Source organism: Rufibacter radiotolerans (assembly GCF_001078055.1).
GTDB classification, from domain to species: Bacteria; Bacteroidota; Bacteroidia; order Cytophagales; family Hymenobacteraceae; genus Nibribacter; species Nibribacter radiotolerans.
On sequence record NZ_CP010777.1, the window covers coordinates 920,448 to 978,118 of the forward strand.

At 52.2% G+C, this 57,671-nt stretch carries 45 protein-coding genes (1 of these 45 only partly in view); 22 read left to right on the plus strand and 23 right to left on the minus strand.

Annotated elements, in window-relative coordinates:
- The first annotated feature begins 449 nt into the window (after positions 1 to 449).
- Positions 450 to 1,583, plus strand: a complete 1,134-nt coding sequence (locus TH63_RS03960) for an endonuclease/exonuclease/phosphatase family protein (protein ID WP_197088632.1) — start codon at positions 450 to 452, stop codon at positions 1,581 to 1,583.
- 67 nt (positions 1,584 to 1,650) lie between these two features.
- Here the strand turns inward: TH63_RS03960 and TH63_RS03965 are convergent, their stop codons facing one another.
- Positions 1,651 to 2,658, minus strand: a complete 1,008-nt coding sequence (locus TH63_RS03965; RefSeq protein WP_076606399.1) for a cation diffusion facilitator family transporter — start codon at positions 2,656 to 2,658, stop codon at positions 1,651 to 1,653.
- Positions 2,659 to 3,067: 409 nt separating this feature from the next.
- On the opposite strand from TH63_RS03965, the gene TH63_RS03970 reads away from it, so the two are divergent.
- Positions 3,068 to 3,259: a hypothetical protein gene (locus TH63_RS03970; RefSeq protein WP_048919799.1), complete on the plus strand. Its 192-nt coding sequence runs from the start codon at positions 3,068 to 3,070 to the stop codon at positions 3,257 to 3,259.
- A 319-nt stretch (positions 3,260 to 3,578) separates the two neighbouring features.
- Here TH63_RS03970 and TH63_RS03975 read toward each other — a convergent pair whose 3' ends face one another.
- Positions 3,579 to 4,220 (minus strand): response regulator, encoded by a 642-nt coding sequence (locus TH63_RS03975; RefSeq protein WP_048919800.1) that lies wholly within the window; start codon positions 4,218 to 4,220, stop codon positions 3,579 to 3,581.
- Positions 4,221 to 4,491: 271 nt separating this feature from the next.
- On the opposite strand from TH63_RS03975, the gene TH63_RS03980 reads away from it, so the two are divergent.
- Both TH63_RS03980 and TH63_RS03985 read left to right on the plus strand, forming a co-directional pair.
- Positions 4,492 to 4,836: an STAS domain-containing protein gene (locus TH63_RS03980; RefSeq protein ID WP_048919801.1), complete on the plus strand. Its 345-nt coding sequence runs from the start codon at positions 4,492 to 4,494 to the stop codon at positions 4,834 to 4,836.
- Positions 4,837 to 5,041: 205 nt separating this feature from the next.
- Entirely contained in the window at positions 5,042 to 5,383 is a 342-nt protein-coding gene (locus TH63_RS03985; protein ID WP_076606597.1) for an STAS domain-containing protein, read from the plus strand.
- Between the two features lie 76 nt (positions 5,384 to 5,459).
- Here the strand turns inward: TH63_RS03985 and TH63_RS03990 are convergent, their stop codons facing one another.
- From TH63_RS03990 to TH63_RS04000, 3 genes are all read right to left on the minus strand, one after another.
- Positions 5,460 to 5,702, minus strand: a complete 243-nt coding sequence (locus TH63_RS03990) for a hypothetical protein (RefSeq protein WP_156180360.1) — start codon at positions 5,700 to 5,702, stop codon at positions 5,460 to 5,462.
- A gap of 331 nt (positions 5,703 to 6,033) precedes the next feature.
- A complete protein-coding gene (locus TH63_RS03995; RefSeq protein WP_048919804.1) occupies positions 6,034 to 9,123 on the minus strand; it encodes a PAS domain-containing sensor histidine kinase in 3,090 nt (1,029 codons plus the stop codon).
- Positions 9,124 to 9,389: 266 nt separating this feature from the next.
- Positions 9,390 to 12,380, minus strand: coding sequence for a CheR family methyltransferase (locus TH63_RS04000; protein WP_082161546.1), 2,991 nt, complete (start codon positions 12,378 to 12,380; stop codon positions 9,390 to 9,392).
- Positions 12,381 to 12,696: 316 nt separating this feature from the next.
- On the opposite strand from TH63_RS04000, the gene TH63_RS04005 reads away from it, so the two are divergent.
- Together TH63_RS04005 and TH63_RS04010 are read left to right on the plus strand one after the other, a co-directional pair.
- Positions 12,697 to 13,746: a chemotaxis protein CheB gene (locus tag TH63_RS04005; protein WP_048919805.1), complete on the plus strand. Its 1,050-nt coding sequence runs from the start codon at positions 12,697 to 12,699 to the stop codon at positions 13,744 to 13,746.
- A gap of 254 nt (positions 13,747 to 14,000) precedes the next feature.
- A complete protein-coding gene (locus TH63_RS04010; RefSeq protein ID WP_197088633.1) occupies positions 14,001 to 14,294 on the plus strand; it encodes a hypothetical protein in 294 nt (97 codons plus the stop codon).
- A gap of 99 nt (positions 14,295 to 14,393) precedes the next feature.
- Here the strand turns inward: TH63_RS04010 and TH63_RS04015 are convergent, their stop codons facing one another.
- Positions 14,394 to 14,576 (minus strand): hypothetical protein, encoded by a 183-nt coding sequence (locus tag TH63_RS04015; protein WP_048919807.1) that lies wholly within the window; start codon positions 14,574 to 14,576, stop codon positions 14,394 to 14,396.
- A 29-nt stretch (positions 14,577 to 14,605) separates the two neighbouring features.
- On the minus strand, positions 14,606 to 15,544 hold the full coding sequence (locus TH63_RS04020; protein WP_076606400.1) for an isoaspartyl peptidase/L-asparaginase family protein: 939 nt from the start codon (positions 15,542 to 15,544) through the stop codon (positions 14,606 to 14,608).
- Positions 15,545 to 16,102: 558 nt separating this feature from the next.
- Here TH63_RS04020 and TH63_RS04025 point away from each other — a divergent pair.
- The gene (locus tag TH63_RS04025) at positions 16,103 to 16,450 is read left to right on the plus strand and encodes an STAS domain-containing protein (RefSeq protein WP_048919808.1); all 348 of its coding nucleotides are present in this window, start codon (positions 16,103 to 16,105) and stop codon (positions 16,448 to 16,450) included.
- A 55-nt stretch (positions 16,451 to 16,505) separates the two neighbouring features.
- A complete protein-coding gene (locus TH63_RS04030) occupies positions 16,506 to 16,862 on the plus strand; it encodes a hypothetical protein (protein WP_197088634.1) in 357 nt (118 codons plus the stop codon).
- Positions 16,863 to 16,998: 136 nt separating this feature from the next.
- On the opposite strand, the gene TH63_RS04035 is transcribed toward TH63_RS04030, so the two are convergent.
- A complete protein-coding gene (locus TH63_RS04035; RefSeq protein ID WP_048919810.1) occupies positions 16,999 to 17,481 on the minus strand; it encodes a phospholipase D-like domain-containing protein in 483 nt (160 codons plus the stop codon).
- Positions 17,482 to 18,002: 521 nt separating this feature from the next.
- On the opposite strand from TH63_RS04035, the gene TH63_RS04040 reads away from it, so the two are divergent.
- The 5 genes from TH63_RS04040 (at position 18,003) to TH63_RS04060 (ending at position 24,194) form a co-directional block, all read left to right on the plus strand.
- A complete protein-coding gene (locus tag TH63_RS04040; protein WP_076606598.1) occupies positions 18,003 to 18,695 on the plus strand; it encodes a hypothetical protein in 693 nt (230 codons plus the stop codon).
- A 1,058-nt stretch (positions 18,696 to 19,753) separates the two neighbouring features.
- The gene (locus TH63_RS04045; protein WP_048919812.1) at positions 19,754 to 21,247 is read left to right on the plus strand and encodes a peptide MFS transporter; all 1,494 of its coding nucleotides are present in this window, start codon (positions 19,754 to 19,756) and stop codon (positions 21,245 to 21,247) included.
- A gap of 106 nt (positions 21,248 to 21,353) precedes the next feature.
- Complete coding sequence (locus tag TH63_RS04050) at positions 21,354 to 21,860, plus strand: DinB family protein (RefSeq protein WP_048919813.1); 507 nt, start codon at positions 21,354 to 21,356, stop codon at positions 21,858 to 21,860.
- Positions 21,861 to 21,952: 92 nt separating this feature from the next.
- Complete coding sequence (locus tag TH63_RS04055) at positions 21,953 to 22,873, plus strand: alpha/beta hydrolase (RefSeq protein ID WP_048919814.1); 921 nt, start codon at positions 21,953 to 21,955, stop codon at positions 22,871 to 22,873.
- Between the two features lie 235 nt (positions 22,874 to 23,108).
- Positions 23,109 to 24,194: a fatty acid desaturase family protein gene (locus TH63_RS04060; protein WP_048919815.1), complete on the plus strand. Its 1,086-nt coding sequence runs from the start codon at positions 23,109 to 23,111 to the stop codon at positions 24,192 to 24,194.
- 605 nt (positions 24,195 to 24,799) lie between these two features.
- On the opposite strand, the gene TH63_RS04070 is transcribed toward TH63_RS04060, so the two are convergent.
- The 5 genes from TH63_RS04070 to TH63_RS04090 form a co-directional block, all read right to left on the minus strand.
- The gene (locus TH63_RS04070; RefSeq protein ID WP_048919817.1) at positions 24,800 to 26,968 is read right to left on the minus strand and encodes a S9 family peptidase; all 2,169 of its coding nucleotides are present in this window, start codon (positions 26,966 to 26,968) and stop codon (positions 24,800 to 24,802) included.
- A gap of 577 nt (positions 26,969 to 27,545) precedes the next feature.
- Positions 27,546 to 27,791 carry a hypothetical protein gene (locus tag TH63_RS04075; RefSeq protein ID WP_048919818.1) on the minus strand — a complete coding sequence of 82 codons (246 nt, stop codon included), beginning with the start codon at positions 27,789 to 27,791 and terminating at the stop codon, positions 27,546 to 27,548.
- Between the two features lie 209 nt (positions 27,792 to 28,000).
- Positions 28,001 to 28,657, minus strand: a complete 657-nt coding sequence (locus tag TH63_RS04080; RefSeq protein ID WP_048919819.1) for a CatA-like O-acetyltransferase — start codon at positions 28,655 to 28,657, stop codon at positions 28,001 to 28,003.
- 68 nt (positions 28,658 to 28,725) lie between these two features.
- Positions 28,726 to 29,310, minus strand: a complete 585-nt coding sequence (locus TH63_RS04085) for a hypothetical protein (RefSeq protein ID WP_048919820.1) — start codon at positions 29,308 to 29,310, stop codon at positions 28,726 to 28,728.
- A complete protein-coding gene (locus TH63_RS04090) occupies positions 29,304 to 29,813 on the minus strand; it encodes an RNA polymerase sigma factor (RefSeq protein ID WP_048919821.1) in 510 nt (169 codons plus the stop codon). Before TH63_RS04090 ends, TH63_RS04085 begins: the two co-directional genes overlap by 7 nt.
- A gap of 642 nt (positions 29,814 to 30,455) precedes the next feature.
- Between TH63_RS04090 and TH63_RS04095 the strand changes: the two genes are divergently transcribed.
- Positions 30,456 to 32,045: a M20/M25/M40 family metallo-hydrolase gene (locus TH63_RS04095; protein ID WP_048919822.1), complete on the plus strand. Its 1,590-nt coding sequence runs from the start codon at positions 30,456 to 30,458 to the stop codon at positions 32,043 to 32,045.
- A gap of 473 nt (positions 32,046 to 32,518) precedes the next feature.
- A complete protein-coding gene (locus TH63_RS04100; protein WP_156180364.1) occupies positions 32,519 to 33,799 on the plus strand; it encodes a sensor histidine kinase in 1,281 nt (426 codons plus the stop codon).
- 306 nt (positions 33,800 to 34,105) lie between these two features.
- Here TH63_RS04100 and TH63_RS04105 read toward each other — a convergent pair whose 3' ends face one another.
- Both TH63_RS04105 and TH63_RS04110 read right to left on the minus strand, forming a co-directional pair.
- Positions 34,106 to 35,773 carry a M1 family metallopeptidase gene (locus TH63_RS04105; RefSeq protein ID WP_048919824.1) on the minus strand — a complete coding sequence of 556 codons (1,668 nt, stop codon included), beginning with the start codon at positions 35,771 to 35,773 and terminating at the stop codon, positions 34,106 to 34,108.
- A gap of 135 nt (positions 35,774 to 35,908) precedes the next feature.
- Positions 35,909 to 36,949, minus strand: a complete 1,041-nt coding sequence (locus TH63_RS04110; RefSeq protein WP_048922573.1) for a threonine aldolase family protein — start codon at positions 36,947 to 36,949, stop codon at positions 35,909 to 35,911.
- A 140-nt stretch (positions 36,950 to 37,089) separates the two neighbouring features.
- Between TH63_RS04110 and TH63_RS04115 the strand changes: the two genes are divergently transcribed.
- On the plus strand, positions 37,090 to 38,154 hold the full coding sequence (locus tag TH63_RS04115; protein WP_048919825.1) for an aldo/keto reductase: 1,065 nt from the start codon (positions 37,090 to 37,092) through the stop codon (positions 38,152 to 38,154).
- A gap of 758 nt (positions 38,155 to 38,912) precedes the next feature.
- Here the strand turns inward: TH63_RS04115 and TH63_RS04120 are convergent.
- Positions 38,913 to 39,335: a hypothetical protein gene (locus tag TH63_RS04120; protein WP_156180366.1), complete on the minus strand. Its 423-nt coding sequence runs from the start codon at positions 39,333 to 39,335 to the stop codon at positions 38,913 to 38,915.
- A gap of 271 nt (positions 39,336 to 39,606) precedes the next feature.
- On the opposite strand from TH63_RS04120, the gene arsC reads away from it, so the two are divergent.
- Positions 39,607 to 39,948 carry an arsenate reductase (glutaredoxin) gene (arsC, locus tag TH63_RS04125; protein ID WP_048919827.1) on the plus strand — a complete coding sequence of 114 codons (342 nt, stop codon included), beginning with the start codon at positions 39,607 to 39,609 and terminating at the stop codon, positions 39,946 to 39,948.
- Positions 39,949 to 40,076: 128 nt separating this feature from the next.
- On the opposite strand, the gene TH63_RS04130 is transcribed toward arsC, so the two are convergent.
- The 3 genes from TH63_RS04130 to TH63_RS04140 all read right to left on the minus strand — a co-directional run bounded on the left by TH63_RS04130 (position 40,077) and on the right by TH63_RS04140 (position 43,796).
- The gene (locus tag TH63_RS04130; RefSeq protein WP_048919828.1) at positions 40,077 to 40,274 is read right to left on the minus strand and encodes a CsbD family protein; all 198 of its coding nucleotides are present in this window, start codon (positions 40,272 to 40,274) and stop codon (positions 40,077 to 40,079) included.
- Between the two features lie 188 nt (positions 40,275 to 40,462).
- Positions 40,463 to 41,530 (minus strand): hypothetical protein, encoded by a 1,068-nt coding sequence (locus tag TH63_RS04135; RefSeq protein WP_048919829.1) that lies wholly within the window; start codon positions 41,528 to 41,530, stop codon positions 40,463 to 40,465.
- A 766-nt stretch (positions 41,531 to 42,296) separates the two neighbouring features.
- A complete protein-coding gene (locus tag TH63_RS04140; RefSeq protein ID WP_048919830.1) occupies positions 42,297 to 43,796 on the minus strand; it encodes an aminoacyl-histidine dipeptidase in 1,500 nt (499 codons plus the stop codon).
- 284 nt (positions 43,797 to 44,080) lie between these two features.
- Between TH63_RS04140 and TH63_RS04145 the strand changes: the two genes are divergently transcribed.
- On the plus strand, positions 44,081 to 45,031 hold the full coding sequence (locus TH63_RS04145; RefSeq protein ID WP_048919831.1) for an NADP-dependent oxidoreductase: 951 nt from the start codon (positions 44,081 to 44,083) through the stop codon (positions 45,029 to 45,031).
- Between the two features lie 234 nt (positions 45,032 to 45,265).
- On the opposite strand, the gene TH63_RS04150 is transcribed toward TH63_RS04145, so the two are convergent.
- On the minus strand, positions 45,266 to 45,943 hold the full coding sequence (locus tag TH63_RS04150) for a type 1 glutamine amidotransferase domain-containing protein (RefSeq protein WP_048919832.1): 678 nt from the start codon (positions 45,941 to 45,943) through the stop codon (positions 45,266 to 45,268).
- A gap of 369 nt (positions 45,944 to 46,312) precedes the next feature.
- On the opposite strand from TH63_RS04150, the gene TH63_RS04155 reads away from it, so the two are divergent.
- The 4 genes from TH63_RS04155 (at position 46,313) to TH63_RS04175 (ending at position 52,043) form a co-directional block, all read left to right on the plus strand.
- Positions 46,313 to 47,164 (plus strand): dienelactone hydrolase family protein, encoded by an 852-nt coding sequence (locus tag TH63_RS04155; protein ID WP_048919833.1) that lies wholly within the window; start codon positions 46,313 to 46,315, stop codon positions 47,162 to 47,164.
- A gap of 574 nt (positions 47,165 to 47,738) precedes the next feature.
- Complete coding sequence (locus TH63_RS04160; protein WP_048919834.1) at positions 47,739 to 50,033, plus strand: GH92 family glycosyl hydrolase; 2,295 nt, start codon at positions 47,739 to 47,741, stop codon at positions 50,031 to 50,033.
- A 22-nt stretch (positions 50,034 to 50,055) separates the two neighbouring features.
- A complete protein-coding gene (mgrA, locus tag TH63_RS04165; protein ID WP_048919835.1) occupies positions 50,056 to 51,051 on the plus strand; it encodes an L-glyceraldehyde 3-phosphate reductase in 996 nt (331 codons plus the stop codon).
- A gap of 287 nt (positions 51,052 to 51,338) precedes the next feature.
- Positions 51,339 to 52,043 (plus strand): endonuclease/exonuclease/phosphatase family protein, encoded by a 705-nt coding sequence (locus TH63_RS04175; protein WP_048919837.1) that lies wholly within the window; start codon positions 51,339 to 51,341, stop codon positions 52,041 to 52,043.
- 117 nt (positions 52,044 to 52,160) lie between these two features.
- On the opposite strand, the gene TH63_RS04180 is transcribed toward TH63_RS04175, so the two are convergent.
- The 3 genes from TH63_RS04180 to TH63_RS04190 all read right to left on the minus strand — a co-directional run.
- The gene (locus TH63_RS04180; protein ID WP_048919838.1) at positions 52,161 to 54,461 is read right to left on the minus strand and encodes a GH92 family glycosyl hydrolase; all 2,301 of its coding nucleotides are present in this window, start codon (positions 54,459 to 54,461) and stop codon (positions 52,161 to 52,163) included.
- 234 nt (positions 54,462 to 54,695) lie between these two features.
- Positions 54,696 to 54,944 carry an acyl carrier protein gene (locus TH63_RS04185; RefSeq protein WP_048919839.1) on the minus strand — a complete coding sequence of 83 codons (249 nt, stop codon included), beginning with the start codon at positions 54,942 to 54,944 and terminating at the stop codon, positions 54,696 to 54,698.
- 291 nt (positions 54,945 to 55,235) lie between these two features.
- Positions 55,236 to 57,671 carry the 3' portion of an efflux RND transporter permease subunit gene (locus tag TH63_RS04190; RefSeq protein WP_048919840.1) on the minus strand. It continues 750 nt past the right edge of the window, so only the last 2,436 of its 3,186 coding nucleotides appear in the window; the start codon falls outside the window, past its right edge — the gene reads right to left on this strand; its stop codon occupies positions 55,236 to 55,238.

Sequence of the window (57,671 nt, forward strand, 5' to 3'; positions counted from 1 at the left end):
CAGGTGGGATAAGGGCGGATTAGCCCCTGTAAGGAAGGGAACTGGTTAAGCAGGAAGGAAGGCTGTCAGGGGGAAGCGTGATTAGGGTTTGCCTAGGAGGCAATGGAAGATTTAGGGAATGCTGCCAGAAAGGATTCTATAAACCGAAGCCAGCCAGAAAGCGGTGTTCCACGGGTAAAGAAAGGTTGAAGGTGATAGGGTATAAGCTGTTTTGGGTCAACTGTATATAGGTGTTTATCTATATAATTGGTTGAGCAGAGGGATGGGCCCTTAAGCGAGGAAAGGAATCTGGGGAGGAGTTCTGGTTGTACGGGAGATGCGGGCAAGGGTTTTAGAAGAGGATAGCCTTGGTAAAAACATAGAAGGCTCTTTCTGGGTAGAACCTTTCTAAAACAGGTGTGGTCTTCGTATCTTTAGGCATGGGGAAGGCCATCTTATCTACAAGCGCTGTGGCTGGGAAGAAAGTAAAGCGAAGCTTCTTGTTTAAACTGATTGTGGTTCTGAACATAGGAGCCGCGGTCTTGTTTGTGCTTTCCCATGTGGCTTCCTATATCAACCCTGCGGTCCTCTGGGTGGGTAGCCTGGTGGCGCTCACCTTTCCGGTGTTGCTGCTCCTGAACTTGCTGTTCATTCTCTACTGGCTCCTGGTCAAAAGCCGGGCGGTGTTCATTTCCTTGTTTGCCTTGTTGGTGGGGTTCAATAATCTGCAGGCCCAGATCCAGCTTAACCTCTTCCCCTCTGAGGTGCCAACCAACGCCCAGCAACTGCGGGTGCTCAGTTTCAACGCCCGGCTTTTTGACCTATATGCCTGGACCGGCAACCCGCGCACCCGAGACAAGATCTTTAAGATGGTGCAGGATGAGAGCCCCGATATCATCTGCTTCCAGGAGTTCTATACTTCTTCCCGGTCCGGCCGGAATAACCTGGATACGCTCCTCCGTTTGCAGAAAGCCACCAACCAGCACGTGGCCTATACAGAGACCCTCCGGAAGACAGACCATTGGGGAATCGCCACCTTCAGCTCGTTCCCGGTGGTTAGGCGGGGCAACATCCTGTTCAATGAGAAAACCAACAACCTCTGTATTTTCACCGACCTTAAAATCGGCCCGGACACGGTGCGGGTTTACAACGTGCACTTCCAGTCTAATCGGTTCAAGCGGGAGGACTACGAGTTCTTGGGAAACCCCAACGCCAAGCCTTCTAACGATGAGAAACTGATGGCCTCTCGCAACATCATCCGGCGCCTGCAGGTGGGGGCCACCAAGCGGGCGTACCAGGTGAAAGTGGTGGCAGACCATATTGAAAACTCACCGTACCCGGTCATTGTCTGCGGCGACTTCAATGACCCGCCGGCCTCCTTTACGTATAATAAAATTAGCAAAGGGCTGAAGGATGCGTTTGTGGAAAGCGGCTGGGGACTAGGCAATACCTTTAACGGACTCTTCTCCATCTTGCGCATTGACTACCTCCTGCATGACGCCAGAATGGTAGGCACAGGGTACCGCACCATCCGGCAGAACCTTTCAGACCACTACCCTATTGTGAGTGACCTTTGGCTGAAAAAGGTCGAGCCAGTCAAGTAAGTAATTGTATTTTGCGGAGTTGCTGGTTTGGGCCCGTTTTAAGAAAAACGGGCCCAAAACGCCTACGTTATTGGACGGGGTGCAGCACGTGCTTCTGGTTTTCAATCACATTGTCTAGGGTCCACTCCACGCGGCCCACAAAGGCGTGCTCCCTAACCTTACAGTCAGATTTGGTGCAGAGACGGCAACTGTCAGGGGGCAGGCAGGGGTCCAGGTGCACGAACAACTCCACTACGTCGCCCATTTCCTGGGTGATGATCTCCTGTAGCAACTCTACTTCCTGGTGTGATTCCTGCAGGTTAAAGTACCAGGGCAGGGTAAGGTGGCAGTCTATGTGCAGCATGCTGCCGTACTTGATCACGCGCATGTTGTGCAGGTCAATCCAGTTCTCGCGGCGGCGCTGGTTAAGCACGGCTATGATGCGGTCCATGAGCTGGTGGTCGGCCTCATCCATTACCCCAGAGATGGAGTTGCGCACAATGCCGTACCCTGTGTACATGATGAAGGAACCAAAGATAATGGCCACCACCGAGTCTAGCCAGACCAGTTGGGTAAAGTAGATGCAGCCCAGGCCTACCACCAGGCCAAGGCTGGAATAGGCGTCTGAGAGCAGGTGCTTGCCATTGGCGATAATGGTGAGCGAATGGTCACGGGTGCCGCGTTTGACCAGGTAGCGGCCTGCCACGTAATTGGCGGCGCCGGCCACCAGGGTAAGCACAATACCCACGTCCATCTTTTGGACCGGTTGCGGGTACAGCAGGTTGTAAATGGATTTGACAAGAATGGCAGCGCCCGCCAGGGTAATGAGCGCCCCTTCCAGACCTGAGGAGATGAATTCTATCTTGCCGTGCCCGTAGGGGTGGTCCAGGTCACGGGGCTTGGCCGCCAGGTACACGCTATACAAGGCCACGCCGCCCGCCACAAAGTTAATGATGGACTCCAGGGCATCGGTTAAGATGGCGTTGGAGTTGGTGATAAAGAAAGCGACGAATTTAATCCCCAACAGCAGCACGGCCATCAGAAGCATGAGGGCCATTACACGAATGGGGGAAACCTTGGAAGGAGGGGTGGGCATAAAAGCGGATTTAAGGCAAGCCTTTTGCCCTCAAACGGAGGGGAGGCAAAAGGGGGTACAAAAGTACAGCCTTTTTTGGTACCGCTACCGCAATTTTTGGAGGTGGCCGTAACGCTGCCTTCGGAACAAAGGATTGGTCCTGGCGCGGCAAGCAAAGAAAAGGTGACTTCTTACCCGAAAAGGGCCGTCAGTAACCAGGTCACAAAGGAGGCCAGAAGGCCCAGGAAGAAAAATAAGAAGCCCAGGATGGTACGCATAGCCTTATGTTAAATCTTAGTAAAGATACTACATTCAGATTAATGCAACAAATCCCTTGATTCTTTCATATAACTACTATTGCAATTGGCTAACAATCCTCTTAGTTTAGCCTTTTCGACAAAACCTAAATTTACGACTTTACCTATTGCATATGAATAGCCCGGTTAACAAGGTTGTAGTGGGAAAACCAATTGAGAAGCTGCTGAAGAACAGCGCATTACTGGCTGTAGATACTTCCTCCGTAAATGATTCCTTAGCCCGCCTGGAGGCACTAAGGCAAACCTATATCCAGTCGCCTACCGCCGGGAGGAATGTCTTTAAGCTTCCTGGCCTGGAGCTGTAGCCTAGCTTTACCGTTATTTCTTTTAGCCAGGTGGCAGAGCCGCCCCATGCCTTGGCGTTGGCGGAACGCTGTTTTTGGCACGTTTGCTGGAAAATAGCCCTAAAACGTCCGGGGGAGTGCAAGCCTGCGCCTGAAGTATGCTCCCCGGCAGGTTTATGTAAAAGTAAAATAGTTTCGAAGCCCTCCTTAAGACCATGGAAACCTCTTAGAAGGCGGGCTTTAGTTAGGTGCTGATCATCAAAAGGGAGCCCCGTGTTTTGGGGGCGTTTTTCGTAAAACGCCCCCAAAACACGGGGCTCCCTTTTATTTTTCTAAAAAACTAGTCTATCAGGCCTTGCTTGATGGCGTACTTGATAAGGGTAGCCGTGTTGCGGGCCTTGGTTTTCTCAATCAGGTGCTGGCGGTGCGACTCAATGGTTCTTTTGCTGGCAAAGATCTTGTCAGCGATCTCAGCGTTGGTATAGCCCTCGGCAATGAGCTTGAGCACCTCCATCTCACGCTTGGAGATCTCCGGCATATTGTTGGCCTTGGCTTCTCCGGCCGGGTTGTTGGCTTTCTGCAGCAGGTTAAGCGCTACTTCTGAGCAGATAAAGGAGTTGTCATTGGCCACGGTTTTAATAGCATGCACCAGCTCGTCACGGCCGGCGGTCTTCAGTACAAAGCCCATGGCGCCGGAGGCCCGTACCTTCTGCACGTAACTCTCCTGGTCCAGCATGGTCAAGACCAGAACCTTGGCTTCAGGGTGCTTTTGCTGTAGCTGTTTCAGGGTCTCAAAGCCATCCATGACCGGCATGTTAAGGTCTAACATGATCACGTCTGGCGTAGTGGTTTCCAGGAGCTTCAGGAGTTGCTCTCCATTTTCTGCCTCCCCAATAATCTGGATAGTGCGCTCTGATTTCAACAGAGATTTTATTCCGTCCCGTATGATGGTGTGATCATCAACCAAAATTACTTTTGTCATGCCAACTGATGTTAGATTGCTTTTATAATAAATATAACAATGGTTAAGTTCAAAACCAAAGGCTAGTGCAATATATGGGTTCTAACGTTTTTCCCTCTCAAGTAACTATCTGCAAAAGGTGATTTCTGACACAAAAACAGAAAATACGTATTAATACCTATTGGCAAAAACTCGTACTTACAACCTTTTATAGGGCGTCTTATTTAGGTATATTTGTTTGGGAGAGAGCCAGTTTTGGCTTTTCTGTTTTACCGGAGGAGGGGGCTACCCAATGAAAATTTCAACAGAGGTTACAAACGCAGGATTCCTGGTTTCTTTAAAGGGGCCCCTGGATGAAGTTTGTGCCAACGTGATCAAAAAGGAGTTGGAAGGGGTGGTGGTGCAAAACAGGAAGTTTGTGATGCTTGACTTTGCCGGCGTTACCAAACTAAGCGCCGTGGGGCTGCGGTATCTTCTGCCCTACGTCCAGCTTATCCACTACCAACAGAAGCAGATCATTCTATTTAACCTGAATGATAGTATCCATGGGTTAATCAAAAACTCTGGGTTCAGTTCACTGGTCATTATTAAAAAGACCCTAGCTGATGCCGTGGCCTACGCCAACGAGAATTCCTAGCGGCCCTAAAAAACACAGTAGTAACTTCCTGGACCACCACTTAGAATAGAAGGCTTGCCGCCTAAAGGCAACTTGCCTTGATAGATAAAGTATTTATAAAATAGCAAATGACCCGCAGGTGAATGGAGGGAGCGACCTTTTAAAGGCCCCGGTTCCATTGCTCTTTACAGGTAATTTCATATATTTAGGTATTAAGATGAAGATCATGAAAATTGCTGTTGAAGAGAACGCTCAGGTGTACCTGATTAAATTGAACGGGGAACTGGACGCTTCTACGTGTCTGGAGGTGGATAAAGCAATTGAGCTGGCTTTAACAGGGCAGTTAGAGCAGCTTTGGATTGACTTCACAGGCTTGACTTATATTTCTTCCGCAGGCTTGGGCGTACTGATTTCGCATTTGGGCACTTTGGAAAGACGGCATATAGGTATGGTGTTGTATGGCATGACCAAACAGGTGCGCAACGTATTTGAACTTTTAGGGCTGCATATGATTATGAACATAGTGCCCACCAAAGAAGACGCTCAACTCCAGTACCAGGAAAGATGACCGGCCAGGAGACACCTTCCTTCCAGGCCTCCGGCAAAGCTGAAAAGCACCTGGCTGGCCTTCGGTGGGAAACGGGCTACGGCTGGATGAGCCTTCTTACCCTGGAAATGCCGGTTTTGGTCAGATAAAGCAGCGGTGGGTCACAGATGGGGCTTATTTTCAGCATCCCCTCCTCAGAAAGGAAACGGAACTGGGGCAGGATATCCTCGCCCTCCAGGTGCAGCGCCCTGCTCACCCGGTCAGAATCTATTGGTGAATCCTCGGGCCGTTCCATAGACTGCACCAACCTATACATCTCCCGCAAAATCAAATCCATCATCTCCATACAACTAGCCTTCTGATAAAGGTTAGAAATCTTACCCCACTTCCTAAAAACAGCAAATCCGTGGTTTTGTTACAAAATTCCTGCGGGAAGGTTTGTGAAGATTCTTCTGCCAAAACCATGCCTGAAATACAGGATAGCGGAAGGGGATAAGGCCTGGAAAAAGCCTGGGACACAGCCACAAGGTGAGGTGGCGGGTTTTCAAGCCATGCCGATTTACCCGGCAGACTGAGCAGGAAATGAAAGAAATTCACCGGCCTTCTGTTTAGGGCCCGTTTTTCTAAAAACGGGCCCTAAACAGAAGGCCGGTGTAAAAACTGCGACTGGGTTAGGGTTTCTGTTTCTTGAGATTAATGGTGACAATGGTGCCTTCCTGCGGGCCAGACTGGATGCTCATAGCGCCGTTCAGTAGTTTCACCCCGTTCTGGATAGAGGTGAGGCCTATTCCCTTTGACTTTATCTTTTCCAGGGGCGGCATGCCCTGGCCGTTGTCTTCCACCCGCACCATGATCTGGTGGCCTTTGTCTACCACCTGCACCAGGGCCTCAGTGGCGTTGGCGTGTTTCATGACATTGTTCAGCAGCTCCTGCACAAACCGGAACAGGTGCGTCTCAATGGAATGGTTGGTGGGTTTGTCAAAACCGGTGATGATGCTCTGCACGGTAAAGGTGGGGGTGGTGAGCTTGCCCTCCAGGTCCTTGATGGCAGCTTTGAGGCCCAGGTCTTCCAGCACCCTTGGTATCAGTTCATGGGCCAGGGTGCGCGTTTCCTTGATAGCCTCTTCCAGAAACCCTGAAATGCGGTTTAATGGTGTCTGGGCCTCGTGGTCAAAAGCGGGGTGCGCCTGCACTTCTTCCAGGTTGAGTTTGGCGGCGTACAGCAGCTGGGCCAGGCTGTTGTGCAGGGCTTCGGCAATGCGCTTGCGCTCGTCATTCTGGGTGGTAAGGATCGCCTCCATCACGGCCTTCTGCTGGTCTAGTTTTACTTGGGTGTCTGTCTGTTGGCGCTGCTCCTGCTCCGTGATGTCATGCACAATGGCCAGAACTCCGCTGATCTCTTTGTCTGGCGTGATAACCGGGGTGAGGGTGATCTCATAAGACCTGTCCGGAGCCAGGTAGGGTAGTTTGAAGATGGTAATCTGCTCGCCCTGGAGAACGGTAGCCAGTTTCTGGATAAGCCTTTTCTGGCTCTTTTGGGGCAGCACAGAGGTCAGTGATTTGCCTAGTACCTCCTGGCGCTCAAGGTGGGTGATCTCTTCCATCTTCTTGTTCCAGGACGTAATGTTCAGGTCCACGTCCAGGGCCACAATGCCATTGATGTGGGTGTCCAGCAGGTTCTGGGAGAATTCCTTTTCCCGGGAGAGCTGGTCCTGGATCTGCTTCTGCTCCGTGATGTCAATGCCGAAGGCAATTCCCAGTTGGCGCTGGGTATCCAGAAACCCGAAGTTCTGGAAGGAGATTTGCCGGCCCTGGTACGGATAGGAAGCGGTAAAGCTTTTCTCCTGCCCATCCAGTACTTCCTGGAAGTTGTCTTGCAGGAAGGGGAACACCTCAAAGAGATTTTTCCCCTGCAGCTCATTGTCATGAATACCAATGCTCTGGAGTCCTTTCCCTTTAATCTCCTGGTAGTTGCCCTGTAGGTCAAGCACGGTCAGTACCATGGGTAGGTTCTGCAGGATCTGGTCCAGTAGCATGGTGCGGTGGCGCGCCTCTTCTTCGGCCTTTTTTTGTTCGGTCACGTCCAGGCAGAAGCCAATCAGCTCACCGGTGGTCATTTCCTGGAAGAAGAAGTTCTGTTTGAAGACCTGGTTGCCGTTCACAATTGCCTCACTGATGAACTGGACTTTTTGCCCCTTTAACGCAGCCTCCAGATGCGTTAAAATATCGGGCTTTATTTCCTGCATGGACTTTCCAACCAACTCATGCTGCTCCAGGCCCAAGGACTGCAGGCCGTTGCCCCTTGATTCTAGAATTTCCATTTGGGGGCTAACGCGCCAGAGGACCACGGGCAGGTTTTTAAGGATGGCCTCAATGGTCTCGTTTTTCTGGTGCAGTTCTCTCTCAGCCTTGAGTTTCTCTGTAACGTCCTGGGCAATGCCCACCAGTTGGGTGGGTACCCCTGAAGCGCCGCGCTTGAACACCGTTTCCCGGAAATGGATATTATGCCAGGTATCATCCTTGGCCCGCACGCGAACATTGTACTCCAGGAAATCACCGTCTTTTGCGTTAGCAAAGCGTTGGGCCCGGTTAAAAACCAGCGGGGCGTCCTCGGGGTGGAAGAGTGTGTTGAGCAGGTCGCGCGGATGGCCCGGAACGTCTGCCTCTCCATACCCCAGAAAGGATAGGAAATTGCGGTTGTTGTAAACGTTTCGGCCTAGTTCCAGGTCCTCTACGTACAGGAAATCAGGCATGGCCTCGGCCATTTTCCTAACCAGCAGTTGGCTTTCTTGCAACTTCTCAATGGCAATGCGCTGCTGGGTGACGTCTTCAAAGGTGAGCACAAACCCATCATCCATCTTCACGGCCACGCAGTTGAGGTAGATCTCGCGGTCCTCTATTTTGTATTGGGCCGAGAACGTGGAGGGGAGACCGCTTTCCACCACGTTCAGAAAAATAGCAAAATGGCCGTCTGCCACCACCCTTGGGAAGGTTTGCACCAAAGGCACCCGGCGTAATTGCTCCTGCGAAAAATTTAAAAAAAGCTCAGCGGTTCTATTGACCAGCAGCCACTCAAAGTCAAGGATCTTGCCTTCATAGTTCCTGACGGCCTTAAACACCTGGATGGCATTAAGGGAGCTGTTGATAATGGCGGAAAGAAGGGATTCCTTGTTGTGCAGGGCCAGGTTGTTTTGGTTCCGCTCGGTCACATCCAGCAAGGCAATCCTGATTTGGTCTGGTTTGTTTTCCTGGCGCAGCAGAATGCCTTCCAGTTGCCCGTACAGGTCATTCCCCTTCTGGGAGATAAGCTTTAATTCTACGGTTTGCGGCCCGTCTGTCTGTAATACCTTCTTAAAAAAGCTGTAGTAGTCATCCAGGCTGTCATTATGCACAAACTGGCTGAACCGCCGGTTCACCACGTAATCATACTCCGTGTTGAGGATGTCTACCCCTTTGGCATTGACCTCTTCCACCAGCCCGTGGGCGTCTAAGGTCACGTACCCGAAGGGGGCATGGAAGTACAGGTCTCTGTATTTGGCCTGGGCCGCCTCCAGTTCCTGCGTGGCCATCTGCAGTTGGTGGTTCTGCATCTCCAGCTCCATCTGGTGGGTCTGCAGTTCCTGGATCAGGTGGCACACCTCCTGTTCGGGCATGTTCCGGGCCTCCTCCTCACTGATGGGGCGCTGCAGCTTTTCTGCTTTCTGCCTTAGCACAGAGAAGTCATGGGCAATGCCAAGCGATAAATTTTTGTCAGTACTCATGGGCCGCAATTAAAAAGTTCAACACCAAAAGGGCGGGGGAGATATGTATAAAAAGCTGATCATGGAGCCTTAGTTCCGTTTCAGGCCTGTTTTAAGGAAAACAGGCCTGAAACGGAAGTTGGCAAAGTGGTGACTTCAACGTTGTAACTTGCCTTACTTATTCCGGGGCCATGCCCGGCACCCATGCTTTCCCATTTTCACCAAAGCCACAATTGGCCTTTCTCTGCCCTCAACAGGACCGCGTCCGGCATCCTCTGGCGGTGCCCTTACCTTTCAAAAACCTCCAGGGCCATCAGAATTTTAAAGGGCTTGTTCTCGGTTTGCTCCACCCGCCGGGTGTTCAGCACCATGCGGCGGTAGCCCAGCACCGGGAATTCATGTTCCAGTACCTCGTTCTTCATTTCTTTTCCTTCCAGCAGCACCTGGTTCATGCGTTCCTTCAGGGCCGGAATATCCCACTGGCCGTTGCCTAAATGGAAGAGCCACTGGCCTTTCAGTTGTTCGGGGATTAGCTGAAACGTTTGCGCAAAGGCATTGCTGGCGCATTCCACGCGCAGCTGGCCGTCTAACACCACCAGCGGCTGCTGGATAATGTCAATGATGTTGGCCGCGTACAGGCTGGTGGCCGCCACGCTGGCCTCCAGGTTCTTGAAAGCGGTGATGTTGGTGAACGTGACTACTGCCCCGTTTATGAAATTGTCTACGGTGCGGTAGGGGAGAATGCGCATGGAGTACCACTGCTGCTCATCTTTGGTTTGCAGGTGCACCTCTTTGGGCCGAAGCTTTTCCATCACTTCTTTCACATCTTCCACAATGGAGGGGTACTTAAGCGAGGAGGCAATGTCTGAAATGGAGCGGCCAACGTCTGCCCGAATCAGGTTGAAGATGTGGGTAGCCTGCGGGGTGAAGTTCTTGATGTTGAGGTTGTTGTCCAGGAAGATAGTGGCTATCTCGGTACTGTCCAACAGGTTCTTCATGTCATTGTTGGAGTTGGTAAGCTCCTCGGTCTTGGTCTGGTACTGGAGGTTGATGGTCATGAGCTCCTCATTGAGCGACTGCATCTCCTCTTTGTTGGTCATAGACTCCTCATTGGTGCTCTGCAGCTCCTCATTAGCCGATTGAAGTTCTTCATTGGTAGACTTCAGTTCCTCCAGGGAGGAGTTCATCTCTTCAATGGTAGACTGCAGGCGCTGCTTGGTAAAAAGCAACTCCTTTTCCAGTTCGGCTACCCTGGAGTCTGGGGGAGAGGCCAAATCCAAGGCTTTATGCTTGCGGTGCCGGAATTTGGGCGTAGGCAAGTCCTCAAACACCACCAGTAAAAAGCCTTTCAATGGCGCGGGCTCCTGCAGAGGCGTCACTGATAGTTTAATGTATTGCTCCCCACTGTCTGTCTGCACCCGCACCTGCTCTACAGAGAACGGCTCCTTAAGCGTATTGGCTTTGTTAATGAGGTTGTTGAGCTCAAACTTGAGGCCTTCACGGGCCATCTCAAACACATTGAGCGTGGCCTGGCCCTGGGCGGGTTCTAGGTAGCGGCCGGTACGGCCCTGTATGTAAAAGATATCCCCTTTGGCGTTGATAATGAGCGAAGGAGGCGCAAACTGCTGGAGCAAGACCCGCTGAATGAGCGGCCCCAGGTTCATATCTTTTTTATCTGGTAATTGATTGGGTTCTGGGAACGGTTTCACAGTTTCAATGGAGGTAAAGGTAAACGGGAAATCCACCATCCGGCTCAGGGGGTAAGACGTTTCATTGCGGCGCGAGATCTTCCATTTGGTATCTATAGGCGTGAATAGGTCTGGGTACCCAGATAGCGTCTCTGAGGACCCCAGAAACAGCAGGCCGTTGGGGTTGAGGGCATAATGGAATACCGGGAACAGCTTTTTCTGCAGGTCTGAGGACAGGTAAATGAGCAGGTTGCGGCAGGTAAGCAGGTCCAGTTTGGTGAAAGGCGCGTCGCGGTTGAGGTTATGCACGGCAAACACGATCATCTCGCGCAGCTCCTTTTTCACACAGTAATGGCCTTCCACCCGGGTAAAATACCGGCTCAGGCGGTCTGGAGAGACGTCTGCGGTAATGTTTTCCTGATAGCAGGCGGCCCGGGCAAAATCTACCGCGGCTTGGTCAATGTCTGAGGCGAATACCTGCACTTTCACTTGCGGCGCGTTCTCCATCTGGGCCAGGCATTCCTGGATGAGGATGGCAATGGAATAGGCCTCCTCGCCGGTAGAGCAGCCCGCCACCCACACGCGCACGGTCTCGCCGTCTTTCTTTTCCTTTAAAAGGGCCGGCAGGTACCTTTCCTTCAGGACCTGGAAAGCCTCAGGGTCGCGGAAGAATTTGGTCACGCCAATGAGCAGCTCCTTGAAGAGCAATTCCACTTCCTGCGGGTTTTTCTCCAGAAAGTTAATGTACTCAGAGAATTTGTGCAGGTGGTGGGTGTTCATGCGCCGCTCAATGCGCCGGTAAATGGTGTTGCGTTTGTAGAGCGAGAAGTCATGGCCGGTCTTGTTGCGGATAAGCGAGAACACCTTCTGCAACATCTGCGAGGACTTGTGTGTATCTACCGCGGTTTTGCCTTTTATGGACGGCAGGTGGGTGTAGGCCATTAGTTTTTCCGCCATTTCCTCCACCGGTACCACATGGTCCACAAACTCCGTCTTAATGGCGTTGCGGGGCATGCTGTCAAAGCGGGCAGTAGTGGGCTCCTGCACCATTACCATCCCAAAGTTCTCCATGATCATTTTCACGCCCAGTGAGCCGTCTGCCCCCATGCCCGAGAAGATAATGCCTATGGCCTGCTCGCGGCGGTTCACGGCCAGGCTCTGGAAGAAGTAGTCTATGGGCATGCGCTGGCCGTTGGGGCGCTCGGGCTCGTGTAGTCTAAAGGTATTGCGCTCTATGGAGGTTTCTTTGTTGGCGGGCACCAGGTACACTTGCTCGGGCTCTACCTGCATGCCGTCTGTGATCTGCACCACGGGCAGCGGGGTGTAGCGCTGGATGATCTCCGTCATCATGCTTTTCTGGCTGGGGTCCAGGTGCGGCACCACCACAAAGGCCATGCCGGTACCTATGGGCAGGTGCTGGAAGAAAGACTCAAAGCCTTCCAGGGCTCCGGCCGAACCGCCCAGCGCCACCACCGGGAAATCATTGGCCGGCTTGGCGGGCATTTCCTGTTTCACCAGATCTGAGGAAGTAGCGGCGATAGTGGTGAGGGCAGCCTGGGGGGAAGAGTGTACTGCTTCTGGTTTTTCCATAACGGAAGGTGGTGCTAATTGGGTGGCCTCTCTCAGGACCGTGAAATTCAAAAACCTTTACGGAGGGGGATAAAGGGTGAGGGTATGTAAAAATAGGCAAATCCAGCGTAAGGCCATAATTTCTGCCTCAAGCCCCATAGAAGTACAAGTTACAGCTATTAAAGAATACCTTAAAAAGTTTCTATTGGTTGCAGGGTTATACCCAATAAATACGGATGATTCACCGAGTTTATTCTGAACCGGCTGCAGAAACGCCTAAAAATCTTACTTCTATGTCTGCGTACACGTAGTACCTCTACATACAATCGCAAATGGCATGAAACTCCCGCACCATGACATAGTTGTAATTGGTACCTCTGCCGGGGGCATGGCCGTGCTGTGCCAGTTGCTGGAACAATTACCCCTGGACCTGCCCGCGTCTATTTTTATAGTACAGCACCTGGCCCGTGACTCCAATGCCCAGATTCTGGTGGACCGCCTGAACCGTACCAGCACCCTTCCTTGCCAGGTGGCCACCCACGAACAGGTTATTGAAACTGGTAAAGTATACTTTGTGCCCCAGGACAACCACCTGCTGCTGCAGAAGGGTAGAATGCTAGTGACCAAAGGCCCACGCGAGAACCTGTTCCGGCCGGCCATTGATCCCTTGTTCCGGTCTGCCGCTGCCGCTTACGGGCCCCGCGTGATTGGCATAGTCTTAACGGGTATGCTGCAGGACGGCACCGTGGGCATGGAGATGATCAAGCGCAGCGGAGGCATTACCATGGTGCAGGCCCCCACAGACGCCGAGTACCCAGACATGCCCCAAAGCGTGTTAAAGGAGATGGAGGTAGATTACGTGGTCTCCATGGCCGAAATGGGCGAAATGCTGCAGGAACTGGTGTTCGTGCCCGCCTCAGCCACTGCTGAGCCCCCGGAGGATATCTTGTATGAAGCCTCCATTGCTGAACGCCTCATGCTTAATACTGGCGAAGGTGCCGTGGAAGATACCGAGATTCTGGGCCCCCGGTCGCCGTTTTCCTGCCCCAGCTGCGGTGGCGCCCTCTGGGAGGTTAGTCACGGGCACGTAAAACACTACCGCTGCCACTCAGGCCATGCCTATACGGCTGAGTCTTTCCTCAACGCCAACGTGGAGTCCATTGAGGAAACCCTGTGGATAGCCATGCGCATGCTGGAGGAGCGCCGCACCATGCTCAACGCCATGGCCGAGCAGGACAAAAAGAAAGGCCACAACCATTGGGCAGAAGTACAACAGGAGCGCGCCGATGAGCTCAAGATCCACATCTCGCGCATCAGGCAGCTACTGCTTTCAAACGCCAATGCCAGAGCCGCCAATGACCCGGAAGACGCAAAAGAGGCCGGCTGATTTTGGCCTGATTTTTGGAAAACGAGCTTAAAACGCCATTCCTGATTCTTGCTCCTGAAAGCAGAACCAAATGGTAAATAACAAAGACCCGTCTTTTAGGGGAATGGGGTAAATATAGGGTAGAACGTTGGTAAAGTGGTAGTTGCCTTTTGAATGTTATCACAAAAATTGTATAAATACAGATAAAAATACCGTACTTATACAACTTATAGAAAAGATAATGCGTTGAATGTGAAGCTAGAAGGAGACAAGGTATGACAGAAGAAGAAAAAGTATTACACGAAATATATAGATTAGTAAAGGGCGATAAATCAATGATGCACTTACCGGTTTCGCCGGTGACGGTGAGCCAGGGAACAGGCCTTACGGTAGAACAGGTGCTGGCCTGCTGCAAGACGCTGGTGAACCACGGCTACCTCACGGGTACCGGAAGCACTTCTTTCCCCCCTTATTTTTACATCACCAAACTAGGCATTTCGGCGGCCCAGAGCCCCAAACCCGCGCTTTATATCTACACCGCGCCGGTGAATGCCAGAAAGAGAGCATAAGCGCCGTAACGGGCCAAAGGCAAAGGGCGGTTCTGTTTTGGGCCTGGTTTCTTAAAACCAGGCCCAAAACAGAACCGCCCTTTTATATCTCTAGAAAAATTACCGCCGTGGGTGTTCTTTCCGCCAGCCTACCACCAGCAAGATGATCCAGACCGGGAAGAAGGGGGTGACCATACCCAGAAAATACGGGTCTGCCACCATCGGTAACACAAACAGCAGGAGCAGGTTCAGACCAAGCCCTATGAGCCCCACCCGGTAATAATTATTCCATTTTTTGATCATCTTTTGCTTTGGTGGCCAGGCTAAAGGGGTTAGGCTTCATTCTCCCAGGCCACTTCCTCATCTTTCCAGACGGCCACGTAAGACGGCTCATCGCCTTTCTTGCAGGCCCTGAACATGAGATTGGTCTCAAAGCTGAACTCAATGTTGCCGTCTTTGTCCATGGCCACAAAGTTGCGGTCTCCTTCAATGCGGTCTTTGTAGAGGGTCATGGCTGCCTGGCTGGCTTCTTTCAAGGACAAGCCTTTGTATTTCATGTGCGCGTAAACCTCATGGGCCGTGTTGGCCCGCATAATACCTTCGCCGTCACCGGTGCAGGACACGGCGCATACTTCGTTGTTGGCATAAGTACCAGACCCAATAATGGGAGAATCGCCCACCCGGCCCGGCAATTGGTTGACCAGACCGCCCGTAGAAGTGGCCGCCGCCAGGTTGCCGTTTCGGTCAAGGGCCACGGCCCCCACAGTATCATGTCCTCCGGCAACGTCTTTTTCTTTTTTGGCTTCTTCCAGTTCCTTCTCTTTTTCTTCGGTCCAGAAGTACTGGTCAGATTTCATTTCCAGTTCGTATTCCCGGGCAAAGTCTTCGGCCCCGGTGGCGCAGAGCATCACATGTTTAGATTTCTGCATAATGGTTTTAGCCAGGGTAATGGGGTTTTTAATATGCTTTACCCCGCCAATGGCACCTGCCTTCATGGTTTTGCCGTCCATAATGGCAGCATCAAATTCTATGCTTTGATCAGTAGCCAGACTAGCTCCTTTCCCTGCGTTGAAAAGCCGGTTATTTTCCATACTTCGCACGGCGGCTTCCACAGCGTCTACGGCGCTGCCGCCGTCGTTTAAAACGCGCCAGCCGGCAATAAGGGCATTCTCCAACCCCTGCTCATAGGCGGCCTGCTGGGCCTCACTTATTTCTTTCTTGGTCTTGTTTTCTGCACCGCCATGTATGGCAATGCCCCAGTTGTTATTCATGGCTATCTAGTTAAAATCCTGTTTCTTTTGATATAGAATGTCCTGTAGGAGCGGTTAATGTACGCACCCGTACTCCCACCGTTGGCAAAATAAATACGGTATTCTTTGTGTCTTTTACGGTGTGCGCATAGAAGAGGCTACTGCGGCCATGCCACCAACCTCTGTTTTCGCTTTTGTAGGGAATTGCTATTGTTAAAAAAAACGTTAAGAAATGACTTCCAATGATTTACGTGTTTACGCATTGCATTTACCGTATTTTTTCCGGCACTTTTCATAGGAGCAAAAGCGTATGTAGTTAAACCGGCAAAGGACTTCAGCTATCTTTTTAAGATGCGTTTCTGGCCAACTCCCCTGACCCGCTAAACCCATTTTGCCACTTTTAAAAAATACGCTGATGATAAAGCACCCTAAACTCTTGAAAACCTGGCTGAAGCACCCTGCCACCAGAAAGGCATGGACCGGGAGAGTGAACGGATCCATGGAGCACATAAGCTACTCTCAGGCTATACCCTTGGACAGTGCTAGGCAAACCCTCAAACAAACCAATTTAGCCCAGGCATGATGCAGAAGATCATCACTGAAAAGATAGGAGGGAAGGTGATCATTGTCTTGCAAGGCGATGTGGATGCCTCTGATATGCGCCTGAGTCGGCGGCTGACCAGCCCCCAAAGCAGGAGCCTGGAGTTTAACATCTGGATTGACTGCTCTGCGGTGGAGTGCATTAAGACACATGGACTTTGCCACTTTGTCAACCAGCTCCTGCTCCTGAAAGGGGCAAACGTTTCTGTTATGTTGCTGGGCCTGGCAGAACACCAACAAAGGCTGCTGCAGTTACTGCACCTGGACCCGCTTTTTACCATTGTCCCAGATTTTGAGGAAGCCTACCAACTGGTGCAAGCTTCCTAGGCTCACCCGGTTCCAGAAAGAATGAAAAGAGATGAAAGCCAGAGAAGGAACGCGTATGATTTTAGATGAATTTAAAGACCTGGAGGGGGCCATGGCCTTCCTTCTGAAACACCACTACCACTATACTTTTCAATGCACCCACCAGGGCTGGCGTTGCCTGGAAACCCAGCAAGAATACACCCCAGAGGAAATGGTCCTGCTTGGCTGCCAGCGGTTTCAGCAGAAGAGAGGTACGGCCAGAGCCATGACATTTCTCTACGCCGTTAGCACGCCCGATGGCAAGAAAGGCGTCATTCTGGATAACTGCCATACGTACGCTAACCCTCACCTGGGCGACTTTCTGGTACGCATGAAACTGCAATACCTGCAACCGGAAGCCACCAGAAAGAAGGTCCTGGAGGCTGCCCTATAATCCTATTGAAAGGCCGCCCACCGGGCACGGGCGGCCCAAAGACAAGTGAATGTTGCCCCTGCTTTTTGGGGTATTATGCGTTTTGGGGCTGTTTTTTGTAAAACAGCCCCAAAACGCATTTCACGTAAAGCCCCCGCTATACAAAGGGCTGCATTTCCTGCCAGAGCCGGGTAAATTCCTTGCTATAGGCGGCCACCACGGGTTTGTCATCGGTGATCAGGACGTTTTCATGGTTGTAGAGCGCGGCGCTGCGGGTCCAGTTGTACGAACCGGTGAGCACCCAGAGGCTGTCAATAATGGCAAACTTGTGGTGCATGTGGTTTTGGGTATTGTCTACCCGTATAGTCAGGCCTGCCTGGGCCAGGGCCCGTATGTCTGAGCCTTTGTCAAACAGTTTCTCATTGTCTGTGACAAGCTGAATCGTTATCCCTTTCCGGAAGGTTTCCAGCAGCGCAGCGGTGATGCGGTCATCAGAAATAGTGAACACGCAAAGGTGCAAAGAGTGCTTCGCTGACCGGATACTGTGCAGGATCGCGTTCAGGCACTCGTCTCCTGGGCTGAAGAAGGCGCCTTCTTTCAGGTTGGCAGCGCTGGAGGTAAAGGGCAGTTGAAAGGCCATGGGGTGTATAGCTGGAGTTAACGCCTACGTTTACCCCTAAATGTACCTAAGGTTTCAGGTCAGGTTCTTCCTACGGTTAATTCCTGGCTGTTTGGTTCTTGTCTAGCCCTCAAAATCAACGATTTGGGTAATGGGCGAGATTCCGTTTTAAGGCTGTTTTTGGGAAAACAGCCTTAAAACGGAATGGCATTGAATAGGCAGCCTACCATGCTGGGGTTAGTTCTTTTGTTTAATAAGGTTAAAGTGTTTCTTGTCGTTAGGTTAAGAAGCTTTTCCCTTTACAGGCAGGATGCAGGGGCTTCGTTGTTTACTTTAATTGAACATAATTGATATCCTTAAATCTGTCTCACGGCAAGAAAAAGCCCTGGAAATGAGGTATGAAGGCAGGGATTAGGGCTTAAATATACTTTAAGCCAGCTTTTGTCGTTTTTTCAAAACTCTTGCTGAATGTCTTTCACGCTATGGAAGAATTCAGTAATTTTAATTTCACAGGTAAAGATATTGACCTTAATTTCCCGTTTATGAGAGCTATTGCCCTTTCTCTGTTCCTTTGTATTGCCATGATCAACCTAGGCCAAGCCCAGGCCCAGGACCAGAAAGCGATTACCGCTAAAGACCGCGCCCATTACAACTTACAGCAGCAGTACAGCTCTTTGAAGTACCGGTCATCGTCGCACAAGGAGTTCAACCAGGAATACAAAGTTGTAAAACTGAGCAGCCTGGACGCCTTCTTCAGAAATGTGCAGGACACCTTAAAGGTAAGACAGCAAAGCATCAAAAACGCCGGCAAAGAGACGGCCATCGCCCTGGCCAAAACTCAAAAAGAGCTCGCCGACCAGAAAGCCCAGGTGCAGGCACTGCAGCAAGTAAACGCCCAGAAAGAGAAGCAGATCCAGCAAGGCGCTCATGATGTGGCCTCGCTTTCTGTGCTGGGCCTTGACATGGACAAACAAGTATACGTTTGGATAAGCCTGCTTATTATTGCAGCCTTGGGAGCCGTAGCAGCCGTGTTTGCCATCATGTACAAAAACAGCAACCGCGTGACCCAGGAAAAGATCAACGCCTACGAAGACATCAGCGAGGAACTGAAGACCCACAAGCAAGTCGCCCGCGAAAAAGAAATCAAATTGAAGCGTGACCAACAGTCTGAATCCAACAAAGTAGAAGAGCTCAAACAACAGATAGCTGACCTGCAGAAACGCCTTACGGTGTAAGAATTAAAGCCTCAAGCCTATCGGCTGAATTTCATGGAGTAGCTGCTTCTTTGCTTATAACCCGTTTGGTTTTGGCAGGGAAGCAGTTTTTTATTAAAGGCTGAAGTGACATTGAGGAAGATAAATTGCGAGAAGTGCTTAAAACCTTTGGTATATAGTATTAGCGCTGTTGTGCGTAGAGTTAGCGCCAGCGCTCTACGCACATTCCGAACAGCTAATTAGCTGATGGGTGTTTCCTTTCTTCTTTTGCCGTAGGGACAGATCACGACTTGTTCGGTTCTGGCATTAACCAAGTTTCAATTATAGACTACAGGTTGCACCGCAATTGTGCTTGTCAGTGAGAACACCAACAACGGTGAGGTATTTGGCAAGAGGCGAGGAGTTCCAAAGAACGCTCATCCGGATTTGTAATCCGGAAGTTCCGAAAGGGGGATTTATAATCCCCGGTGACAGCGCCTCTTGAGGATATCGTCGGAGGATGGCAAGTCTGACAGCCATGAGTGCTCTCCTGTGTAAACACCCCTCTGCGCTCCCTCAAGGAAAGAGTCTGCGTTGAAGAGGCGGCAATTACGTTTTGAGGCTGTTTTCCGCAAAACGTGCCCCAAACACATACCTTCTAGTACTCCTTCCCACGTCTTCCCCGTTTCCAGTCTTTACCTCGAGCGCCTCGCTTGTGGCCCTGCAACAGCTTTACTAAGGGCAGAAGGCAAAGCGGCCGCAAGGGCAGTGCGAGAGGGAAAGACGGGGCCCCGCGGCCGTGAGCGCTCGGAGGGAACCAATGAAACAACAAAGCTCATAGAGCTATAGACAAGCTGCCATTCCAAGGGGAAAGCAGAATAGCTTACAACAACAACAACAACAACAACAACAATAACAAGTCTCATAAGACAACTTGCCTTAATACCCCCAGCGGATATCTTCACCAATACCCTATTTCAAGCTTCTTTTTCCCAAAACAGGCCTAAAACAGAAATCTTGGCCGCGGCATCAAATCCCAACATTATCCCTTAAATTGTCAGGTCAAAACAGACATAACCCCGCGCTTTACTACCAGACAAATGGATTTAACCGAACCGCAGATTCCGGAGGCGCCTACCTCCACAGGGCACCCCAGGCAGTTGTACATGCTGTTCTTCACCGAGATGTGGGAACGGTTCTCCTTCTATGGTATGAAGGCGCTGCTGCTGGCGTACATGATAACCCAGCTCAAATTTGATGAACCTAAGGGGTACGCCATTCTGGGGTCTTATGCGGCGCTGGTGTACACCATGCCTATGTTTGGCGGCATCATGTCAGACAGGTTTCTGGGGGGCCGGAAGGCGGTGATGTACGGCGGTATTCTCATGACCATTGGCCACCTGGTGCTGGCCGTGCCCCAGGACTGGAGCTTTTTTTACGGCATGGCTTTTATCATCTGCGGCAACGGGTTCTTTAAGCCCAACATTTCCAGCCTGGTAGGTACGCTGTATGCCGACAATGACCCGCGCAAAGACAGCGCTTTTTCCATTTTTTACATGGGCATTAACATTGGCGCGGCGCTTGGTGGTTTGCTGTGCGGGTATGTGGGCCAGCAGATCAACTGGCATTACGGCTTCGGGCTGGCTGGTTTGTTCATGATCCTGGGATTGGTAGTGTTTGCGGTGGGTAAGAAATCTTTGGGCCAAAACGGCCTTCCGCCTAACCCAGACGACCTGAAGGCCCCAGTGTTTGCCGGCGTCAGCAAGGAAGTAGTGATTTACGTGGCTACGCTGGCCATTATTCCCGTGATTGTGGCGCTGTTCCATCGCTATGAGATCATGGATTTTATCATGTTCGGGCTTGGCGCTATTTCTATCCTGTACATCTTGTTTATTGCGTTTAAGATGGAGGCCGAAGCCCGCTATAAACTGTTTGCGGCGCTGGTGCTCATTGTCTTCTCCACCTTGTTCTGGGCCTTTTATGAGCAGAACGCCGGCTCTCTGAACCTGTTTGCCATGCGGAACGTGGACATGCACGTGGCGGGCGTGCAGCTGCCGGCGCTGTCGGTGAACAATTTTTTGCCGCCGGCCTGGGTGGTGATTTTGAGCTTCTTCTTTGCCTGGCTGTGGCCGGCGCTTAACCGAAAGGGCATGGAGCCCAATACGCCCACCAAGTTCGGTCTTTCCTTTATTCTGGTAGGGATGGGCTTTTACGTGTTCTATCTGGGCTGCCAGACCAGCGAGGGCAGCGGTTTAATTCCGTTGCTTACCTTCATAGCTGGGTATTTTTTCATTATCTGCGGCGAGATGTGCATTTCGCCCATCGGGCTTTCCATGATCACCAAGCTTTCACCGCCGCGCATTGTGGCCATGATGATGGGCATCTGGTTTTTTGCCAGCGCCGTGGGGGAGTTTCTGGCCAGTAAGATTGGGTCGCTTATGAGTGTTCCGGAGAATGTAGTCAATAATCCGGTGCTGTCGCTGCCCTACTATGCAGACATCCTGAACCAGATTGGCCTCTGGTCTTTAGGTATTGGCGTGGTCTTGATCTTGTTGGGGTCGGTGATCCGGAAGTGGATGGGGGAGGTGCGGTAGTCTTTCTCACCCGCCTTTTGGCAAAGAACGGGAGCAGGATTATTTCCTGCTCCCGTTCTTTTTTCTAACTTACCGGCACCAACCACCCTACCAACAACACAACGCTATGGAATTAAATCATAAGCTGCTTCGGCAGTTTGAGCAGGAGGCCGCCAACACCAGAAAAATGCTGGAACGCGTACCCGCCGAGCACTTTGATTGGCGGCCACACGCCAAAAGCATGACCCTGAAGGAGCTGGCAGGCCACGTGGCAGAATTACCGGGCATCTTCATTGTGCAAACCCTGCAAACCGATGAGCTGGACTTTGCCACCACCAAATTATCCCGGTTTGCGGGCACTACCGCTGAAGAGTTGATGGACTTCTTTGAGGAGAATTTCAAGAAAGCCGTGAAAACCCTCAATGACACCAACGTGGTGGAGATTGGCAAAAGCTGGACCCTGCGCAACGGAGAGAAGGTGTTTTTTACCCTTCCCCGGCAGGTTGTGATTAGAAACCTGGCCATGAATCACCTCATCCACCACCGGGGGCAATTGAGCGTGTACCTGCGCCTGCTAGACGTGCCGGTACCGGGCATGTACGGGCCTTCGGCCGATGAAGGCTTTATTGGTTAGATAAACTATTTAAGAAATTCTATCTCCGGGCTGTTTTGGGGCCGTTTTCCAGAAAACGGCCCCAAAACAGCTTTCCTTTTCACACTGCCGTTATGTTCAAGCTTTCCGTTTTTCTGTTGTTGGCCTGCGTGGCCACCCGCGGCTTCAGCCAGACCAACCCCATGGAACTCCCGCTGTACACGGGCAAGATTCCCAATGAAGTACCGGGCCCCAATGAGGAGACCCGCGAGGTCCGCGCCGACAAAACCGTGAGCCTTTCTAAGGTGCGGCAGCCTACGCTCACCGTGTATTTACCGGCCAAGGGCAAAGGAAACGGAACGGCGGTGATTATCTGTCCGGGCGGGGGCTACTCCAAGCTGGCGGCCAGCCATGAGGGATCAGACGTGGCCCAGAAATTCGCGGAGCAGGGCGTAGCTGCCTTTGTGGTGAAGTACCGCCTGCCCAGTGCCGCCGTCTCCTCTAAACCTGAGCTGGCGCCGTTGCAGGATGCCCAGCAAGCCCTGTACGTGGTGCGAAAACGGGCCAAGGAATGGAACATCAATCCAGAGCGAGTAGGCATGATGGGCTTCTCGGCGGGCGGACACCTGGCCTCCACGGCGGGCACGCAATACGCCGCTACTCAGATTCCTAACCCCGAGAATATTAACCTGCGCCCAGATTTCATGCTCTTGATTTACCCGGTCATCAGCAGTGATTCTACCGTGTGGCACAAGGGCTCCTTTAGTCTGCTATTGGGGAAAGGCGCCTCTGCGGAGAAACAGCGGCAGTACTCCAACGACCTGCAGGTAACAGCCCAGACACCGCCTGCCTTTCTGGTGCACGCCTCAGATGACAGGGCTGTGCCGGCTCAAAACAGCATTCTTTTTTACCAAGCCCTGCTTAAAAATAAAGTCCCCGCCGAACTACACCTGTACCAACGGGGCGGCCACGGCTTTGGGCTCAACAACAAAACTACCAAAGACTATTGGTTTGACCGGTGCCTGAACTGGCTGGCCAGTAATCAGTTATTGTAGGGCTGGTGAAAACAAGCGTTTGGAAGGTTCTTGAACGGTGAACACTCTTTCCTTTTATCGTGCTAAGGGAGAATTGCGCGGCTGCGTATACCTACAAAATAAAGACGCTGTTTTCCTAAGGAACTGAATTAATACGTACGTAGAAAGCGTTACCTTTCCAAGATGTTACGGATTTTTGATTGACGATTCCCCGTTGAGATAGCTCCTTAGCTTTTTATCAACTTTTATCGTCACCATGGCCACACCCAAGTTTATTGCCCCCTCTACTTCCTTTTACGCCGAATTAAAAAGCCGCACTAGTGCCTATTTTGAAGAAATAGGAAGCCAACCCACCGGAAACAAAAACCTCTACATAAAAGCGGCCGTGCTGCTTTCCAGCTTGGTCTTTTTGTACGTGCACCTGGTCTTTTTCACGCCGCCTTTCTGGTTGGCGATCATTGAATGTATTTTGCTGGGCGGTGTGACCGCCGCCATTGGTTTCAACATCATGCATGATGGGGGGCACGGCAGTTTCAGTAAGCGTAAGTGGGTGAATACCCTGGCCGGTCTGTCTTCTAACATGCTGGGTGCTAACATCCACATGTGGACCACCAAACACAACATCATCCACCATACCTATACCAACATTGACGGCGTAGATGATGACCTGGATGCCAAACCTTTTCTGCGCCTGTGTGAAAACCAGGAGCACCTGAAAATCCATAAGTACCAGCATTTCTATTTCTGGGGCGCCTATGCCATGCTTTTCATCTACTGGGTGTTTATCACCGACTACATCAAATACTTCACCCAGAAAGTAGGTACTATTCCGTTGCAGAAAATGAAGCGCAAGGACCACATTTCCTTCTGGGGCTTTAAGATGATGCACTTTGCCTTGTTTGTGATTCTGCCTATTTACACCGTAGGGTTTCTGCCTTGGTTAATAGGATTCCTGATTTACGGCATGTTCACTGGGCTTGTGATGAGCATTGTGTTCCAGCTGGCCCATACCGTAGAGCACGCCCATTTCCCTATGCCCACGGTGGCAACCAACCGTATTGAAGACGAGTGGGCCCTCCACCAATTGAAAACCACCGCCAATTTTGCCACCAAAAACAAAATCGTTTCTTGGTTGACCGGCGGCCTTAACTTCCAGATTGAGCACCACCTGTTCCCGCGTATCTCCCACGTGCATTACCCGGCCATCAGCAAAATCATCAAGCAGGCCTGCGCTGAATTTGGGGTAACATACAATGAGTATCCTAAAACCAGAACCGCCATTCTTTCGCACATCGCGCACTTAAAGCAACTGGCCTTGCAGCCGGTTCTGGTGCAGCGGTAGAATTAGAAAATAACTTGAATAAAGAAGGCCCGCTCTCATTTTGTTGAGAGCGGGCCTTGCTGTTTTTAGGGTGTTTTTAGGAAAATGGCTCTAAAGCGTAAAACCACTTAATAAGGACAGCACCGCCTTCTAAACGCAGACTCCCCCCTTGAGGGGGGCGAAGGGGGGTGTTTACACGGGAGAGCATACTTTGCGGAATAAGCTAGGGCTGTTCGGGATTTGCAATCCCGAACTTCTGAAAAGCGGATTTGCAATCCGCCTGCCGGGAATTGTGGGCCTGTACCTACGGGGATTATAAATCCCCCTTTCCCAGCTTCCGGATTGCAAATCCGGAAGAGCGTTCTTTGGAGAACATTTTTGGTGCTTGTTGCCTACAAGGCCCTTTGCTGCCCGCCGTCCCGCCGTTGTTGGTCTTCTCACCAACAACCACCATATCTCCTCCACCTGTATCCCACAAAGGAACCTTGTTTTTAACCAGAACCGCAACGGATAGGTAGCAACCTGTCTCTACATCAGCAGAGATCTTGCAAAACAAAAGCGCGTATCAAATAGCCTTCCTAGATTAGTCGTGCTACCTGATACGCGCTACTTGCTACGAGCAAACGTTACTTGGCCTGCATGTACCGCTCAAAGAACTCATAGGTCCTGAGCATCTGGTCTATGCGTTGGCGGTTGTTACCGGCACGGGTAATCTCGTGGGTAGCGCCGGGGTGCCGAACGTACTCTACCGGGCGGTTTAAGACTTTCAGGCTTTTGTAGAGCATCTCGCTTTGGATCACGCCGGTGCGCAGGTCATTCTCGCCGTGGAAGATGATGAGCGGGGTGGTAATGTTCTGGACGTAGGTGAGCGGTGATTCGCTCTGGATGATGCCTTTGTGCTCCTGCTCCCAAGGGTAACCGCCAAAATAATTAGGCACCAGGCGCCAGGCGTTTCCTTCCCCGAAGAAGGTGCTCAGGTCATACACGCCGCGCTGCGAGCAGGCTGCCTTGAAGCGTTTGTCATGACCCAAAATCCAGGACACCAGGTAGCCGCCGTAAGAACCGCCTGTAATGGCCAGCTTAGAGGTGTCGGCCCAGCCTTCGGCCACGGTTTTGTCCAGGGCGGTCAACACATCGCTGGCCGGGCCTGCGCCCCAGTCTTTGATGTTGGCGCGCATGAATTCCTCTCCGTAGCCGCCTGAACCACGCGGGTTGGCATACACCACGCCGTAACCGCGAGCCGTGAAATACTGGTACTCATGCCACATGCTGTTTTCGCCGGGACCCCACATGGCCGTAGGGCCGCCGTGGATCTCCAGCAAGAGCGGGTATTTCTGGCCGGCCACAAAGTTGGTGGGTTTCATGACCCAGTACTCAATGGTCTGGCCTTTGGCATTGGTGAAGGTGTGTTTTTCTGGCTGACTCAGTTTCTTCTGGCTTACCCAGTCCTGGTTAAGGGAAGTAAGCCGAACTTCCTTTTTGCCATCGGCGCTAGCCGCATACAGTTCATTGGGGTTGGCAATCTGGGTAATTACGTAGGCCAACTGGTCTTTCTGCAGGTCAAAAGAGCCCACGCCTTTATTCACTTCTGTGAGCGGTTCTACTTTTCTTTTCTTCACATCGGTGCGGTTCAGGAGCACGCCGCCGTTAGAGGGCGAAGTGAAATACACGTATTTGTCGTTCTCGCTCCAGACCAGGTTGCTTTTGTTGCGGTCATGGGCAATGGTGACCAGATCAGAGGCCTTTCCGCCTACGGGCATCAGACCCAGCGCCGGAATACGTACCTCATTGGACGGGCTGTACTGGAAGGCAATCCATTTACCCGAAGGGGAGACGCTGTTGCCAGAATACGACATGCCTTTCTTGCCAATCAATTGCTTAAGGCCCGTGCCGTCTGTGTTGACTATGTAAATGGCGTTGTCTTGGGCGCGGGTAGGGTTTTCGGTTTCGTCCATGTCGCCGTCAAAGATGACCTGCTTGCCGTTGGGCAAGAAGTTGGCGTTGCTGCTGGAGAGGAAACCGGCCGTTAAGTCTTTGGGCGTGGCGCCGGGTTTGGCGTCTATGAGAAAGATGTGCGAAAGGTTGAGGTTAGACGAAGTAGTGGATTCTTCCTGAAACCGCAGTTGATTGATCACCTTGGCTTTCTGGTCTTTCTCGTTCTGGTCCAGGTAACCTCTGATCTCGGCTAGGGAGCCGTCTGGATTGGGTTTGGCGGTGTTCACCTTCAGGTTCTCGTTCTGGAAAAAACCCGGTTTCTCATACGACCATTTGGGCAGGTCGCGGGTGGGGTTGAGGGTAGAATCTGAGAGCAGTTCATTCAGGGCAATGCCTGAGGTGAAAAGCAACTGCCGACCGTTGGGGCTCCAGCGCGGTTGGCTGGCGCCGTACTTGAACTTGGTGAGTTGCATGGGTTCGCCGCCGGCGAAGGAAAGCAGGAAAATCTGGGGCTTGCCTTCCGCTACGCGCACAAAGGCCAGCTGTTTGCCGTCTGGGCTCCAGGCCGGTTGGGTAGCGTTGTCTTTGCCATAGGTAAGCTGCCGCGCTTCCTGGCTTTTGTTCACCGGCTGCAGAAACAGGTGGGTGCTGTACCGGAAATCAGTTTTCTTTTCGGGGTCTGGCTCTACGGTAGTCACGGTAAAGGCTACCTGCTTCCCGTCTGGCGACAAGGCCACGGCGCCCACCTGCTTGATCTTAAGTAAATCTGTGACCTGCACCAGGTCTTTGTTGGCCTGGGCCTGCACCCAGGAAAGGCTTGCCCACCACAAAAGCAGGAAAACCGAAAGTTGTTTGTTCATAGTGTACGGCTGAAGGAATAGATAAAAGTGGCATCAGTTACCACCCTAAAGCTATAAATAATTCCCGGGTAAATGCAGCGTTTTGTGCGTTTAGCCGGGAAGCTGTTTAGGGAATTTTGGGAAGGCAGGCACTAGTAGCGTTTGCTGGAGACTGGTGGCCTCGTAAAATACAGGCGCTATTCTACTTGCTGGTGAGAACACGCAGCAAGGGCGGGATGCTTTGCGTGGTTTGGGAATTGTGAGAGAAGGAAATCGATGGTAAAAGGCAGTTGACTCACCCATTAACGCCTACTCAACGCAGACTCTCCCCTTGAGGGGTGTTTACAAAGGGGAATATGCATTTCAATGCCTTTCACTAGTGTTCCCCTTTGATCAAGAGAGAAACAAAAGAATATCGAGAATACGTGGATCAGCAAGTGTAAACACCCCTCTGCGCTCCCCTCAAGGGGAGAGTCTGCGCGTTGTGGCGGTTGTTCTGTTTTGAAGCCGTTTTCTCAAGTGAGTCCGCGCTTAATGGCGGTGGTCAGTTTTGAGGCCGTTTTTCAGAAAACAGCCTCAAAGCAGGTACTTTTAACGGTTACTCTCTGGCCTGCGAGATTTGTTGGATGAGTTCTTCGTCTGAGGTTTTTTCTAGCCAATTGGAGGGCAGTTGCAGCCGGACGGTTTGGGCGCCGCCGCTGGGTGTGCACACCACGGTCACGGTGCCTTCCTCCGTTTCAGTGAGCTCAGTGGCTTTCTCAGCGGCTTTATCTTCTAGTCCAGCATAGGCCTGCACGCAGGTCCAGGTGAGGTTGTCTTGGTCTGTTACTTCGCGTTGGGTCATTTTCTATTGAATGATTGAGAGATTGAATGAGTGAGAGAATGGGGTGAAGGAATTGAAAGGAGGTACGGCATTGCGAAAGAAAGGATGGCTTGCTTTATGGTTTAGACCGGTTTTCCTAAAAACAGCCGCTATTCAAACGAGTTGCTCTCCTTTACAATCAATCACTTCCTTATTCTCTCAATCTCTCACTCATTCAATCTCTCAATAAATCAGTCAAGAAACTCAAAGGCGCTGATGTAGGCGTTCATGTGTTCCAGGAGCAGGTGAATGTGGTAGCCGTCTGCCAGGGCGTGGTGCACGGCTATGCTGAGGGGAAGGGTGATCTGGTCTTCGTGCTGCACCAGTTTCCCGAAGGCGAATTTAGGGATGCCCGCATCTGCCGGATTGGCTGAGAACGCGTGTTCCATGCCTTTAAAGGTAAACCACGGCAAAGTGGTGAGGTGCAGGTTGTCATTGCCCTGGTAGCCATGAAAGAGGCCTTTCTTGTCCTGAACCTCGGCTATGATGTCACGCGCCTGGTTGCAGAAATCCAGCAACGAGTCCTGGTGGGGCAGGTGCACAAAGGCAATGGTCTGGTCGTTTTTGAGCACGGTGGTGGAGAGGTCCAGCCCGGCGTACTGCACTATTTGACCTTCTTCAATGCGCAGCAGAAAGTTAGGCGTGGCACATGCCGCCTGCCGGGTCACAAACAAATAGGCCAGAAAAACCGAGAGGCCTTCGCGCTTGCAGTAATGGTAAAGAGGAGAGATGTCAATCTCGGTGTGCACGTTGAAAAACGGCTGCGTAAACGGCTGAAAGAACCGGAACTGCTCCTCGCGTTCCCAGCCTTCCAGCGGAATTATGGTTTTGGGGTATTTGGTAGTCATGTGGGCGGGTGTCTTAAATTGCCCGGTGCTTGGCTTTTAAGTGCACCGGGCATTAAAGGTAACGGGTTCTACGCTTGTTTCAAGGCTGAAAGGGTTTGGTTTACCTTGGAAAGAAGCGGCCGTAGGTCTTTTTTAATGGCTCGTCTATTTAAGAAATACACGAGCACATTAATCCCTAAGAGGGCCACCGCAGGAACCAGCAGCCGCTTCGCCCCAAACGGAAATCCTGCCAAAAACAGCACCATACAGCAGCTGAATGGTAACAGATACCAATACAGAACGCCTTGGAGCAGGTGCACCTGTTGTTGCAGATACACCTGGTAGTGCAGCAGAAATTGCTCAAGGGGAAGGGACGGGTCTTGGAGAGGCTTTCGGCGGGCCCGCCGTAACTGGTAAATTACCAACGCACACCAGGGAATCACCAACGCGGCCCCTATCTTGGTCAAGGTGAACGGAACAAACCAGGCCACCAATCCAAAAAGCGGCATAATGAGCAAGGCTACGCTTATTTCCAGCCAGTCGCGCCATTTTATTTTCTGATAGACGGTGCTGGCCTCCTGTCTTACTTCCTGCAATAAAAGGGCCTGGTCTACCTGAATAGGGCTTGAAGGGGTGGCATTCTGCCATAGGTTTTTAAGATCTTGGTCTAGCATAAGGCGGGGCTTAAACAGGTGAATAATTTTTCTCTAATGCGTTTCATCTTCACGGCCACATGGTTTTCTGTGAGGCCGGTCACTGTGGCAATTTCTCGGTAGGGCAGGTCTTCCAGGTACAGCAGGACCAGCGAGCGGTCAGAGTCATTCAGCTTTTGGATGCAGTGGTGCAGTGCCTTTAACCGCTCTTCGGTGGCGGGGTCTGGAGTCTCCTGGGGCAGGTTCAGGAACTGGATACTGTCCAGGTGCCGGGTGCGCTTCTGGTCATTCTGGTAACGCAGGCGGGCCTGCAGACACACGTTAAGCGTAACCCGGTACACCCAGGTCTGGAGCTGCGCCTCCCCCCTGAACGTGGCCAACGACTTCCAGAGCTGGAGCACCGTTTCCTGAAACAAGTCTTGGGCGGCCTGGTGGTCTGGCGCGTAAGACCGGCAAACCCTATAGATGCGGTCTTGGTTGGAGTGCAGTAGCTGCAGGAAGGTAGTTTCCAGTGGTGTTTGCATGGGCAGTAGAAGGCCGGTTCACATAGTTAGTGCGGTCTGGCCCAGGAATATGACAGCAGAGACTGGAATTTTTTTGAGGGAAGCGCAGAAAGCCCCTTTTAAGGCCATTTTGGCTAAAACTGCCCCAAAACTTGCGGCAGGGTTTCCTGGGAATTAGTGTTGTTTTAGGCCTGTTTTAAGAAAATAAGGCCTCAAAGGGAATAGACCTTACAGATTTTAAGCGGTGCTACCCAGGGTTACTTATCGGGAAGTGCCTAAATGCCTGGAGAAAATTTAATGGAAAAAGCCGGTAATGCCTCACAGAACAGGTATTGCGTTTAAGGACTGCTTTCTGAAAAACGGCTTCAAAACAAAGCCACCTGTATTGGCCGGGATTTGTACTCCCGAACGAAAGAAAAGCAGGTTTGCCATTCGCCGGGAAACGGGACCGGAAACGCCGGAAAATGCCTATCCGCGTCTACCTCCTCCGGATCGCAAATCTGGAAGAGCTAAAGCATGATGAGAGGCATAAGAAAGCTAAACGAGCCAAATGCCCTCTCTCACCAGAACTCTCCTGACTACGGGAGAGGAGGGCGGCGCTCAAAGCAATTGTTTTTCCCAACTGTCCCTTTCAATTAAAAGGTGCTTTCTTAAATTAGAGCCATGAAATATAAACTACACCTTATAAACAACGGCTTGACCAGAAGCTTTTCCGGAGTGCTGGTAGCCGGTTTGCTGCTGTCATCCTCGCTGGTATCTGCCCAAGTGAAGAACCCCGTAGTGGATAGCATTATCAAAGAAGCCACCGAGAATTCACAGCTGGAGCCCATGGCGCATGAGCTGTTAGATGTGATTGGCCCGCGGTTGGTAGGTTCGCCGCAGATGTTGCAGGCCAGCGACTGGGCTATAGAGAAATACAAAGGCTGGGGTATTGCTGCCCGGCGTGAGAACTGGGGCGAGTGGCGCGGCTGGCAGCGGGGCGTCTCGCACATAGACATGGTACACCCTCGCGTAAAGTCCCTGGAAGGCATGCAACTGGCCTGGAGCCCAGGCACCAAAAGCAAAGGCGTGACCGCCGAAACCATCATCTTGGACGATGTAGCTGATTCTGTGGCGTTCCTGAAGTGGTTGCCCAGCGTGAAAGGAAAGTTTGTGCTTATCTCCATGAATCAACCCACCGGCCGACCAGATTATAACTGGCAGGAGTTTGCCACCAAAGAATCTTTTGAGAAAATGAAGACCGAGCGCACCGCCCAGACTGAGGCCTGGCGCCAGCGCATAGCCAAAACCGGCCATACGGCCCGCACGTTGCCCGTGGCCCTGGAGAAAGCCGGTGCCGCAGGGGTGGTGATGTCCAACTGGTCTTCGGGGTTTGGGGTAAATAAGATTTTCAGCGCCTATACTAAAAAGATACCTGCCGTAGACATTGCCCTGGAAGATTACGGCATGTTGTACCGTCTTACCCAATCTGGACACAAGCCTAAAATCAGCGTTCGTGCCGATGCCAAAGAGACCGGTGTGGCCAAAGCCTTCAACACCATCGCGGAGATAAAAGGCACTGAGAAACCGAATGAATACGTGCTGTTGTCGGCGCACTTTGACTCCTGGGACGGCGGTTCCGGGGCCACCGATAACGGAACCGGCACTCTGGTCATGATGGAGGCCATGCGCATTCTCAAGAAAGTGTACCCTAACCCCAAAAGAACCATTCTAGTAGGTCACTGGGGTAGCGAGGAACAGGGCCTGAACGGTTCCCGCGCCTTTGTGGAAGACCACCCCGAGATTGTGCAGAACCTGCAGGCCCTCTTTAACCAGGACAACGGAACCGGAAGGGTAGCCAACATCTCGGGTCAGGGCTTCTTGCATGCCTATGACTATATCAACCGCTGGTTACTTCCGGTGCCGTCCAGCATCAAGGAGTCTATCCAGACTACCTTTCCAGGCACCCCGGGCGGCGGCGGTTCTGACCATGCCTCTTTTGTGGCAGCCGGCGCGCCCGCCTTCTCCCTGAGTTCTTTAAGCTGGTCGTATGGTACCTACACCTGGCACACCAACCGCGATACCTATGACAAAGTAGTGTTTGATGACGTGCGCAGCAACGCCATTCTTACCGCCATTCTCGCCTACATGGCCAGCGAAGACCCGGCTAAAACACCCCGTGAGAAAAGCGTGCTGCCCGTGAACGCCAGAACCGGCGAGCCTATGAAATGGCCTGAGCAACGTAGCCCTACCCGCAAAGGCGGCCTGGACTAAAAGAGACACGATTGAGGTTTGCTGTTCCTGGTTTTGGATAGCCATTCCTGAAAACTTGACCTAAGTGATTACTTGCAAAAAGCTTCCCTTCAAAGGCATTTACAATGCTAATGAAGGGAAGCTTTTTATTTTGCCTTCACCCTAAATCAATCTGAAGAGTTGCCTAAGATGAAATGAGGAATAATCGTAAAGTGAAATTCAGGAATGAGGGCCAAGGCAATTGCTGAAAAGTATAATGGGTTATAAAAAGGACAGGGTGAGCTTTATAAGTAGATGTGATAGATTTAGAATTGGCGTAAAAATAATAATTGTAATACGAACATATATATATAAAATGCAATATTGGTATTGAGTTAGTCATTATCTTTGTGCGTTTTTAAAAGGCAATAAAAGTCTGGGGCGTGGGTAGTATAGTGATTGATTGGATAAAGCAAAAGTGGACTTACCTGGTAGGCTGTTCCGCAGAGTTCTCTATGGAGAACCGCGTTTACAACACGTTTTGTATTATCACGCTTTTCGGGGTGGGGTACAATATCCCGTTTAACCTCATTACCGGACTGTACGGACCTTTCTTTGTGACCGTATTCCTTTTGGGACTGGTTTCATTTGCCTTGTATCTTTCCAGGTTTAAAGGCAAATACCAGCTGAGCTTTCTCATTTTGTCGGTGTCAATCCATGCGGGGCTAGGGATCAATTATTTCTTTAACGACGGGATTACGGGGCCTACGCTGGTGCTGTTGTCCTTGTTTTTCTTCCCTATTCTGGTGGTGGCCTCCAAGCGCCGCTACTGGATCTGGACCACCATTAACGTGGGACTTATTCTCACGCTGGCTTTGGTAGAATACCTGTACCCAGAGGTGATTCTAGGGCGCTACCTTACCCGCGAGACACGTTTTATTGACATGGTGTCTACCTATCTGATTGTGATTATGTTGATTAGGGCCTGTACCGTTTTCCTGCTCAACCATTACAACAATGCCCATAAAGCGGCCCAGGAAGCCAATCTGGCCCTCCAGAAACTGAACCAGGAAAAGACCAAGCTGCTTTCCATTATTTCACATGATTTCAGGGCCCCATTAGCCAACATTCAGGGCTACCTGCAGTTTCTGACCAAAACAGACATTGCCCCAGACCAGCGGTTAAAGATTAAAACGCAGCTGCTCCAAAACACGCAGACCACGCTAGATATGCTCACCAATGTGCTTACCTGGTCTAAAAGCCAGATGGAGGGCGGGGAAAAGGCACTGGTCTCCATTAACGTCAATACGGCGCTGTCTGCTTCCCTGGAGCTTTTCAAGGACATGGCCATCCATAAAGACATCACCCTTAAGTACAGCTTAGGGGAGGATATTTTCATTGTCAGCGACGAGGAGTTTCTGCAACTGGTGGCAAGAAACCTGGTCAACAACGCCATCAAATTCACAAAGCCCGGCGGAGCCATTGAGGTAAGTGCCGTTAAAAATGGGTCAAACCTGCTCTTATGCGTCAAAGACAGCGGAAACGGGGAACCTGCTACCATCACCCCTGATATTTTCCTGCTGAACAGCGGCCCTTCTTACGGAACCAACCGGGAGAAAGGGGTAGGCTTAGGTCTGGTGCTTTGCCGCGAATTTGTGGAAGAGCAGCAGGGCCGCATCTGGTTTGAAACCCAGCCTACTTCAGGGGTTAGCTTCTTTGTAGAGGTTCCGTTGGTGCCAGAGAGGATGGAGCTTTCCTTTGTTTTAGAACAGACAGCCTTGCCTAAAGCGGTTTAAGCTCGTTTTTAAGAAATCTGGCGGAAAGCTTTACCCTTAAACCAATCCCTGTAAAAAAGCGGGCCGTTGAGTAATCCTTTTCTCTGGTTCAAGTTTTCAACTTAGACCTGCCGTGGGCTGAAGTTTGCAACTCCCGGAAGGAAATAACCTCAAACTTTATGGATATTAGAAGGTAATGCTGCCCGAAAAGAGGAAATTTTAGAAGGTAATGCTGCCCTGCCTTCTAGGTGGAGTCTGCGGTTAGGAAACGCTGCACCGTTTTGAGGCTGTTTTGCATAAAACAGGCTTAAAACAGAAATAGCTTACTTATTCTACTTCCAAGCGTTTGCCGGTCACGTAAAAATTGGGTTCCACTAATATATGAGAGGAGCCTTTCACCACTTTAGTGTCTTTCCAGCTGTTAGCCACGGGCTTGAGCCATTTGGGTTTTCCGTTGATCAGCACTTTCACGGGCATGGCGAAGGTGGGGAGGCAGTTGGTCCAGCGGTAGGAGAGTTTGTTGCCCTTGAGTTGGTATTCCAATTCGGGAATTCTGACATTACGCAGGTACTGGTCAAAGAAGGCGGTGAGGTTCATGCCGGTTTTCTGGACCAGGTACTGTTCAATTTGCGCGCCGGTCACAGTCTGGTGGTAGAAGTCCTGGTTGAGGCCACGCAAGATTTTCCGCCATTTCTTGTCATTGCCTACCAATTGCCGGAGCGTGTGCAGCATGTTGGCGCCCTTGTAATACATATCACCGGAGCCGGGGTAGTTGAGGTCATATTTGCCTACCACGGGACGGTCGTTTTTAATGGCTTTGCGGGTGCCAATCACGTAGGCGCTGCTGGCTTCTTTGCCGTAATGGTAGTCCAGAAAGAGGTTTTCTGAATAGGCCGTGAACGCCTCATGCACCCACATATCGGCAATGTCTTTGTAGGTGATGTTGTTGGCGAACCACTCATGGCCGCTTTCATGAATGATGATGAAGTCAAACTTGAGGCCCCAACCGGTGCCGCTCAGGTCCCTGCCCAAATAGCCGTTCTGGTATTTATTGCCGTACGTCACCGAGCTCTGGTGCTCCATGCCCAGGTAGGGCACCTCTACCAGTTTGTAGCCGTCTTCATAGAAAGGGTAGGGGCCGAACCAGTGCTCAAAAGCCTTGAGCATGCGGGGTACGTCTTTAAACTGCACTTTGGCTTTCTCCAGGTTCTCCGGCAAGACATAGTACGTGCAATCTAAGGGGCCTTTCTCCCCGGGGTACACCTCATAAAAGGAAGTATAGACGCCCACGTTCACGTTCACGCCATAGTTGTTAATAGGGTTGGTGACGGCCCAATGATAGGTTCTGGTGCGGTCTGGGTGTTCCTCTACCTTCCGGAGCCTTCCGTTAGAGACGTCTACCAGCGGCATGGGCACGTTCACGCGTATCATCATGCTGTCGGGCTCGTCATACATGTGGTCCTTGTTGGGCCAGAAGAGGCTGGCGCCGTCGCCCTGCACCGAGGTAGCGATGAAAGGATTGCCCTTCGCGTCCTGTTTCCAGGTGACGCCGCCGGTCCAGGGTGGGTTCACGCTTACCTGGGGCTTGCCGCTGTAATACACCTCCACGCTCTGCACCGCGCCGGGCACCTGCGGTTCTTGCAACTGAATAAACCAGGCGTTTCCGTCTTGCCGTACCACCAGGTTCTGGCCGTTCTGCACCACCCGCTCCATGCGCATGGGTGGCTGCAGGTCCAGCTGCATGGTCTGGTGCGGCTTCAGGACTCTGTAGGTAACCTTGTTCATGCCTTGAAAGGTGCTGTCCTTGGGGTTTACCTTGATAGAGAGGTCATAGTGCGTTAGATCCCACCAGACGCGCTCTGGCGTAATAGAGCCGCGCAAGGTGTCATGCCGGGTAAAGGAGGGCGGCGTGTTTTGGGCCTGGGCCGAAGGCATAGATGCAGCCAGGAACAGGGAAAGTGCCGCAACAAACCACCGTACATGAGTGAGTTTCATAGTCAATAGGTTAAGAATTGGTCAACTAAAAGTGATGCCTGCCAGGTGCCTTTCCGTTTTGGGCCTGTTTTCCGGAAAACGGGCCCAAAACGGAAAGGCACCGCTTTCTGAAATGAAAACTAAAAACGCTTTACCCTACCTCAACCTCTCAGAAAGCACCTGCACCTCTTCCAGAAACTGGTCTACCTGCTCCTGCGGGGTAGCCCAGGAAGTGATGAGCCTGACAGCCGAGAAGCCTTCCTCCATTTTCCGCCAGACAAAGAACCCGTACTTTTTTGAGAGCTCCACAATAAGGGCATCTGGTAAAATAGGGAAAATCTGGTTGGTCTCAGGTTGGCTCAGGAAGGAGTACCCCAGGCCCTGCAACCGCACTGCCAGACGCTTGGCCATTTGGTTGGCGTGCCCGCCTAAGGTAAACATAAGGTTGTCTTTAAGCAATTCCGCAAACTGCATCCCAAACAGACGCCCCTTGGCCATGAGCGCGCCGCGTTGCTTTATGTAGTATTTGAAATCTTTCTGCAGGGCCGGGTTGGCCAGAACAATCGCCTCGCCTATAAGTCCGCCGCATTTGGTGGCGCCCAGGTAGAAGACGTCTGTGAGCGCGGCAATGTGGGCCAGGGTAAGGTCGTTTTTTTCGGCAGATAAGGCCATGGCCAGCCGGGCGCCGTCCAGGAACAGCAGCAGGTTGTTTTGCTGGCAGAAGGCGTAAAGGTCCTGCAGTTCCTGCCTGGTGTAAATGGTGCCGATCTCCGTGGAGTTGGAGATGTAGACAATGCGAGGCTTCACCGTGTGGTACTCCGGAAACTTGTTCAGCAGCGGCTGAATGGCCTCTGGCCGAAGCTTTCCGTCTAGGGTAGCCACCGTTTCTATCTTGTGACCGGTGGCTTCAATGGCCCCGGCCTCATGGTTGTTGATGTGGGCGGTCTCGGCGGCAATCACAGATTCATACGTCTTAAGGAAGGCCCCCGGCACAATGAGGTTGGCCAGGGTGCCGCCTGCCACCAGGTGCACGTCTACCTCGGGCTTTTGGCACAGCTGTTTAATGGCCGCCACAGACTCCAGGGTGAAGGTGTCGTTTCCGTAGCCGGGCTGCTGCGTGAGGTTGGTCTGCAGAAGGCGTTGCAGAATATTGGGGTGACAGCCTTCGCTGTAGTCATTGGTGAAACTGTATAGCATGGGTGCATTCATTAAATACCGGAGATTAAGCCAAAGATAAGGCAGTATGCTAAACCATACCCCAAATTTCCTGGTGGGTTCATCCCAATTCCTTTAAATCCGTTTTACGGATAATAGGAAAGTCTAAACTTCAATTCTCCATGAACTACAATCTTTTAGGCGACACCGGGGTGCTGGTCTCTGAACTGTGCCTGGGCGCCATGACATTTGGCGGCGGCGATAACGCGGGAATCTGGGCCCAGATTGGCCAGTTGCAGCAAGATGAGGTAAAGCAACTGCTCAAAACCTCTGCAGATGCCGGCATCAATTTCATAGACACCGCCAACGTGTACTCGTTCGGGCAGAGTGAGCAGCTGGTGGGCGAAGGTATTCGGCAGGTAGGCCTGAACCGCGATGACCTGTTCATTGCCACCAAAGTGCGCGGCAAAATGGGCGAAGGCGTGAACCGGCAAGGCTTGTCCAGGTACCACGTGTTCCAGAGCGTAGACGCCAGCCTGCAGCGCCTGCAACTAGACCACATTGACCTGCTGTATGTGCATGGCGTAGATGAGGCTACCTCAGTGGAGCAGATTGTGCAAACCCTGCATGACGTGGTCATGACCGGGAAGGTGCGCTACGTGGGGGTTTGTAACTGGCCCGCCTGGATGGTCATGAAAGCCCTGGGTATTGCCCGTCAACATGGCTGGCATAGTTTCAAAGCCATGCAGTATTTCTATACCCCCGCTAACCGGGATGCCGAACGTGACCTTCTGCCCCTGGCCTTGGACCAGAACCTGGCCATGATGCCCTGGAGTCCATTGGCCGGCGGTTTCCTGTCCGGCAAGTTCACCCGCGACCAGACCACTACCGGCGGACAGAGCAGGAGAGACACCTTTGATTTTCCGGTTATTGACAAAGAGAAAGCCTATGACCTCATTGACGTTCTGGTAGAGATAGGCAAGCAGTACCGGGTCTCCGCCGCCGAAGTCACCCTGGCCTGGGTTCGCCAGCAACCCGGCGTCACCAGCACCATTATTGGCGCCAAGCGCCTAGACCAACTCCAATCCAACCTGCACTCTACCACCCTCACGCTCACGCCCCAGGATATAAAACAGATCAACACCGCCAGCCAACACGAGAAAGGCTATCCCCACTGGATGGTAGACCGGCAGATGGCCGGCCGCTTTCCAGAAAATAAGGTAGCTAAAAAAGGGGAGGAGGAGTGATGTAGGGGCAGGAAGGAATAGGCGTTTTAGGGGTGTTTTGCGGAAAATGGGCTGGAAATGGGTTGGTCAGCAAGAGTGCATCATCCCCCGTCCCCTTTCAAAGGGGGACGATATACGCGGATCCAAGCGGTGGTTGGTGGCAGTAGTGGTTGTTGGTGAGAACGCCAACAACGGCGGGCGATATTAGGCCTACAGGAAGGAAGCAACCGAGACCGCTCTTCCGGATTTGCAATCCAGAAGTTCCGAAAGGATGATTTGTAATCCCCGGCGGCGGTATCTTTGAATGGCAAGGGGGGCGGATGGCAGATCAGAATAATCATGATAGCTCTCCAGTGTAAACACCCCTCTGCAGAGCTGCGCTCGCTGCCCCAAACTCTCGTTTGGGCAATCCTCAAGGGGAGAGTCTGCGGTGAAGAAGCGGTATTACGTTTTGGGGCTGTTTTCCGGAAAACGTGCTTAAAACACAGCATCGCAATCTTTCACGCATTTCCTCACGCATTCCCCTTTTCCAGCCTTTCGTCTGAGCGCCTAGCACTCGACCCGGTGCCGCGGGAGCGGCAGGCCCTGCGGGGCCAGGCGAGAGGGCACAGCGCGAGGGCGGAAGGCGGGGCCTCGCGGCCGTGAGCGCTCGGAGGGAAGAGATGAAACAACTCAGCCTATGAAACCATAGATAAACCGTCCTTCCAAGGCGAAAGCAAATTCGTATTCCTAACCCTTCCTCCTTATCGCTCTAAAGCGAAACAAAACCCTTTAACCAACTACTCCTGAACTTCACCTGAAGAACTGGAAAGCCAGGCCAGGGCCTCTTGGTGGCATTGGAAGAATTGGAGTTCATAGCAGGCCTTAGAAGTCATAAGGCTCCCCTCCAGGTTTCGGGCATGAGATGGGTCTTCGGGGACAACCAAGGCTAGTTGCTGAACAGCTTGGTCACAGAGAAAAGGTACTACCTCATGGGTCATCCATACCAGGTCCTGGGGCATGGGGTTGCCGCGACGGCTATTGTCAGAGAGGAGCTTCTTGGCGTGGTGCTGGTGCACGGCCTCCAGCAAGGCGGCCGTTCCTCGCTGGTATTCAGAGGGGCTGGGTGGTTGCTGCCAGGCTAGCCCTAAAATGCCGGCTTGTGGGTAAAGTACTATCTCATAGAACCGGTTGATTGCCAAAGGAACGGGGATAAGATTCATGGCTTTATGGATGTAGTAGGTGAATAAAATATTACATGATATATAGAATAGGAAGGGGATATGGAATAGAACTTTATAGGTACAAAAAGGAGAGGCAAAGCCCATCTTTGGGTTCTTTCAGTAGTTATACTGGTTTTAAAAGAATATGTACATTGGAAAGGCGAGTATTTTTACGGCCGCAAGAAGGAACGCCTGTTTTATTTTTTAAGCCCAATAAGTACCGTCGCCTACGCCTGATAATGCGTACCTTTCGGGCCTAAGCCAAACCCATATGATCACTATTTACCATAACAACCGCTGCAGCAAAAGCCGCGAAGTGCTGACTATTCTGGAACAGGCCGGCCTACCCATGCAGGTGGTGCAATACCTGGTAGAGCCGCTCACCAAAGAAGAACTAAAGGCGTTGCTGGGCAAATTACAGTTGGGCCCCGAAGACATAATCAGGAAAGGGGAGAAGCTATACAAAGAAGTGTACGCCGGCCAGCACCTCACCCAGGACCAATGGCTAGACGTGTTGGTAGAGAACCCCATTCTCATAGAGCGGCCCATAGTGGTCAACGGCGACAAAGCCGTGATTGCGCGCCCCCCAGAAAATGTATTAACTATTCTGTAAGCGGCCCAGAAGCGCGTTGGCTTTTAAAGAGGGGAAGTGCCTAAACTAAAAAGGCTATAAAACAGAAATCCCCCTCTACCGAACAGGCTGAGCGGGGATTTACTGTACTTGAAATTAACGCTTATCTTCTATAGGGACCGTAACCAGTCTTTGATTTCAGACGAAGTTTTGCCTATTTTTTGCTGAAGTTTTCCCAGCCATTTGTCTTCCTGTCCTTCTTCGTAGGTCAGATCGTCATCGGTGAGGTCACCATAGGCCATCTTCATTTTGCCTTTGACTTCATTCCAGTTGCCGCGGGCTCTATATTCTCCTTCGTGAGTGTCCATCTTAGTAAACGGTTAGGTTAATGTATGCCCAATGTACGCACTACCGCAGCGCAGGGTTGAACCAGAAACACTCCGTTTTTTAAAAAATAGTCAATAATTTTTGCCGTGGTCCATATCAGCGGTAAAGTACTGTGCTATTATTTAGTATAACATATTGATTATCAGAATAATTAGGTTGGGTATGAAGACTATTTCAGGTTTTTTAAAAATTCGCGCAAGGCCCTTGGGTCGTCAAAATCCTGTAGGGCGTACTCTATCTGCCTTATTTCCTCTTTTAGGCCTTTCTTGGCGCTCCTGAACTTGGCATCCATCTGTTTGGGTGTGCCCCCAAATTCGCGCATTAACTGCGCCTCTGGCCCCATAAAGTAGCTGCTCCGTTTCTCCTCCAGTTCCTGGATCTGCTCGGTGAGCAGGCGCACGTAGTAACTCAATTGTTCTTCTGGTACGGCCTGCAACAGCTGTTCCTGCTCATGCATGAATTCCATCTGCAGCCGCAGCAGCTCAAAGAAATCGTCCTGGTTGTAGGCAATGGTCACTTTCTTGATGGCTTCCTCTTTCCAGATGCGGGCAGTAGGGTCCATTTCCTTATCGGGGTGCAGGAGTTTGGCCAGGGTGGTGTACAGGCGGCGGCTGGCCTTGCTGATGCTCTGCAACTCAACCTTCACCTTGGCTTCCTGGGTTTTCTGGGCCGTGGCCTTTTGGCGGTTGGTACGCTGGGCTTCGCGCTTGTCCTGTTCTTCCTGCATCTGCTGGTCTAGGCGGGCCTGGAACGCGGCCAGGTCTGAGAGGTCCTCGGGGTTGAAGTCCACGCCTAGAACATTCTTGAGCAGCTGCTGGGTCTCTGCTTTGGTACCCTGGGGTTGGGAGGGCGCCTGCGGCGATGCCGGGGTTTCATAGCGTTGCAGCACCTCGGTCAGTTCCTCGGCCTCATAGTGGTGCACCAGCGTGTGGGCCTGGTCCTTGATAAAGGCCGAAAGGTTTTCCTGCTCCAACCGCGATAGGTCCTGCTCCTGGTGTGCCTGGTCCAGGAAATGCACCAGGACTACGCGCCGGGCCACCATTTCCCGCACCAATGGCTGCACCTCTTTCTGCACCCGCACCCGCGCCTGGTCCATAATCTTCGCCTGTTCCGCCACCTGCGCCTTCAACTCATCTATGGTCTGGATGCTGGCATTGAATTGCGCCTGGAGCTGAGAGAGGGAAGACTCCGTCTTAGGGGTGATTTGCGGGACTTGAGGCTTTTCTGAATGTGACATGGAAGATGAGGGGTAAGCTGAGTTTATGTTTTTCTGAATTTCTTTTTCCGCTTTTGCTGGCCTAGCAGCCGCTGTCGCCTGAGTCCTTATGCTTTGGTTGTTTCATCTTCGCCCTCCGAGCGCTCACGGCCGCGGGGCCCCGTCTTTCCCCTCGCACTGCCCTTGCGGCCTACCTTTGCCTTCTGCTCTTAGCAAGGGTCTGTCTAGGGCCACAAGCGAGGCGCTCAGAGTAAAGACTGGAATCGGGGAATGACAGTTGAGCTCTTCCGGATTTGCAATCCGGAAATACCGAAAGGGGGGATTTGCAATCCCCAGCGGTTGCGACTTTGTTCTTGGTTCCCGGCGGATTGCAAATCCGCTTTTCCTTTATTCGGGATTACAAATCCCGAACAGCACGGTGAAATGGGTATGGTTGTTTCGAGCACGTTTTCCGGGAAATAGGCCCAAAACGCTTTACCTCTTACTACAAAGCAGACTCCCCCCTTGAGGGGGGCGAAGGGGGGTGTTTACATAGGAGAGGGAATTAGGAGAAAATCCACTGGCGCGAGTCTTCAGACTCGTGACTTGGGATAATGGGTAGTCTCCGGACTACCCTCATTGCAATGCAGTGAACCTGCGCTTTACTGATCCTATACATTTCCCCTTGTGGTTCCCGGTGAGTCTGCAGACTCATTTCATCCTTTTTCACGAGACAATAGTCTCGCGCCAGATTATCAATGGAAGATCAAACCTGTGAGGTTTACAAAGCCTCACAGGATTTACCGTTTTAAGCCTGTTTTCTGAAAAACTGCCCCAAAACAGCTGTCTGCGCCTTTGGTATCTGTTTCAAGGTCTCCAGCAAAAAGCCCCAGTATTTCTGCACGGAGCTGATCTGCACTTTCTCGTCTGGGGAGTGGGCGCCGGTGATGGTAGGCCCGAAGGAGATCATTTCCATGTTGGGGTAGTGGGTACCCAGAATGCCGCACTCAAGGCCGGCGTGGCAGGCATTTACGTGCGGGGCTTCGTGGAACAGCTCACTGTAAATGCGACTCATGGTCTGCACAATGGCGCTGTCTGGTTTGGGTGTCCAGCCGGGGTAAGAGCCTTTCAAAGTTACGCCGGCGCCGGCCAGTTCAAAGGTACTCTGGATGGCCTGGGCCAGGTCCATTTTCTCTGAATCTACCGAGGAGCGGGTCAGGCACTGGATAGAATACGTTCCGTCTTTTACCTCTACGCGGGCCAGGTTATTAGACGTCTGCACCAGACCGGCAATGGCCGGACTCATGCGGTGAATGCCGTTGGGGCAGGCATACAACACCCGTAGCAACTGGCTTTGGAAATCATAGGAAATTGCCGCTTCGGGTAGGTCAATGTGCTCTGCCTGAAGTTGCAGGTTGGGGTCGGTGATGGAATATTCGCCTTTCAGGATCTCGGTTTGTTTGGCCAGGAATTCCAGAAAGATTTCGGCTCTGGCTTCCGGCACGGCAATCTCCGCGAACGACTCCCTGGGGATGGCGTTGCGCAGGCTTCCGCCGTCAATGCTGTGCACGCGCGCATTGAATTTATCAGCGGCCTGAAACAGGATGCGGTTCATGAGTTTGTTGGCGTTGGCCCGACCCACATGAATGTCCATACCTGAGTGCCCGCCGGTGAGGCCCGTGAGGCTTACCCGGTAGGCGGTATAGTCAAAGGGAATGGTTTCCTCATTGTAAGAACCGGTGGCCGTTACGTCAATGCCGCCAGCGCAACCAATGGTGAGCTCGCGGTCATCTTCGGTGTCCAGGTTGAGCATGATGGTGCCTTTGAGCAGTCCGCCATTCAGGCCCATGGCGCCGGTCATGCCGGTTTCCTCGTCAATGGTGAAGAGGCATTCCAGCGGCGGGTGGGCAATGTCTTTAGAGACAAGCAAAGCCATCATGGTGGCCACGCCAATGCCGTTGTCGGCGCCCAGGGTAGTGCCTTTGGCCTTTACCCAGTCGCCGTCTACGTACATGTCAATGCCCTGGCTCAGGAAGTCAAAATCGGTGTCGGCGTTTTTCTGGTGCACCATGTCCAGGTGGCTTTGCAGCACTACGGTCTGGCGGTCTTCCATGCCCGGGGTGGCCGGTTTCCGGATGATCACATTGCCTACCTCGTCGGTGATGGTGTCAAAGCCCTGGCTGTTGCCGAAGTCCTGGATGAACTTGATAACCCGCTCTTCTTTTTTAGACGGACGGGGAACGGCGTTGAGCGCCGCGAAATTTTGCCAGAGGGCTTTGGGTTCTAATGATTCTATCTGCGTACTCATACAATCTCCTGCTGTTGGGCCCCGCGGTCACCGGTAAGGCGTCGCGAATGGGGCGGTTGGGGCTAGTTATGATGGGGTAAAGGTACTAAACAGAACGGACTACCAAGGGCGCGGGTTTAGGAAAACTGGCTTGGGTTTCTCTTTTCTTTTTACAAGATCGGCTTAAAAACAGACTATTTCTTTTAGATGCCCACTAAGCAAACCGCCAATATCAAAAGGAACTTCTTCTGGCCAAAAGAGTAAAATAGGAATTCGATGTTTCTACATTTAAAAGGAAGTTAACCATGGCAAAGCAAATGAAAGCCGCTTACTATAAGGAGTTTGGCGGGACAGATAAAATCACCGTAGGAAATATAGAGATTCCGGAAGTGGGCGAAGGCGAGGTTTTGGTACGCCTGAAGGCTGCCGGGGTAAACCCGGTAGACAACGCCGTACTGGCAGGGTACTTAAGTCAATTCCTGCCCATGGGGTTCCCGGCCATTCCGGGCTGGGATATGGCCGGGGTGGTGGAAGAGCGGGGCTTTTCGGCGCGCCGTTTTCAGGTAGGCGACGAGGTGTACGCCTACGCCCGCCGGCCCACCGTGCAATGGGGCACCTTCGCCGAGTACATCGTAATCCCGGAGAGCTATCTGGCGCACAAACCCAAAGGCATTTCATTTGAAGAAGCGGCCGGCATCCCTTTGGTGGGCCTAACGGCGTACCAATCTTTGTATGACGCCGGCAATCTGCAGTCGGGACAAACGGTTCTAATATTGGGTGCCTCGGGCGGCGTGGGAAGTTTGGGCATTCAGTTGGCCAAGGAAAAAGGCGCCACGGTCATTGGGGTAGCCAGCCAGAAAAACCACGCCTTTATGAAAGAGCTGGGCGCCAACCACACCATTGATTATACCGGCACCAACATCGGTGAGGCCGTAAAACAACTCTTCCCCCAAGGCGTGGACCTGATCTTTGACTGTGCCAGCGGCGACACCCTGCAACAAAGCCTGTCCGCGCTTAAACCAAACGGAACCCTGGTCTCCATCCTGCACCAGGGTGAAGGTCTGGACAAAAACATCCACTTTAAATACGTGTTCGTGGAGCCCAACGCCGCCCAACTGGAAATCCTGCAGGACCTAGCCGAGGCCGGAAAACTGAAAGTACACGTTAGTGGCACTTATTCCCTGGACCAAACCGCAGAAGCCCTCCAACAGATAGCCACCCACCACACCACCGGGAAGATTGTGATTAGTGTTTAGTTGTTAGTGAGTAGAAAGTGATGGTAAGATGTTTTGAGCCTGTTTTCAGGAAAATGGCCTCAAAACGCTGCCATCAACTTGCCCACTTTGCCTGGTTCAAGTTTTCAACTTGGACCTGCTATTCATCTGAAGTTTTCAACTTCAGTGCGGCGAGAGCCGCAAAACCAAAATGCTATAAAAAAGAGAAGCCTGGCCTATTATTAGACCAGGCTTCTCTGTATTAAGGGCTAAAATTTACTTCAGCATCTTGAGCAGTTCATGCGCGGCTTCCTCAGAGGAGCCGGGGTTTTGGCCAGTGAGCAGCAGCCCGTCTTTTACAATATAAGAGCCCCAATCCGGGCCTTTGGAATAGACGCCGCCCAGTTCCTTCAGTTTATCTTCTAGCAGGAAAGGCACCACGTTGGTGAGTTGCACGGCTTCTTCTTCTGTATTGGTGAAGCCGGTTACCTTCTTGCCTTTCACCAGCGGCTCGCCGTTGGCGCCTTTGGCATGGGTGAGCACGGCCGGTCCATGGCAGACGGCGGCTACAGGTTTGTTTTGCTTTGAGAAGGCCTCAATCAAAGAGATAGAGTCGCGGTCAGTGGTCAGGTCCCAGAGCGGGCCGTGGCCGCCGGGGTAGAAAACGGCGTCATAGTCCTCGGCTTTCACCTCGCTTAATTTATGCGTGTGGGCCAGTTTTTCCTGCAGGGCCTTGTCTTCATTAAACCGTTTGGTGGCGTCGGTCTGGGCATCTGGCTCTGAGCTTTTGGGGTCAATTGGTGGTTGTCCGCCTTTAGGCGAGGCCAGGGTAACGTCTACCCCCGCATCTGCCATCACATAGTACGGTGCCGCGAATTCTTCAATCCAGAAGCCGGTTTTCTTGCCGGTATCGCCTAACTGGTCATGGGATGTTAATACAAATAATACTTTCATAGGTGTGATGTGTCTGGTAAATGGTTCATGAATGCTTAGAATGACCGCAACTGGGCCCAGGCCTGGCGTTCCGCCCTAATGGGCAAATTACTCCAAAGGCCTTTTCCTTATACGGTTTGCGTGGAGATAGAACGGGCCAAGTGAGTCCATAGAAGGCTTACCTACAGGAAACCACCCAAAGGGCAAGATGTTCTGTTATATCCCTGTTTTTGGTAAAACAGCAGCAATGAACCTGGTGCAAGTGGAAAAGCAGCGCTCCTGCAGGACCGCCAAGGCAAATATTTGACTCTTCCGCTTGCTAAGAAATGTAGAAAGGCAGAATGGGAATTATGGCTTTGGTTTAGTACTTTGGCTTTATAAAATAAGACTATGGACCAGCGAATCATAAACCTCTTTGACGAATACACCCACGCTCCGCTTACCCGCAAGGAGTTTCTGGGCAGGTTAGCCAAGTTAACTGGCAGCCTTACGCTGGCCATGGCCATGCTGCCTTTGCTGGAAAACAACTATGCCCAGGCGGCCACCGTGTTTGATAAAGACATCAAAGCCGAAGATGTGACCTACCCCGGGGCGGACGGCGTGACCATGAAGGCGTTTCAGGCGCGGCCCGAAGGCAAAAAACTAGGCACGGTGCTGGTCATCCATGAGAACCGGGGTTTGAACCCGCATATCAAAGACGTAGCCATGCGGGTGGCGCAGGCCGGTTTTCTGGCGCTGGCGCCAGACGCGCTGTCGCCGTTTGGGGGTACGCCCACCAATGAGGACCAGGCCCGCGAACTGTTCGCCAAGCTAGACGCGAAACAAAATCTGCAGAATTTCCTGAACGGCTTGGAGTACCTGAAGAAACACAAAAACGGAAACGGCAAAACCGGCTGCGTAGGCTTTTGCTGGGGCGGCGCCCTAGCCAACCAACTGGCTATCCATTCCCCTGACCTGGATGCCGCCGTGGCGTACTACGGCCGTCAACCAGAGGCCGCCGATGTGCCCAAGATCAAAGCTGAACTGCTGTTGCACTACGGCGGCCTGGACGAGCGCGTAAACGCCGGCATTCCGGCCTTTGAACAAGCCCTGAAAGCCAGCAACATCAAGTACCAACTCTTTGTCTACGAAGGCGCCAACCACGCCTTCAACAACAATACCTCACCCACCCGCTACAATGAGCCCGCAGCCAAATTGGCCTGGGAACGCACGTTGGAATTGTTTAACCGAAAACTGAAGTAGCAGGAGGAGAAATAGGAATGCGTAGAACGTTGAAGTGTAACGTCGCCACAGAATAGGTGTGTAGCGTCGTTACACCGTAACGACGTAATTCTGCTGGGAAACGCATTTTGGTTTCCTGTGTCTGATGAAATGCTACCCTAGCCGCCCTTGTTGGTGTTGTCACCAACAAGCAAGAGGTTGTAAGTCCCTCGGTCTGTCCCCCGACAGACCGAAATTTCACTTGAAGGCAGTGTCCTGTCAGGGGACAGACCATGGAATAGGAAGGATTTTGGTCGCGAACGGTAATGACAAAGATTACATGTTACTGCCGTTCGCCCACAAGGTCCTTTCAGGATGACAAAAGAAAGAAACAGGAAGAGTAGAACAACAGAGGCTGCGTGCGAACATAAATGGACGCTTGCGCCCTAGTGTACTAAACTATGTAAAAACCAACTCCTTCTTAACTGCCTACTCAGGTTTTAGGCCCGTTTTTTAGAGAACGGGCCTAAAATGCAAACCCCTTTCCACTTCTGAAATCTCTCTTATCTTTGGGGCTTAAGTCACCTTGACCTAACGTGTCTTGTCTCCCGAGCCCATGAAAAAGCTGTTTTTCCTTTCGTTGCTGCTAAGCTGTTTTTCCGCCTTCGCGCAAAAGCCGGCGTTTGATTTGGTGCGGTGGGTAAACCCGATGATTGGCACGCACAAAATGGGGCATACCTACCCGGGGGCTACAGCGCCATTCGGCATGGTACAACTCTCGCCAGATACGGATACCATTCCGTATGAAATGGGCGGCAAGTACAACAAAGACGTGTATAAGTATTGCGCCGGTTACCAGTATGATGACCCCACCATTGTGGGCTTCAGCCACACGCATTTCTCAGGCACCGGCCATTCAGATTTAGGCGATTTTCTGCTCATGCCTACCGTCGGCAAGCTGCAACTGAACCCCGGCACCGAAGACAAACCCGAGACCGGTTACCGCTCCAAATTTTCGCATAACAACGAGCGCGCCGAGCCTGCCTACTACAGTGTTAAGCTAGACGACCATAACATCACCGCCGAACTCACCGCCACCAACCGCGTGGGCATGCACCAGTACACGTTCCCTAAATCTGAAGAGGCTCACGTGATTCTGGACCTCATGCACGGCATCTACAACTACGAGGACAAAAACACCTGGACCTTCCTGCGCATAGAGAATGATACCTTGATTACCGGCTACCGGCAGACTAACGGCTGGGCACGAACCCGCACCGTGTATTTTGCTATGTCCTTTTCCAAACCGTTCACCAGCTTCGGCAACAAAGACTACAGCAAAGCGCAGGTGTACAAAGGCTTCTGGCGGAAGTTTGACCAAAGCAAGAACTTCCCCGAGATAGCCGGCAAGCAGATACGTGCGTATTTCGATTTCAAGACCCAGGAAGGGGAGAAGCTGAAGGTGAAATTCGCGTTGTCGCCGGTGAGTACGGCCGGGGCCTTGGCCAACATGCGCGCCGAGATTCCGCACTGGGATTTTGACCGCGTAAAGCGTGCGAGCCAGGCCCAGTGGAATCAGGAGCTGGGCAAGGTGCGGGCCGTGCTGCCCACCAAAGACGACTACATCAACTTCTATACGGCGCTTTACCATACGTTTTTGGGCCCCACCACCTATCAGGACGTTGACGGCCAGTACCGCGGGTTGGACCAGAACAACCACCAGGCCAAGGGCTTCACTAACTACACTACTTTCTCACTCTGGGACACCTACCGCGCCCTGCACCCCTGGTTCAACATTGTGCAGCCCAAACGCAACGCAGATATGGTGGAATCTATGCTGGCGCATTATGACCAGAGCGTCCACAAGATGTTGCCCGTGTGGTCGCACCACGCTAATGAGAATTGGTGCATGATTGGTTACCACAGCGTGTCGGTGATTGCCGATGCCATAATCAAGGGCACTTACCAGGGAGACGCCAACCGTGCCCTGGATGCCTGCGTAACCACCGCACGCCAAAGCTATTATGACGGCCTCCAATATTACATGGAGCTGGGCTTCGTGCCCGAAGACAAGAACGGTTCCTCGGTTTCCAAAACGCTGGAGTACGCCTATGACGATTGGTGCATCGCGCAGGTGGCCCAGAAATTGAACCGCAGTGACGTATACCAGGAGTTCAGCCGCCGGTCCCAGAACTGGAAAAACGTGTATGACAAAAGCATTGGCTACATGCGGCCCAAACTAAGCGACGGCACCTTCAAAAAGGAGTTTGACGTGCTCAGCACCCACAACCAGGGCTTCATTGAAGGCAACGCCTGGAACTACAGCCTCTACGTGCCGCACGCCCCGCAGGAAATGATTCAGGCCATGGGCGGCAACCAGAAGTTTGTGCCCCACCTGGACTCGCTCTTCACCATGCACCTGCCGGACGAGTTTTTCAAAGACACCGAGGACATCACCCGCGAGGGCATTATTGGCAACTACGTGCACGGCAACGAACCTGCCCACCACGTGGCTTACCTATATAACTGGACGGATCAACCCTGGAAAACCCAGGAACGCGTGCGCATGATTCTCAAAAAGCAGTACCACCCCACGCCAGATGGCCTGGGCGGCAACGATGACTGCGGCCAGATGAGCGCCTGGTACCTGTTCAGCTCCCTCGGTTTTTACCCCGTGGCCCCGGGCTCAGACCAGTACGCATTGGGCAGTCCGGCCGTGAAGGAGGCCGCCATCCAACTGGAGAACGGAAAGTCCTTTACCATTGAAGCCAGAAACCAAAGCGAGAAAAACGTGTATGTGCAGAAGGTGGAACTCAACGGAAAACTGCTTACTCAACCGTTTCTTAATCATAAAGACATGGTAAAAGGCGGGAAACTCACCTTTTACATGAGTGCCAAGCCCAGAAAATAAGTACCCTTTTAAAATTCAACATATGCCTTATACTCCTTCGTCTGCTCGCTACAGTGAGATGGAATACCGCCGCTGCGGCAACAGCGGGTTAAAATTACCGGCCCTGTCTTTAGGGCTGTGGCACAATTTCGGGCACGTAGATGTGCTGGAAAACTCGCGCCAGATTCTGCATGATGCTTTTGATGCCGGCGTCACGCACTTTGACCTGGCCAACAACTACGGTCCGCCGCCGGGCTCCGCCGAAGAGAACTTCGGGAAGATCCTGCTGGAGGATTTCAGGGGCTACCGCGATGAGCTCATCATTTCTACCAAGGCCGGCTACAAAATGTGGGAAGGCCCGTACGGCGAGTGGGGTTCTAAAAAATACCTGGTCTCCAGCCTGGACCAGAGCCTTAAGCGCATGAACCTGGACTATGTGGATATTTTCTACCACCACCGCCCAGATCCCAACACGCCCCTGGAAGAATCCATGGCAGCCCTGGACCTGATTGTGCGGCAAGGCAAGGCGCTATACGTGGGCCTCTCCAACTATGAGGTGCCGGAGGCTACCCGCGCCATCCAAATTTTAAAAGACTTGGGCACGCCTTGTCTGATTCACCAGCCCAAGTACTCTATGTTCGTGCGCTGGGTAGAAGACGGCCTGCTGGATTTGCTGGAAAAGGAGGGGGTAGGCTGCATTCCGTTCTCACCGCTGGCGCAGGGCCTGCTCACCAACAAGTACCTTAAAGGCATCCCCGAAGGGTCCCGCGCCGCCAAAGCGCACGGTTTCCTTAAAGAGGAAGACATCACGGAAGAGAAACTTGCCCAGATCAAGAAACTAAATGAATTAGCGGAAGGTCGGAACCAAAGCCTGGCTCAAATGGCCCTTGCCTGGTTGCTGAAAGACCCGCGCGTGACCTCGGTATTGATTGGCGCCAGCTCTCCCGCCCAGCTTGCGGACTCTTTGAAAGGCATGAAAAATACTCAGTTCAGTTCAGATGAATTGGCGCAGATTGAAACCATTCTGCAAAACAGCTAAAGGGGGAATCTCCTTTTTTGATTTCTGTTTTAGGCCTGTTTTTCTAAAAACAGGCCTAAAACAGAAAAATAAATCCTGCCTCCCGCTGCCTCCTTCCAACTGGATTAGCGGCGAAAATACCTATGTTGCCCACCTCCCTTATGACGGATATGACCTTCAAATTTATACACCTGCCAGCGTTCAGGGTCTTTTGCTTCTTCAGCCTTTTAATGGTAGCCGTTTCTTGTACCCAACCATCGCAGTCCGGGAGCCAAACAGGGCAAAAAAGTGAGGTAGCTTTGAAGGTGATGTCGTACAACATCCGCCACGCGAACCCACCTTCCAAACCTAAGTTTATTGACCTGGACGCCATTGTGGCGGTGATCAAGGCCCAGAATCCAGATGTGGTGGCCCTACAGGAGGTAGATGTGAACACCATCCGTTCCGGTGGGATAGACCAGGCCAAGATCATTGCCCAGAAATTGGGCATGCATTATTTCTTCGGGAAAGCGCTGGACTATGATGGCGGAGACTATGGGGTGGCTATTCTTTCCAGGTTTCCGCTGGAAGATGCCTCGGCCGTGCCGCTGCCCTCTGTTGCAGGCACAAATGCCGAGCCCCGGGTAGTGGCTTTCGCCACCGTTCTAATCTCCAAAAAGCAACGCCTTATCTTTGCCAGCACGCACCTGGATGAAAAGGGAAACCCGCAGAACCGGCTGCTGCAACTAGAGAAAATAGCCCAGGTAAAAGGCGGCGTGAAACTACCGTTCATCATTGCCGGCGACTTCAACGCTACGCCCGGTTCAGAAACTATCCAGCGCCTGGATGCGCTCTTCACCAGAACCTGCAAGGACTGCGCGCCCACGTTCCCGGTCCTCAACCCCAGCAAAACCCTTGATTTTATTGGGTACGCTCCCGCCGCCAGGTTCAAGGTAGTCAGTCACCAGGTCATTCAGGAAACCTATGCCTCAGATCACCTGCCCATTGTAGCGGAGATCAGATTATTGCCTTAATTGGTGGTTCTTGTTTTGGGCCTATTTTTTGAAAAACAGGCCCAAAACAGAAAAGGCTTTCCTCGCACAAGAGGAAAGCCTTTTTCTGTTTTAGAAGATAGGGAAACTTTAGGCTGCCTATTGCCTGGAAAACGAATAAGGGAAAGCACTTTCCCCCTTGCCCCGTTTTTTGTTGGGCTCGGGTCCCATGTCAAACCTCAAAGTGCCGCCTTTGAGTAAGTCAAAATGGTCTACAAAGTTCTTCCCGTAGGTTTTACCGTTCATCTTAAGCGACTGCACATACAGGTTTTCAGCACTGTTCTTAGGCGCTTCTATCACCAGCTTTTTCCCGTTCTCCAAGGTGATGGTCATCTTAGGAAAGAGGGGTGCGCCCAGCACGTATTGGGTGGTGCCGGGGCAGACGGGGTAGAAGCCCATGGCACTGAATACGTACCAGGCGCTGGTCTGGCCGTTATCCTCGTCGCCGCAGTAGCCGTCTGGGGTGGGTTTGTACATGCGGTTCATGGTCTCGCGGGCCCAATACTGGGTTTTCCAGGGGGCGCCGGCATAGTTGTAGAGGTAGATCATGTGTTGGATGGGCTGGTTGCCGTGCGCGTACTGCCCCATGTTGGCGATCTGCATCTCGCGTATCTCATGGATCACGCTGCCGTAGTAACTCTCGTCATAGACCGGCGGCAGGGTGAACACTGAGTCCAGTTTTTTGACGAAGTTCTCTTTCCCGCCCATCAGATTCACCAGGCCCTGCACGTCATGGAACACGCTCCAGGAGTAATGCCAGCTGTTGCCCTCGGTGAAGGCATCGCCCCACTTGAAGGGGTTGAACGGGGCCTGGAACGTGCCGTTCTGGTTCTTGCCGCGCATGAGGCCGGTGGCAGGGTCAAAGAGGTGGCGGTAGTTCTGGCTGCGCTTGGCGTAGAGGTCAATCTCGGCTTGGGGTTTTTTCAGGGCTTTGGCCAATTGGTAAATGGTGAAATCATCATAGGCGTACTCCAGGGTGCGGGCGGCGTTCTCGTTGATCTTCACGTCATACGGCACATAGCCCAGGGTCTTGTAATACTCGGCGCCCTTGCGGCCGATGGCGGAGATAGGACCTTCGTTGTTGGCCCCGTGCACCAGCGCCTCATACAGTTTCTGAATGTCATAGCCGCGCAGGCCTTTGAGGTAGGCGTCGGCCACTACCGAGGCGGAGTTGTTGCCCACCATGATATCGGCGTAGCCGGGGCTGGACCACTCCGGCAGCCAACCGCCTTCCTTGAAATCATTGATGAGGCCTTCCTGCATCTCTTTGTTGATGCCGGGGTACATCAGGTTCAAAAACGGGTAGAGCGCCCGGAACGTGTCCCAGAAGCCGGTGCCGGCGAAGCGGTATCCCGGCAGCGTCTGGCCGGTATAGGGGCTGTAGTGCACCACCTGGTTCTGGGCGTTGAGCTCATACATCTTGTGCGGGAAAAACAGGGTGCGGTAGAGGCAAGAATAGAAGGTCCGCTGCTGCTCGTCAGTGCCGCCCTCTACTTTAATCCGGCTCATGGTTTGGTTCCACTGGGCTTTGGCTTTCCGTTTGGTGGCCTCAAAATCGTCCTGCGCCAGCTCACGGCTCAGGTTCAGTTCGGCCTGCTCAAAACTGATGAATGACGAAGCTACCTTCAGGTGCACCTTTTCGCCTTTGGTGGTTTTAAACCCAATCACCGCCCCGGTGTGCGCGGCAGTAAGTTCCAGGGAATCCTTCACCAACGCCTTGCCCCGGAACGTGCGGGCGAGGGAAAATTTCTTGTCCACGTAGATGACAAAGTAGTTCTTAAAGTTCTTGGGGTTGCTGCGGGCGGCGCGAGTGGTGTAGCCTATGATTTTGTTTTCAGAAGGGATCACCTTGATGTAGGAGCCCCGGTCCAGGGCATCAATCACCAGAAAAGAGTTGTCATTTTTGGGGAAGGTAAAACGGAACTGGGCGGCGCGCTCGGTAGGGGTGAGTTCGGTGGTGACATCATGATCCGCTAAGTACACGCTGTAGTAATAGGGTTTGGCGACCTCGGATTTGTGCGAGAACCAGCTGGCGCGGGCGTCCTGGTCAAACCGCAGCTTGTCGGTGACGGGCATGATCACAAACTGCCCGTAGTCGTTCATCCAGGGACTGGGCTGGTGGGTCTGCTTGAAGCCTCTTATTTTATCAGCGGCGTAGGTGTAGGCCCAGCCGTGGCCCATGGTGCCGGTCTGCGGGGTCCAGAGGTTCATACCCCAGGGCACGCCTATGGTCGGGTAGGTGTTACCGTTGGAAAGCTCGGGTTTGGAGTCGGTGCCCATAAGGGTGTTCACCAGTTCCTCGGGTTCAAAAGTACCATTGGTTTTCTTTTGCGCGTTGGCCAAGGAGGCCTGAAGGAAAACCAAGGAGAATAGCAGGCAAAAGGGAAGGCGGAAGGTCATGCGTTTAGGAGGCGTTTTCTGGAAATCAGCCCTAAAGTAGCAGTTTTCTCCAGGAAGCGGTAATGCACCGGAAAGAAGGGCAGAGGATTTGCTGAGTAGGTTTGGTCCAACCCAAAAAAAGGAGCCGTTTCAGGCCTGTTTTCCCAAAAACGAGCCTAAAACAGAAAAGCAGAAAGCCCGGCAAGAGATTTCTCCGGCCGGGCTTTCTGGGTTAAAAGGGTAAACTTCCGTCTCCTAATTCTTGGAATGGATAGAGACGTACTCCACGAAATCACCCACTGTGTTCAGGGGCACTTCGTCTGGGATCACAATCTTAAAGCGCTTTTCCAGGGCCAGGATAATGTCTACCACGTCGGCGGTGTCAAAGCCCAGTTCTTTGTGTAACTGAGAAGTGACCCGTAGGCGGTTTGGTTGGATGCGTTTAATTCTGCTGATGATATGGACCACCTTCTGCGCGATAGATGGTGCTGTTGCAGTTACCATAAAGTGTTATGCTGGTAAGTAAAAGTAAATAAACAGGGTGCTGACCTGGTCAGCGGGGAAGAGCCTGTTTAAATTTTGGATTGGTAAGCGAAAGTGGCAAGAGCAAGGTTCTGAGGAAGCCGTTTTTAAGCCTCGTAGCAGCGCTACGAAGGTGATAAAAGGGCGAAGTCAGGTTCTTGTTATGGCCACTTACAGCACCAAAGGCAAATTTTAAACATGCTCTAGGAGATAAAAGCGGACGCAAAATGCGCCCGCCTTTAAAATCATTCCTTATTCAGGTGGTGTGTTTTATTATACCAGGGCTACGTGACCCATTTCTTCTTTCTTGGCTTCCAGTTCAGCGGTTTCGCGTTCCAGCTCCTCTGCTGTCTTATCAACAAGAATGATCTCTGTATGTTTATCTAAACCGAACTTGGCCAGGATGCGGTCAAACAGATAATAGATAATTGGTACCACAATCAGGGTCAGGAACATAGAGGAGGTAAGACCCCCAATCAATGCCCAGGCCAGACCTTTTTTGGTGGCACCCACGGCGCCGCCGGCTAAGGCAATAGGCAACATACCAATCACCATGGCCAGGGTGGTCATCAGGATCGGGCGGAAACGGATGCGCACGGCTTCCAGCAAGGCATGCTTCACATCATGGCCTTCTTTCTTCATCTGGTTGGTAAAGTCTACCACCATGATCGCGTTCTTGGCTACCAGACCAATCATCATGATAATCCCCAGAATGGAGAAGATGCTCAACGTCTGCGCCGATAAGGCCAGGGCCAGCAAGGCCCCAATGATAGCTAACGGAATAGAGAACAATACCACTAGCGGGTACACATACGAGTCATACAGCGCTACCATGATCAGGTACACAAAGATGATAGAGGCCAGCAAGGCAATACCCAGGGTACCAAAGCCTTCGCTCTGGTTTTTCAGGTCACCGGCATAGTCAATAGTTACGCCGGCCGGCACTTTCACGTCAGCCATTTTGGCCTGGATGTCAGCACCCACGGAACCGGACGGACGACCGATTACCTGTGCGTTCACGTTCACCGAGGCTACGCGGTTGGTACGCTCTAACTGAGACGGACCGGTAGACTGCTTCACGTCAGCGAACTGTGACAGACGTACCAATCTGCCCTGGTTGTTCACAAAAGAAAGGTTGCCAATGTCTGACACGCTGCGGCGGTCAAACTCATCTAACCGGATGTTGATGTCATAATCCTCGGTACCGGAACGGAAACTGGCGTCTGTGTTACCGCTAAAGGCCATCTGCATGCCGGCGCCCACGCTTTCCAGGGAAAGACCAACGCTGGCCATTTTCTCCCGGTCCACCACTACCTCTACTTCAGGGTTACCGCCTTCTACAGAGGTTTTCACGTCTACCGTTCCGCTTACGCCTTCCACTACGCCCATCACGCGCTGCGAGAAGGCCAGCAAGGTGTCCAGGCTAGGGCCCGAAAGCACCACCTGGATAGGGGCCTGGGCGTTACCTACCAGACCTACCGGTACCGGCGAAACTTCTACGTTCGGGATCTTGCTCTCAATATCGGCTTTGGCCTGACGGCTGAACTGCTGCGTGCTGAACGTTCTTTCCTTCACGTCTACCAGCGTCACAGACACCTCAGATTTGTAGGCCGAGTTCTGGCCCTGCTGCGAAGAAGCCGTGGTGCCCACCGTGGTGAACACGCGTTTCACTTCCGGAATGCTCTTCAGGTACTGCTCCACTTGTTTGGTGGCCAGGTTGGTTTGCTCCACGGTAGAGTTTTTAGGCAACTCCAGCTGTAAGCTCACCTCCCCGCGGTCACCCGCCGGAATAAACTCAGAACCAATAAAGCCAAACTTCACCAGCATAAAGGAAGACACCAGCATTAACAAGGTCACGGCCAGCGTGATGAACTTATGACCGAAGGCCCACTGCAAGGCGGCGGTAAAACCGTCAATGATTCTGTCCAGTAAGCGCTCAAAAGCCAGGATGAACCGGCCAAAGAAGTTCTGGTCAGACACGTGCTCCAGACGAGAGAACCGGCTGGCCAGCAATGGAATTAAGGTGAAGGCCACAAACAGGGAGATCATGGTGGCCACGGACACCACCACGGCAAACTGCCGGAGAATGTCAGACACCAGACCGGTAGACAAGGCAATAGGCACGAACACCACCACAATTACCAGGGTAATGGAGGTAACCGTGGCACTGATTTCCCGGATACCGTCATAGGCGGCCTGGGCCGGGGTTTTACCCATTTCCATGTGGCGGTGAATGTTCTCAATTACCACAATGGCATCATCCACCAGAATACCTACCACCAATGAAAGAGCCAGCAGGGACATCAGGTTCAAGGAGAACCCGAAGAGGTACATCACAATAAAGGTAGCCACCAGGGAGGCCGGGATGGAGATCATTACAATCACCGCGTTGCGCAATGAGTGCAGGAACAAGAGCATGACCACGGCAACCAAGATTACGGCTATCACCAAGTCATGCATCACGGAGTCAGCGGCTTCCATGGTGAAAAGCGAGCTGTCATTGGCGATGTTGAATTTCAGGCCCTGGGCTGCATAGGTGGTCTCCAGTTTGGCCAGGGCCTCTCTGGTGAGGCGGCTTACCTCCACGGCGTTGGCGTCTGACTGTTTCTGGATGGTAATACCCACCGAGGAGGTAGAGTTGATACGGGTCAACACTTCCACGTCTTTCTGGGTATCCTGCACCTCGGCCACATCACCCAGGCGCACAAT

Coding starts and splice junctions, on each gene's coding strand:
- TH63_RS03965 (WP_076606399.1), bottom strand. CDS start 2,658: ATGCCCACCCCTCCTTCCAAGGTTTCCCCCATTCGTGTAATGGCCCTC.
- TH63_RS03970 (WP_048919799.1), top strand. CDS start 3,068: ATGAATAGCCCGGTTAACAAGGTTGTAGTGGGAAAACCAATTGAGAAG.
- TH63_RS03975 (WP_048919800.1), bottom strand. CDS start 4,220: ATGACAAAAGTAATTTTGGTTGATGATCACACCATCATACGGGACGGA.
- TH63_RS03980 (WP_048919801.1), top strand. CDS start 4,492: ATGAAAATTTCAACAGAGGTTACAAACGCAGGATTCCTGGTTTCTTTA.
- TH63_RS03985 (WP_076606597.1), top strand. CDS start 5,042: ATGAAAATTGCTGTTGAAGAGAACGCTCAGGTGTACCTGATTAAATTG.
- TH63_RS03990 (WP_156180360.1), bottom strand. CDS start 5,702: ATGATGGATTTGATTTTGCGGGAGATGTATAGGTTGGTGCAGTCTATG.
- TH63_RS03995 (WP_048919804.1), bottom strand. CDS start 9,123: ATGAGTACTGACAAAAATTTATCGCTTGGCATTGCCCATGACTTCTCT.
- TH63_RS04000 (WP_082161546.1), bottom strand. CDS start 12,380: ATGGAAAAACCAGAAGCAGTACACTCTTCCCCCCAGGCTGCCCTCACC.
- TH63_RS04005 (WP_048919805.1), top strand. CDS start 12,697: ATGAAACTCCCGCACCATGACATAGTTGTAATTGGTACCTCTGCCGGG.
- TH63_RS04010 (WP_197088633.1), top strand. CDS start 14,001: ATGACAGAAGAAGAAAAAGTATTACACGAAATATATAGATTAGTAAAG.
- TH63_RS04015 (WP_048919807.1), bottom strand. CDS start 14,576: ATGATCAAAAAATGGAATAATTATTACCGGGTGGGGCTCATAGGGCTT.
- TH63_RS04020 (WP_076606400.1), bottom strand. CDS start 15,544: ATGAATAACAACTGGGGCATTGCCATACATGGCGGTGCAGAAAACAAG.
- TH63_RS04025 (WP_048919808.1), top strand. CDS start 16,103: ATGATGCAGAAGATCATCACTGAAAAGATAGGAGGGAAGGTGATCATT.
- TH63_RS04030 (WP_197088634.1), top strand. CDS start 16,506: ATGATTTTAGATGAATTTAAAGACCTGGAGGGGGCCATGGCCTTCCTT.
- TH63_RS04035 (WP_048919810.1), bottom strand. CDS start 17,481: ATGGCCTTTCAACTGCCCTTTACCTCCAGCGCTGCCAACCTGAAAGAA.
- TH63_RS04040 (WP_076606598.1), top strand. CDS start 18,003: ATGAGAGCTATTGCCCTTTCTCTGTTCCTTTGTATTGCCATGATCAAC.
- TH63_RS04045 (WP_048919812.1), top strand. CDS start 19,754: ATGGATTTAACCGAACCGCAGATTCCGGAGGCGCCTACCTCCACAGGG.
- TH63_RS04050 (WP_048919813.1), top strand. CDS start 21,354: ATGGAATTAAATCATAAGCTGCTTCGGCAGTTTGAGCAGGAGGCCGCC.
- TH63_RS04055 (WP_048919814.1), top strand. CDS start 21,953: ATGTTCAAGCTTTCCGTTTTTCTGTTGTTGGCCTGCGTGGCCACCCGC.
- TH63_RS04060 (WP_048919815.1), top strand. CDS start 23,109: ATGGCCACACCCAAGTTTATTGCCCCCTCTACTTCCTTTTACGCCGAA.
- TH63_RS04070 (WP_048919817.1), bottom strand. CDS start 26,968: ATGAACAAACAACTTTCGGTTTTCCTGCTTTTGTGGTGGGCAAGCCTT.
- TH63_RS04075 (WP_048919818.1), bottom strand. CDS start 27,791: ATGACCCAACGCGAAGTAACAGACCAAGACAACCTCACCTGGACCTGC.
- TH63_RS04080 (WP_048919819.1), bottom strand. CDS start 28,657: ATGACTACCAAATACCCCAAAACCATAATTCCGCTGGAAGGCTGGGAA.
- TH63_RS04085 (WP_048919820.1), bottom strand. CDS start 29,310: ATGCTAGACCAAGATCTTAAAAACCTATGGCAGAATGCCACCCCTTCA.
- TH63_RS04090 (WP_048919821.1), bottom strand. CDS start 29,813: ATGCAAACACCACTGGAAACTACCTTCCTGCAGCTACTGCACTCCAAC.
- TH63_RS04095 (WP_048919822.1), top strand. CDS start 30,456: ATGAAATATAAACTACACCTTATAAACAACGGCTTGACCAGAAGCTTT.
- TH63_RS04100 (WP_156180364.1), top strand. CDS start 32,519: ATGGAGAACCGCGTTTACAACACGTTTTGTATTATCACGCTTTTCGGG.
- TH63_RS04105 (WP_048919824.1), bottom strand. CDS start 35,773: ATGAAACTCACTCATGTACGGTGGTTTGTTGCGGCACTTTCCCTGTTC.
- TH63_RS04110 (WP_048922573.1), bottom strand. CDS start 36,949: ATGCTATACAGTTTCACCAATGACTACAGCGAAGGCTGTCACCCCAAT.
- TH63_RS04115 (WP_048919825.1), top strand. CDS start 37,090: ATGAACTACAATCTTTTAGGCGACACCGGGGTGCTGGTCTCTGAACTG.
- TH63_RS04120 (WP_156180366.1), bottom strand. CDS start 39,335: ATGAATCTTATCCCCGTTCCTTTGGCAATCAACCGGTTCTATGAGATA.
- arsC (WP_048919827.1), top strand. CDS start 39,607: ATGATCACTATTTACCATAACAACCGCTGCAGCAAAAGCCGCGAAGTG.
- TH63_RS04130 (WP_048919828.1), bottom strand. CDS start 40,274: ATGGACACTCACGAAGGAGAATATAGAGCCCGCGGCAACTGGAATGAA.
- TH63_RS04135 (WP_048919829.1), bottom strand. CDS start 41,530: ATGTCACATTCAGAAAAGCCTCAAGTCCCGCAAATCACCCCTAAGACG.
- TH63_RS04140 (WP_048919830.1), bottom strand. CDS start 43,796: ATGAGTACGCAGATAGAATCATTAGAACCCAAAGCCCTCTGGCAAAAT.
- TH63_RS04145 (WP_048919831.1), top strand. CDS start 44,081: ATGGCAAAGCAAATGAAAGCCGCTTACTATAAGGAGTTTGGCGGGACA.
- TH63_RS04150 (WP_048919832.1), bottom strand. CDS start 45,943: ATGAAAGTATTATTTGTATTAACATCCCATGACCAGTTAGGCGATACC.
- TH63_RS04155 (WP_048919833.1), top strand. CDS start 46,313: ATGGACCAGCGAATCATAAACCTCTTTGACGAATACACCCACGCTCCG.
- TH63_RS04160 (WP_048919834.1), top strand. CDS start 47,739: ATGAAAAAGCTGTTTTTCCTTTCGTTGCTGCTAAGCTGTTTTTCCGCC.
- mgrA (WP_048919835.1), top strand. CDS start 50,056: ATGCCTTATACTCCTTCGTCTGCTCGCTACAGTGAGATGGAATACCGC.
- TH63_RS04175 (WP_048919837.1), top strand. CDS start 51,339: ATGTCGTACAACATCCGCCACGCGAACCCACCTTCCAAACCTAAGTTT.
- TH63_RS04180 (WP_048919838.1), bottom strand. CDS start 54,461: ATGACCTTCCGCCTTCCCTTTTGCCTGCTATTCTCCTTGGTTTTCCTT.
- TH63_RS04185 (WP_048919839.1), bottom strand. CDS start 54,944: ATGGTAACTGCAACAGCACCATCTATCGCGCAGAAGGTGGTCCATATC.